Annotated in this window: 31 protein-coding genes, 3 tRNA genes and 1 pseudogene; 10 read left to right on the top strand and 25 right to left on the bottom strand. The window is 71.0% G+C overall.

All coding sequences use genetic code 11. The features are described from left to right. The 3 genes from cydC to D455_RS0110145 form a co-directional block, all read left to right on the top strand. Positions 1–1,406: thiol reductant ABC exporter subunit CydC (cydC, locus tag D455_RS0110155; RefSeq protein WP_017570615.1), on the top strand; the 1,406-nt coding region annotated here is incomplete at its 5' end. A 546-nt stretch (positions 1,407–1,952) separates the two neighbouring features. Continuing rightward, positions 1,953–2,732, top strand: a complete 780-nt coding sequence (locus tag D455_RS0110150; RefSeq protein WP_026122491.1) for an RNA ligase family protein — start codon at positions 1,953–1,955, stop codon at positions 2,730–2,732. A 126-nt stretch (positions 2,733–2,858) separates the two neighbouring features. Then, a complete protein-coding gene (locus D455_RS0110145; RefSeq protein ID WP_017570613.1) occupies positions 2,859–3,722 on the top strand; it encodes an EI24 domain-containing protein in 864 nt (287 codons plus the stop codon). Positions 3,723–3,781: 59 nt separating this feature from the next. On the opposite strand, the gene D455_RS0110140 is transcribed toward D455_RS0110145, so the two are convergent. Genes D455_RS0110140 through D455_RS0110125 form a run of 4 tightly spaced genes read right to left on the bottom strand, consistent with a single transcriptional unit; the run spans position 3,782 to position 8,185 of the window. After that, positions 3,782–4,906: a D-alanine--D-alanine ligase family protein gene (locus tag D455_RS0110140; protein WP_017570612.1), complete on the bottom strand. Its 1,125-nt coding sequence runs from the start codon at positions 4,904–4,906 to the stop codon at positions 3,782–3,784. Positions 4,907–4,965: 59 nt separating this feature from the next. Continuing rightward, positions 4,966–6,195, bottom strand: coding sequence for a trans-sulfuration enzyme family protein (locus tag D455_RS0110135; RefSeq protein ID WP_017570611.1), 1,230 nt, complete (start codon positions 6,193–6,195; stop codon positions 4,966–4,968). 14 nt (positions 6,196–6,209) lie between these two features. Beyond that, complete coding sequence (locus D455_RS0110130) at positions 6,210–7,265, bottom strand: NAD(P)H-dependent glycerol-3-phosphate dehydrogenase (protein WP_017570610.1); 1,056 nt, start codon at positions 7,263–7,265, stop codon at positions 6,210–6,212. An 8-nt stretch (positions 7,266–7,273) separates the two neighbouring features. Then, entirely contained in the window at positions 7,274–8,185 is a 912-nt protein-coding gene (locus D455_RS0110125; RefSeq protein ID WP_026122489.1) for a lysophospholipid acyltransferase family protein, read from the bottom strand. 139 nt (positions 8,186–8,324) lie between these two features. On the opposite strand from D455_RS0110125, the gene cofC reads away from it, so the two are divergent. Then, positions 8,325–9,017, top strand: coding sequence for a 2-phospho-L-lactate guanylyltransferase (gene cofC / locus D455_RS0110120; RefSeq protein ID WP_017570608.1), 693 nt, complete (start codon positions 8,325–8,327; stop codon positions 9,015–9,017). A 72-nt stretch (positions 9,018–9,089) separates the two neighbouring features. On the opposite strand, the gene D455_RS0110115 is transcribed toward cofC, so the two are convergent. From D455_RS0110115 to leuC, 3 genes are all read right to left on the bottom strand, one after another. Further along, positions 9,090–9,371, bottom strand: a complete 282-nt coding sequence (locus D455_RS0110115; RefSeq protein ID WP_013151244.1) for an HU family DNA-binding protein — start codon at positions 9,369–9,371, stop codon at positions 9,090–9,092. Positions 9,372–9,720: 349 nt separating this feature from the next. Beyond that, on the bottom strand, positions 9,721–10,317 hold the full coding sequence (leuD, locus tag D455_RS0110110; protein ID WP_017570607.1) for a 3-isopropylmalate dehydratase small subunit: 597 nt from the start codon (positions 10,315–10,317) through the stop codon (positions 9,721–9,723). Positions 10,318–10,349: 32 nt separating this feature from the next. Beyond that, complete coding sequence (gene leuC / locus D455_RS0110105) at positions 10,350–11,756, bottom strand: 3-isopropylmalate dehydratase large subunit (protein WP_017570606.1); 1,407 nt, start codon at positions 11,754–11,756, stop codon at positions 10,350–10,352. Between the two features lie 152 nt (positions 11,757–11,908). Between leuC and D455_RS0110100 the strand changes: the two genes are divergently transcribed. Next, complete coding sequence (locus D455_RS0110100) at positions 11,909–12,595, top strand: IclR family transcriptional regulator (RefSeq protein ID WP_017570605.1); 687 nt, start codon at positions 11,909–11,911, stop codon at positions 12,593–12,595. A gap of 191 nt (positions 12,596–12,786) precedes the next feature. On the opposite strand, the gene D455_RS0110095 is transcribed toward D455_RS0110100, so the two are convergent. Further along, positions 12,787–13,449 carry a TetR/AcrR family transcriptional regulator gene (locus D455_RS0110095; RefSeq protein ID WP_040684773.1) on the bottom strand — a complete coding sequence of 221 codons (663 nt, stop codon included), beginning with the start codon at positions 13,447–13,449 and terminating at the stop codon, positions 12,787–12,789. A gap of 83 nt (positions 13,450–13,532) precedes the next feature. Between D455_RS0110095 and D455_RS0110090 the strand changes: the two genes are divergently transcribed. Then, a complete protein-coding gene (locus tag D455_RS0110090; protein WP_241480225.1) occupies positions 13,533–14,360 on the top strand; it encodes an SDR family NAD(P)-dependent oxidoreductase in 828 nt (275 codons plus the stop codon). A 146-nt stretch (positions 14,361–14,506) separates the two neighbouring features. Here D455_RS0110090 and D455_RS0110085 read toward each other — a convergent pair whose 3' ends face one another. From D455_RS0110085 to D455_RS0110050, 7 genes and pseudogenes are all read right to left on the bottom strand, one after another. Further along, complete coding sequence (locus D455_RS0110085; RefSeq protein WP_017570602.1) at positions 14,507–15,424, bottom strand: helix-turn-helix transcriptional regulator; 918 nt, start codon at positions 15,422–15,424, stop codon at positions 14,507–14,509. Positions 15,425–16,204: 780 nt separating this feature from the next. Then, positions 16,205–16,280: transfer RNA gene (locus D455_RS0110075), tRNA-Glu, on the bottom strand. 108 nt (positions 16,281–16,388) lie between these two features. Further along, a tRNA-Glu gene (locus D455_RS0110070) sits at positions 16,389–16,461 on the bottom strand. A gap of 48 nt (positions 16,462–16,509) precedes the next feature. Next, positions 16,510–16,581, bottom strand: a tRNA-Gln gene (locus D455_RS0110065). A gap of 134 nt (positions 16,582–16,715) precedes the next feature. Continuing rightward, positions 16,716–18,085 (bottom strand): annotated as a pseudogene (gltX, locus tag D455_RS29970) (glutamate--tRNA ligase). A gap of 194 nt (positions 18,086–18,279) precedes the next feature. Further along, positions 18,280–19,317: a GDSL-type esterase/lipase family protein gene (locus D455_RS0110055; RefSeq protein WP_017570601.1), complete on the bottom strand. Its 1,038-nt coding sequence runs from the start codon at positions 19,315–19,317 to the stop codon at positions 18,280–18,282. 100 nt (positions 19,318–19,417) lie between these two features. Then, positions 19,418–20,218 (bottom strand): fumarylacetoacetate hydrolase family protein, encoded by an 801-nt coding sequence (locus D455_RS0110050; protein ID WP_017570600.1) that lies wholly within the window; start codon positions 20,216–20,218, stop codon positions 19,418–19,420. Between the two features lie 367 nt (positions 20,219–20,585). Between D455_RS0110050 and D455_RS0110045 the strand changes: the two genes are divergently transcribed. Continuing rightward, on the top strand, positions 20,586–21,422 hold the full coding sequence (locus D455_RS0110045) for a DUF3152 domain-containing protein (RefSeq protein ID WP_026122486.1): 837 nt from the start codon (positions 20,586–20,588) through the stop codon (positions 21,420–21,422). A gap of 144 nt (positions 21,423–21,566) precedes the next feature. Next, entirely contained in the window at positions 21,567–23,126 is a 1,560-nt protein-coding gene (locus D455_RS0110040; RefSeq protein ID WP_017570598.1) for a carbamoyltransferase C-terminal domain-containing protein, read from the top strand. A 39-nt stretch (positions 23,127–23,165) separates the two neighbouring features. Here D455_RS0110040 and cimA read toward each other — a convergent pair whose 3' ends face one another. The 10 genes from cimA to gatB all read right to left on the bottom strand — a co-directional run bounded on the left by cimA (position 23,166) and on the right by gatB (position 39,734). After that, positions 23,166–24,776: a citramalate synthase gene (gene cimA / locus D455_RS0110035; RefSeq protein ID WP_017570597.1), complete on the bottom strand. Its 1,611-nt coding sequence runs from the start codon at positions 24,774–24,776 to the stop codon at positions 23,166–23,168. A gap of 347 nt (positions 24,777–25,123) precedes the next feature. After that, on the bottom strand, positions 25,124–26,239 hold the full coding sequence (locus D455_RS0110030) for a branched-chain amino acid aminotransferase (RefSeq protein ID WP_017570596.1): 1,116 nt from the start codon (positions 26,237–26,239) through the stop codon (positions 25,124–25,126). Positions 26,240–26,491: 252 nt separating this feature from the next. Continuing rightward, entirely contained in the window at positions 26,492–27,556 is a 1,065-nt protein-coding gene (locus tag D455_RS0110025; protein ID WP_017570595.1) for a 3-isopropylmalate dehydrogenase, read from the bottom strand. Positions 27,557–28,305: 749 nt separating this feature from the next. After that, on the bottom strand, positions 28,306–29,895 hold the full coding sequence (serA, locus tag D455_RS0110015) for a phosphoglycerate dehydrogenase (protein WP_017570593.1): 1,590 nt from the start codon (positions 29,893–29,895) through the stop codon (positions 28,306–28,308). A gap of 329 nt (positions 29,896–30,224) precedes the next feature. After that, a complete protein-coding gene (gene ilvC, locus D455_RS0110010) occupies positions 30,225–31,220 on the bottom strand; it encodes a ketol-acid reductoisomerase (RefSeq protein ID WP_193789422.1) in 996 nt (331 codons plus the stop codon). A 93-nt stretch (positions 31,221–31,313) separates the two neighbouring features. Further along, on the bottom strand, positions 31,314–31,838 hold the full coding sequence (ilvN, locus tag D455_RS0110005; RefSeq protein WP_017570591.1) for an acetolactate synthase small subunit: 525 nt from the start codon (positions 31,836–31,838) through the stop codon (positions 31,314–31,316). Between the two features lie 21 nt (positions 31,839–31,859). Next, entirely contained in the window at positions 31,860–33,620 is a 1,761-nt protein-coding gene (locus D455_RS0110000; RefSeq protein WP_017570590.1) for an acetolactate synthase large subunit, read from the bottom strand. Between the two features lie 422 nt (positions 33,621–34,042). Then, on the bottom strand, positions 34,043–34,834 hold the full coding sequence (locus D455_RS29965; protein WP_241480224.1) for a hypothetical protein: 792 nt from the start codon (positions 34,832–34,834) through the stop codon (positions 34,043–34,045). A gap of 174 nt (positions 34,835–35,008) precedes the next feature. Then, the gene (locus D455_RS0109990; protein ID WP_017570588.1) at positions 35,009–37,714 is read right to left on the bottom strand and encodes a putative bifunctional diguanylate cyclase/phosphodiesterase; all 2,706 of its coding nucleotides are present in this window, start codon (positions 37,712–37,714) and stop codon (positions 35,009–35,011) included. A 523-nt stretch (positions 37,715–38,237) separates the two neighbouring features. Next, the gene (gene gatB / locus D455_RS0109985; protein ID WP_017570587.1) at positions 38,238–39,734 is read right to left on the bottom strand and encodes an Asp-tRNA(Asn)/Glu-tRNA(Gln) amidotransferase subunit GatB; all 1,497 of its coding nucleotides are present in this window, start codon (positions 39,732–39,734) and stop codon (positions 38,238–38,240) included. Positions 39,735–40,032: 298 nt separating this feature from the next. Here gatB and D455_RS0109980 point away from each other — a divergent pair, with 298 nt between their 5' ends. Together D455_RS0109980 and D455_RS0109975 are read left to right on the top strand one after the other, a co-directional pair. Continuing rightward, positions 40,033–41,205 carry a thioester domain-containing protein gene (locus D455_RS0109980; protein ID WP_026122484.1) on the top strand — a complete coding sequence of 391 codons (1,173 nt, stop codon included), beginning with the start codon at positions 40,033–40,035 and terminating at the stop codon, positions 41,203–41,205. Between the two features lie 394 nt (positions 41,206–41,599). After that, on the top strand, positions 41,600–42,504 hold a 905-nt coding region (locus D455_RS0109975), incomplete at its 3' end, for a thioester domain-containing protein (RefSeq protein ID WP_017570585.1).

Genomic DNA, 42,504 nt, shown 5'->3' with positions numbered 1-42,504 from the left:
CCGAGCCGTTCGGCCGGTTCCGGTCCGGTGACCTGGTGTCGCGGCTGGTCAACGACACCGAGGCCACCCTGGACCTGCTGGTGCGCGGACTGACGCCACCGCTGGTCTCGGTGGTCACGGGCGGCGCCACGGTCCTGTTCCTGACCGTGCTGTACGTGCCCGGCGGACTCCTGCTGGCGGCGGGTCTGCTGCTGGCCGGGCTGGCCGTGCCGCTGGCCGCCGCCGCGCTGGGCAGGGGCCCGGGAAGGCGTCAGGCGAGGGCGCGCGGGGAACTGTCGACGGCGCTGGTGGACACGCTGCACGGAGCGCCGGACCTGGTCGCCTACGGCGCCATGGACCGACAGGTGGAACGGGTGTACGCGGCCGACGAGGAACTGACCCGGTTGGCCCGTGGGGACTCCGCGATCCTGGGGCTGGGAGCCGGTGCGAGCGCCCTGATCACCGGACTGACCGTGTGGGGCGCCCTGTTCCTGGGTGTGGCCGCCGTGGCGGACGGGACGCTGGAAGCGGTACCGCTGGCGGTGATGGTGCTGACGACGCTGGCGGCGTTCGAGATCGTGGCGCCACTGCCCGCCGTGGCGGCCAGGCTGGGGGCTCTCCGCGCGAGTGGGGCCCGGCTGTTCGGGGTACTGGACGCTCCGGCCGCCGTCGCGGCCCCCGTCCGCGAGGGTCTGGATCCGAAGGGCGACGCGACGGTCCGGGTACGGAACCTGCGGGTGCGCTACGGCCCGGAGGAGCCGTGGGCGCTGGACGGGGTGGACCTGGAGATCCCCGCCGGGCGGACGGTGGCGGTGATCGGTCCGAGCGGTGCGGGCAAGAGCACGTTGGCGTCGGTGCTGCTGCGGTTCCGCGACCCGGACGCGGGCCGGGTGGAGATCGGCGGGGAGGACGTCACGTCGTACCCGGCCGACGAGGTGCGCGGAGTCGTGTCGGGTGTGCCCCAGGACCCGCACGTGTTCGCGTCGACGCTCCGGGAGAACCTGCGGCTGGCCCGGCCCGGCGCGGAGGACGACGAACTGTGGGAGGCGCTGCGGCGTGCGCGGCTGGCGGACGAGGTGGCGGCGATGCCCCGGGGGCTGGACACGCCCGTGGGCGCGCACGGCCGGGGGCTGAGCGGCGGGATGGTGCAGCGGCTGGCGCTGGCCCGCGCCGTGCTGGCGGCGCCCCGGGTGCTGGTCCTGGACGAGCCGACCGCCCACCTGGACCCGGACACGCGCGACGCCGTGGTGGATGACCTGCTGGCCGCCGCCGAGGGGTACTCCACCCTGCTGATCACCCACGACCTGACGGGGCTGGACCGGGTGGACCGGATCTACGTGGTGCGCGACGGCCGGGTGCTCCAGCAGGGCACGCACGAGGAGCTGTCCCGGCGGGAGGGCTGGTACCGCGACGTCAGCACGGTCTGAGACCCGGGCCGGGGCGGTCGTCCACAGGGCCGGGCCGGTGCGTGCGTTCGTCCACAGGGCCGGGCGGCGGCGTTCGTCGCGGGGAGCGCCGGGGCACACCTTGGTACGGGGGCGCGTACCGCGCCAGGGGACCGGCGGACGCCCCCATCACGAGCATGCCCCGCCCTGCACCCGTGCACCACCACGAGTTCCCACCTGTGGACAACCTCGCGCTCAGCAGGTCCAAACCACATCCGCATGTCAGCGGCGGCCCACCACGACGGCCCCGGGCCCGGACATCCTCCGGACCGCACCCGCGCGTCGGCGACAGGCGGCGGGTCGGGGAGGCGGTCGCCCCCGAAGGACGTGCCCGCGCGTCGGCGGCGGTCGGAAAACGGGGGGACACGGCGGGACGTACTGGGATACCGTCCCACGATGCCGCCCTGACGAACCGAACGAAACGGACGTCCGGGACGGGTCCACCGGAACGTACACCGCGTGTGTCAGAACCCGGTGACACCCTCGTGCCTGTCCCCGCCCCGGCGAACCGTGTCCCTGGAGCCGCTCATGAGCGATCTCGATCCCCGTACCCTCGATCTGGCCGCCCTCAATTCCGCCACCAAGTACCCCAGCATCCCCACCTACCACACGCTCGATCCCAGGAACGGCGGCCTCCAGGAAGAGACCGTCGCGTTCACCGGCGACGTCGTGTTGACCGAGAAGGTCGACGGGACGAACGCCCGAATCATCTCTTTCCCCTCCGGCGACTACGTCCTCGGCAGCCGCGAGGAGCTGTTGTACGCCAGGGGTGACCTGATCGGGAACCCGGCCCTGGGCATCGTCGACGCCCTGCGCGACCTGGCCGACCGGATCGCCCCGCCCGGGACGGGGATCGCCGTCCACTACCTGGAGGTGTACGGGGGCAAGGTCACCGCGGCCAGCCGCGAGTACACCGGCCATCGCGCCGTGGGGCACCGGATGTTCGACTCGGCGGTCGTCCCGGCCGAGGTGCTGTCCCGTCCGCGCCAGGAGATCTCCGCCTGGCGTGAGGGCGGCGGGCAGGACTTCCTCACCGAGGACGAGCTCTCCGCGCTCGCCGGGCGCGAGGGGATCGAGCTGACGCCCCGTCTGGCCACCGTCCCCGCCGACAAGCTGCCCGAGGGCGTCGCCGAGACCCAGGAGTTCGTCACCGCGCACCTGCCGGGCACCCGGGTGGCGCTGGACGGGGACGCGGGCGGGAACGCGGAGGGCATCGTGCTCCGCACCGCCGACCGCTCGGTGATCGCCAAGGCCCGCTTCCAGGACTACAGGCGCACGCTCAAGCGCCGGGCACAGCGCAAGGGGTGATCCACGGCGGCTCTCCAGGACCGGGGAGGCACCGACAGCCCCGGGGAGAGAGCCCGGCGACCACCGCGGCGGGAGGGCCTCGGCCCCGGATCTGACACCGGGGCCGAGGTCCTCTAGGGTTCCCCCGTGGCCAATCCTGTTCGTGAACTCCTCGGTGGCGTCGGTACTCTCCTGCGCGGTTTCACCCTGCTGCTGCGCAGACCGCGCCTGTTCCTGCTCGCCGCCCTGCCCGCGCTGCTCACGTCACTGCTGTTCCTGGCGTTGCTCGTGCTCCTGGTGATGAACCTGACCGACATGGTCGGCTGGGCGACCCCCTTCGCCGACGACTGGGACCCCGTGTGGCAGGGGCTGCTGCGCGGTGCCATGTCCGTGGCGATCCTGGCCGGGTCGATCCTGCTGATGGTGGTGACGTTCACGACGGCCACGCTGACCCTGGGCGGGCCGATCTACGACAAGGTCACCGAACTGGTGGAGAAGGAGCTGGGCAACGACCCCGGGGACCCCGACGAGTCGCTGATGGCGGGGATCTGGCGGTCGGTCCGCCAGTCGCTGGTGATCGTGGCGATGTCCCTGCCGGTGACGGTGCTCGTGTTCGCGATCGGTTTCGTCCCGTTGGCGGGCCAGGTGATCGGTCCGGTGATCGCCGCGCTGCTGGGCGGATGGCTGTTGGCGCTCGAACTGCTGACGAGCGCGTTCGACCGGCGCAACCTGCTGACCATCCGCGAGCGGCGCTGGTACATGAGGAAGCGGCGGATGCGGGTGCTGGGCTACGCGGTGCCGACGTACTTCCTGCTGGCGATCCCGTTCGTCGCGATCCTGGTGTTCCCCGCCGCCACCGCCGGCGCGGTGTTCCTCACCCGCGAACTGGTCCCCGCGCCTCCTCACCGGTCGGGCCACGGAAAGGTTCCGCACGCCCCCGAGGCTTCCGACGGCTCGTCCCCCGAGGACCCGGGGCACGAGGGGCCGGTGCACGGCGGACCAGCGGCCTGAGCCGTTTCCCGAACGCGCGGGCAGGCGGGCGACCGACCAGCCGCCCGCACACGGTCCGTCTAACGCAACCCCGGGGACCGGCGCAGCGCCGAGGAGATCATCCGCTCCACGAGGGCCGGGTAGTCCACTCCGGTGGCGGCCCACATCTGCGGGAAGGCCGACGCCGGGGTGAACCCGGGCATGGTGTTGAGCTCGTTGACGAGGACCTCGCCGTCCTCGGTGTAGAAGAAGTCCACCCGGGCCAGCCCCTCGCACCCCACCGCGTCGAACACCTCGGCGGCCATCGCGCGCAGCCGCGCGGTGGCCTCCTCCGGGAGCTCGGCCGGGATGGTCAGACCACTCGTGGACAGGTACTTGGCCTCGAAGTCGTAGAAGTCGAAGCCCTCCGCCACGCGCACCTCGGCCGGCAGGGACACGTCGGGCGTCCCGCCGTCCTCGGACTCCAGCACGCCGCACTCGATCTCGCGTCCCACGACCTGAGCCTCCACCAGCACCTTGGGGTCGTGCTCCCGGGCGGCCTCGACCGCGGCGACCACCGCGTCGGCGTCGGAGGAGTCGCTCACCTTGCTGATGCCCACGCTGCTGCCCGCGCGCGCGGGCTTGACGAACACGGTGGTGCTCAGATCGGCCACGTCGTCGAGCACCCTCTTGCGCTCGGTACGCCACTGGCGGTCGGTGATCGACACGAAGTCGCTGGTGGGGATGCCGTTGCCGCGCAGCATGGCCTTCATGAAGACCTTGTCCATGGCGGCGGAGCTGGAGAACACCCCGGCGCCCGCGTAGCGCACGCCCATCATCTCGAAGAGCCCCTGGATGGTGCCGTCCTCACCGAACGGTCCGTGCAGCAGCGGCAGCACCACGTCCACCTCGGCCAGGCGCTCGGGGCCCCGGACCGGGTCGACCACCATCAGCTGGCCCTCGGCGTCGAAGGGCAGCGCCAGGTCCGTGCCGTCCTCGGGCACGGACGGCAGCGCCCTGGTGCCCGCGTCGATGCGCAGGTGTTCGGGGTCGCCCGAGGTCAGCACCCAGTTGCCCGCGCGTGTGATGCCGACCGGCACGATCTCGTAGCGGTCGTGGTCGATGACGGACAGCACGCTGCCCGCGGTGACGCAGGAGATCTCGTGTTCGGAACTGCGCCCGCCGAAGACGACGGCCACCCGAATCTTGCGCTGCTCGGACGACATGCTGCCTGACCCTATCTCGCCTCTGTGTGGAACCGGAACGGGAGAAACCCCATGGTGTGTCAGCCTTCCCCGCCGAGGGCCGCCAGGGCGTCCTCGACGAGGTCACGGGGGTCCTCCAGACCGACGGAGAACCGTACCGCACCTGGTGAGATGCCCGCGGCGGCCAGTTCGTCCTCGCTCATGTTGCGGTGGGACGTGGAGGCGACGTGTCCCACCAGCGTGTGCGTGCCGCCCAGCGAGGCGGCGATGGTGGCCACCCGCAGCCGGTCGGCGAAGGCCATCCCGGCGTCCCACCCTCCGCGCGGGTGCACGGTGACGACCGCGCCGTACCGGCCCTGGTCGAAGAGCTTGTCCGCCAGCGACGCCTGCGGGTGCGACTCCAGCGAGGGGTGGTCGACCCGCTCCACGAGGTGGTGCCCCTCCAGGGCCGCGGCGAGGGCCGCGGCGCTCTCGCACTGGCGTCCTACCCGCAGAGGCAGCGTCTCCAGTCCGCGGTGCAGCAGGTAGGCCTCGTCCGGAGCCAGGCAGGGGCCCAGGTCCACGCGCGCCGAGCGGACGCGCTCGATCAGGTCGGGCGAGGCCACGGCCACTCCGCCGGTGGTGTCACTGTGGCCGCCGATGTACTTGGTGGCCGAGTGCACGACCACGTCGGCGCCGTGCTCCAGCGGACGGCACACGGCCGGGGAGGCGAAGGTGGAGTCCACCACCAGGGCGGCGCCGGCCTCGTGGGCGATCCGCGCCAGGCCCGGCAGGTCGGAGACGGTCATGGTGGGGTTGGACAGCGTCTCGGTGAACACCACCCGGGTGTCCGGTTCCACGGCGGCGCGCACCGCGTCCAGGTCGGTGATGTCGACGAAGTCGGTGCGCACGCCGAACCGGCGCAGCAGCCGGTCCAGCAGCGAGTGGGTGTTGCCGTAGATGGACCGGGCGGCCACGACGTGCGCGCCCGCCTCCGTCAGCGCCATGAGCACCGTGCTGAGCGCGCCCATGCCCGAGGCGAAGGCCTGTCCGCGCACCGGTTCCGGCAGGCCCGCGCCCTCCAGGGCGGCGACCGCGTCGGCGAACGCGTCCACGGTGGGGCTGTCGATGCGCGCGTAGGAGTAGCCCCGTCGGGTGCCCGCGAGCACGTCCGCGTACTCCTGGGAGGTGTCGAACGCGTAGGTGGTGGCCCGGTGGACGGGCATGCGCATCGGCCGCTCGGCGGGGACCGGGGCGTGCGGAAGGGAGACCGCCCGCGTGTACTCGCCCTCGCTCTCCGCGCCGGTGGCGGAACCTGGTGTGTGTGACATCGTGGTGCTCGCTCTCAGACCCCGTAACGCTCGGGCTTGGCGCTGCGGGCCATGAAGGCCGCGAGCGCCTCCGCCGGGCTCAGGTCGTGGTGCATCATCTTGACGACGGCCTCGGTGATCGGCATGTCGACCCCGTGGGCCCATCCGAGTTCCAGGACGGATTCGGAGGACTTGACCCCCTCCGCGGTCTGCCGGGTCTCCGCGACGACCTGTTCGAGGGTCTTGCCAGCGCCCAGTTTCTCACCGAAGGTCCGGTTTCGCGACAACGGGGAGGAGCATGTCGCCACGAGGTCACCCATCCCCGCCAGTCCGGACAGGGTGTGCTCGTCGGCGCCCAGGGCCACCGCCAGGCGCGTGGTCTCGGCCAGACCGCGGGTGATGAGGGACGCCTTGGTGTTGTCACCGAACCCCATGCCCTCGGCGACGCCGACGGCCAGCCCGATCACGTTCTTCATCGCGCCGCCGATCTCCACTCCCACCAGGTCGGTGCTGGTGTAGGGGCGGAAGTAGGGGGCCTTGAACAGTCCCTGGAGCCGCACGGCGGTCGGCTCGTGGGGGCAGGCGACCACGGCGGTGGCGGGCTGGCGCTCGGCGATCTCGCGGGCCAGGTTGGGGCCCGACACGACCGCGATGCGCTCCTTCGGGTACTCCAGGACCTCCGCGATGATCTGGCTGACCCGCATGCGGGTGCCCAGCTCCACGCCCTTCATCAGGCTGACGACGACCGCGTCCTCGCGCAGGTGGGGCCGCCAGTCCACGAGGTTGGCCCGCAGCGTCTGCGACGGCACCGCCAGCACCACCACGTCGGCCCCCGCCAGCGCCTTGGGGGCGTCGGTGGTGGCGCGCAGTCGCGGATTCAGCCGGGTCCCCGGAAAGTAGTCGGGGTTCTCGGAGGTCTCGTTGACCGCGTCGACCACCGAGGCCCGCCGCCCCCACAGGATCACCTCGACGGCGGGACCATCCGGATCCCGCTCCCTGGCGAGGTCGGCCGCGTCCGCGATGATGTTCGCGAACACGGTGCCCCACGATCCCGCGCCGAGGACGGCGATCCTGACGTTGTCGGTACCCATCGGCTGTGTCATGCCCCCGTACTGTTCTTCCCGTTCTCGCTGTTCGCACCGGTCTCGCCCCCGGCCGGCGCCGTGCCCTCCGCCACGGTCCCTCCCGTCGCGTTCTCCTCGGCCTCACCGGTTCCTGCGGTCTCGGAAGCCCCGGCGGCCCCGTCCTTCCCGCTGGCGTCCCCGATGCGCCGTTCCCCGCCTCGGGCGGCCTCGGCCCGCGCCTTCCTGGGGTCGTAGGGAACCGCGGGCGGTTCCTCCCCGCGGATCCGCGCCTGGAGGGCGGTGATGTCGGCCATGATCACCTCGGTGGCCTCCCGGAGGACCGTCCCGGTCAGCGGCTGGTCCCGGAACCGGGACAGGTCCACGGGCGGACCGGCCCGGAACTCCAGGCGCTTGCGGGGGAACAGGCTGACCTTCTTGGTGCCGTAGGGCAGGATGTGCTGCTCTCCCCAGTGCGCCACCGGGACGACCGGCACGCCCGTGGTGAGCGCCAGGCGGGCCACACCGGTCTTGGCGGTCATGGGCCACAGGTTCGGGTCACGGGTGCAGGTGCCCTCGGGGTAGAAGATCACCGACGCCTCGTCGCGGGTGAGTGCCAGCTCGGCCTCGTGCAGTGCCTTGACCGCGTCGGTGCTGCCGCGCCTGACGGGGATCTGTCCGGTGCTCCTGGCCACCGCGCCCACCACGGGGATGCGCATGATCGCGTCCTTCATGGTGAAGGTCGGCCAGCGCCGGGCACCGATGTAGAGGAAGTGCGCGACCGTCAGGGGGTCGGCCATCGACAGGTGGTTGGCGGCGATGATCACCCCGCCCCGGGCGGGGACGTGCTCGGTGCCCTTCCAGTCCGGCTTGGTGACGAACCACAGGACGAACCGGACGATCCGGGAGACGACCGCCTTCACCCACCGGGATTCTCGTTGCTTGGCCACGGGACTCCTCACTCCATCGCTGCGGGCACGTCCGGGCCGCACAGCACAACCGGTTCAGTCTAGGGCGTGGCCCGCGGACGAACGCCCTGCTGGCTACCCTCGTCACTGTCATGGCCGTACCGAACGTTCCGGGGGAACCGTGACCGGCTCTGGAGAAAGCGACGGGGCCCCGCGCCCCGGGGCGCGCTGGTCCCTGATCGTCCCAGTCAAGCACCTCGACCGGGCCAAGTCGCGACTGGCCCTGGCCGCGGGCACCCGCCGCGAGGACCTGGCGTTGGCCATCGCGTGCGACACGGTGGCCTCGGCGCGGCTCTGCCCCGCGGTGGCGACGGTGTTCGTGGTGACCGAGGACCCGCGCGCCGGGGCCGCGCTGACCGACCTGGGCGCGGTGGTGGTGGGCGGTGAGCCCGGCACGGGTCTGAACCCGGCGCTGGCGCACGGGGCGGCGTTCGCACGGCGGTGCCTGCCCGGACTCGGGGTGTGCGCCCTGTCGGCGGACCTGCCCGCGCTGCGCCCCGAGGAGCTGGAACGGGTCCTGGCCGCGGCGGCCGGGCACGGCCGGTCCTTCCTCCCCGACGCGCCCGGCGTGGGAACGACGCTGTTCGCGGCGGGCCCCGGGCACCCGTTCACCCCGGCGTTCGAGGGGGCCTCACGCGCCCGGCACCTGTCCGTCGGCGCCAGGGAGCTGGTGGTCACGGACGTGGCGTCGGTGCGGCGCGACGTGGACACCCCCGAGGACCTGCGCGCCGCGGTGGCGCTGGGCGTGGGTTCCAGGACCCGGGAGATGTGGGAGCTCGTGGGCCGGGACCCGTACCCGCAGAACACGCCCTGACGCCCGAAACGCGTTCCGCCCGGGTCCCCTGGGGAACCCGGGCGGACGGACCCGTCGCCGTGCGGTGGCGGGCTACTTCTTGTCGCCGTTGACCAGCGCCTTGAAGTCAGCGCCAGCGCGGAACTTCGGAACGAAGCTCGCGGGGACGTTGATGGTGGCGCCGGTGGCGGGGTTGCGAGCGGTACGGGCCGCGCGCTCGGACTTCTCGAAAACACCGAAGCCCGTGATGGCGACCTTGTCGCCCGACGCCACGGTGGCCTGAATGGTGTCAAGCACAGCGTTGACCGCTTCGGTCGCGGTCTTCTTGTCTCCGAGCCGATCGGAGATCGCGTCGATCAGGTCACGCTTGTTCATAAGGTTCCTCCGGTTCCCCCTTGCTCGCACGAAATTAGGGGACGCGGAGGCCCTTACACAAATACAAACGCCTGTGGGCAGGGCGTGTCGGGCCTTCCTCGACCTGCACGGCAGCTTCGACGGGGCTCTGGTCCAGACCGCGGACACCCGGTCCTCCAGTCCCTTTTGCCCCCTTCTGCGAGCCCCAAATGCCTACGTATAACCGGATTCCGGGCATGAGACACGCCGACCTTAAGGACAGAAGACCCGTAAGCAACCAGTCACAGTAAGTAAAGGTAAAATATTTCTGGGTCGGGGGTGGCCTGCGTCACACAGGCACGAAATCCCCGACCCAGAAGCCGATCCGTGTCTACAGGGTCACGGGCAGCCAGGGCTTGCGGGAGCCCTCGAACGCCCCGATCTCGTCCGTGTGGCGCAGGGTCAGCGCGATGTCGTCCAGCCCCTCCAGGAGCCGCCAGCGGGTGTAGTCGTCCAGCTCGAAGGGCTCGTGCACACCCGCCGCCGGGGAGCGCACCTCGCGCTCGACCAGGTCCACGGTCACCTCGGTGGTGGGGTCGGCCTCGACCGCCTCCCACAGGCGGTCGATGACCTCCTGCGGCAGCAGGACCGTCAGCAGGCCGCCCTTGAGGGAGTTGCCGCGGAAGATGTCGGCGAAGCGCGAGGACAGCACGGCCCTGAAGCCGTAGTCCTTGAGCGCCCACACGGCGTGCTCGCGCGAGGAGCCCGTGCCGAAGTCAGGCCCGGCCACCAGCACGGAAGCGCCCTGGAACTCGGCGCGGTTGAGGACGAAGTCCGGGTCGGACTTGCGCCACTCGGCGAACAGGCCGTCCTCGAAGCCGGTCCTGCTGACCCGCTTGAGGTAGACGGCCGGGATGATCTGGTCGGTGTCCACGTTGCTGGCGCGCAGCGGCACGGCCCGACCGGTGTGGACGTCGAACTTCTCCATGGGAGTCTCTCCTGTCGGAATCGGTCGGCGCGCTAGCGGGCGGCCAGGTCGGCGGGCGAGGACAGGGTGCCGCGCACCGCGGTGGCGGCGGCGACCTGCGGCGACACCAGGTGGGTGCGCCCACCGCGCCCCTGGCGCCCCTCGAAGTTGCGGTTGGAGGTGGAGGCGCTGCGCTCACCGGGCTTGAGCTGGTCGGGGTTCATACCCAGGCACATCGAACAGCCCGCCTCGCGCCACTCGGCCCCGGCCTCCTCGAAGACCCTGCCCAGGCCCTCCTCGTTGGCCTGCTCCTTGACCCGCATGGAGCCGGGGACGACGAGCATGCGCACGCCCTCGGCGACCCGGCGGCCCCGGATGATCTCGGCGGCGGCGCGCAGGTCCTCGATCCGGCCGTTGGTGCACGAGCCCAGGAAGACGGTGTCCACCCGCACCTCGCGCATCGGCGTCCCGGCCGTGAGGTCCATGTAGGCCAGGGCCTTCTCGGCGGCGGCGCGGGCCGAGGGGTCCTCGAACGAGGCGGGGTCGGGCACGGAGGCGTCCAGCGGCACGCCCTGGCCCGGGTTGGTACCCCAGGTGACGAACGGGCTGAGCTCGTCGGCGTCCAGCACGACCTCGGCGTCGAAGACCGCGCCCTCGTCGGTGCGCAGGCTCTTCCAGTGCTCCACCGCGGCGTCGAAGTCCTCGCCCCGGGGAGCGTGCTCCCGGCCCCTGACGTAGTCGAACGTGGTCTGGTCCGGGGCGATCATCCCGGCGCGGGCGCCCGCCTCGATGGACATGTTGCACACGGTCATCCGGGCTTCCATGGACAGGGCCTCGATGGCCTCGCCCCGGTACTCGATGACGTAGCCCTGGCCGCCGCCGGTGCCGATCTTGGCGATGACCGCGAGGATGATGTCCTTGGCGGACACCCCCGGCTTGAGCTTGCCGTTCACGGTGACGGCCATGGTCTTGAACGGCGTCATGGGCAGCGTCTGGGTGGCCAGGACGTGCTCGACCTGGCTCGTGCCGATACCGAAGGCCAGCGCGCCGAACGCACCGTGGGTGCTGGTGTGGCTGTCACCGCAGACGACGGTCATGCCGGGCTGGGTCAGGCCCAGCTGGGGACCGACCACGTGTACGACGCCCTGGTCGATGTCGCCCATCGGGTGCAGCCGGACCCCGAAGTCGGAGCAGTTCTTGCGCAGCGTCTCGACCTGTTTGCGGGAGACGGGGTCGGCGATGGGGGCGAGCAGGTCCTGGGTGGGGACGTTGTGGTCCTCGGTGGCGATGGTCAGGTCCGGGCGGCGCACGGACCGACCGGCCAGGCGCAGGCCCTCGAAGGCCTGGGGGCTGGTCACCTCGTGGACGAGGTGGAGGTCGATGTAGAGCAGGTCCGGCTCGCCGTCGGCACGTCGGACGACGTGCTCCTCCCAGACCTTCTCGGCCATCGTGCGTGCCATGGGCGATCGCCTCTCTCGTTTCGTCTCGGGCGCGTCTCGTGTGGTGCCCTGCGCGGACTGCGGCTCGACTTGCATTCCATATTTCGAGACGGCAATATCAAGCCATGGACAACTCTAGCTCATCCAGCGGTGTCGGTGTCCTGGACAAGACCATGTCCGTCCTCGACGCCCTGGAATCGGGACCGGCGTCCCTGGCCCAGTTGGTACAGATCACCGGCCTGGCCCGTCCCACGGCGCACCGTCTGGCGGTCGCCCTCGAACGCCACCGGATGGTCACCCGCGACAGCCAGGGACGCTTCGTGCTGGGTCCACGCCTGGGCGAACTCTCCATAGCGACCGGCGAGGACCGGCTGCTGGCCGTGGCCGCCCCCGTCCTGGTGCAGCTGCGCGACCTGACCGGGGAGAGCGCCCAGCTCTACCGTCGTCAGGGGGACCTGCGGGTGTGCGTGTCCGCCTCCGAGCGCAGCAGCGGGCTGCGCGACACGGTGCCGGTCGGCAGTGAGCTGCCCATGAACGCCGGTTCGGCCGCCCAGGTGCTCCTGGCCTGGGAGGACTCCGACCGGATCCGCCGCTCCCTGGTGGGGGCCCGGTTCACCGCGGCCAGCCTGGCCCAGGTGCGCCGCCGCCGGTGGGCCCAGAGCGTCGCCGAGCGCGAACAGGGGGTGGCGTCGGTGTCAGCGCCGGTGTCCGGCCCGGGCGGGCGCGTGATCGCCGCCGTGTCGGTGTCCGGGCCGATAGAGCGTCTGACCCGCTCACCCGGTCGTATCCACTCCCAGGCGGTGCTGTCCGCGGCGGAGAAGATCAGTGAGTCCCTGCACACCTACGAGGGCGCTCACTAGCGGCCCGACGGGAAGCGTTTCTGGTGTGGCACACGGGCCCCGGCCTGTGCTGGTCTCGTACTCGTGGCGAGGTAGGAGCGCCGAGACCCGCCACGGGTACGGGATCACGGCGCGCAGGGCGGGTCGGTGCGCCTCTCCGGGCGCTCGCCAGCGGCCCGCAGGAAGGGGCCGCCGCGTCGGCCCCGCCCGCCTCAGACGCGCGGCCCCGACGCCAGCAGGCGCAGACCGCCCGTCAGCTCGCGCAGACACCGGACCACGAGCTCCGCCGGGGAGTCGTTCCCGTCGGCCTCCGTGTCCGCGAGCGCCCACGTCTCCAGGGCGACCCGGATCGCGTCGGTCGCGGCGGCGGCGAGCAGCCGCGTCTCCAACGGGTCGGCGCCCGGCCCCGCCAGACGGGTGATCACCGGCAGCAACTCCTGTTCCGACTCCTGGTTCACCCTGTACCAGACGGCCCTCAGGGCCGGGTCCTCCTGGGCCGCGCGCAGCAGCCCCCGGGTCCAGCGCAGCCCTTCCTCCTCCCCCACGCCGCCGGCCCCCGACAGGGAGTCGACCGCCGCGGACTCCAGAGCCCGCGCGAGCCCCATGTCGGTCCCGGCCCGGGCCAGCAGCGCGCGCCAGCGGTCCCCACCGGATGACAGCAGCGACCCGACCGCGTCCTGCTTGCTGCGGAAGTACCGGTAGAACGTGCGCAGCGCGACCCCCGCGCGAGCCGCGATCTCCTCCGTGGTCGTGCCCTCGGCCCCCTTCTCGGTGAACAGTTCGGCCGCCGCGCGAGCGATGTCCATCTGGGTCGCCGCCTTGCGGCGCTCAGTCAGCGAGGTCGCGGCCTCACGAGCCGTCCTGGGTTGCTCCATGGGGAAAGCGTAGTGCTGGCGGAATCAGTGTGCATGTGATGCCCAGATGGCACAGCGTGCCAAACCGACATACCATGGACACCATGCGGCTCGACCGCGCCACCACTCACCCCGGGGAGAAGAACATGAACCGCTACGAAGGACGCCGCGCGCTGGTCACCGGCGGCGGATCGGGCATCGGTCAGGCCACCGTGCTGCGCGTCCTGGCCGAGGGAGGGAAGGTGGTGGCCGCGGACGTGAGCGAGAGCGGCCTGAAGGACACCCACGCCAAGGCGGAGGCCCACGCCGAGCGGCTGACCACGGTGGTCATGGACGTCGCCGACGAGGCCTCCGTCCGCGCGGGCGTCGCCTTCGCCCTCTCCGCCCTCGGTGGTCTGGACGTCCTGGTCAACGCGGCCGGCATCCTGCGCTCGTCGCACACCCACGCCACGTCCCTCGCCGACTTCACCCGGGTGGTCACGGTCAACCTGACCGGCACCTTCCTGGTCATCCGCGAGGCGGTACCCGCGCTGCTGGAGGGCGACTCCCCGGCCGTCGTCAACTTCAGCTCCACGTCGGCGATGTTCGCCCACCCGTACATGGCGGCCTACGCGGCGAGCAAGGGCGGCATCCAGTCCATGACCCACGCCCTGGCCGCCGAGTACAGCAAGCAGGGCATCCGGTTCACCGCCGTGCAGCCCGGATCCGTCTCCTCCGGTATGACCGACGGTTCGGGGGAGAGCGGCCGGAGCCATGGCCCCGGCCTGCCGGAGGACACCGACTGGAGCCTGTTCGCGAAGCTGTCCCCGGCCCTCGGGGAGGGATTCGCCGGGCCCGAGACCGTGGCCGGCGTCGTGGCGATGCTGGCGTCGGAGGACGGGAGGTTCGTCACCGGCACCGAGATCCGCGTCGACGGCGGCACGCACTTCTGACCGGCGGCCCGGCCCACGTCACATGCGGTGACGCGCGCCACGAAACGGAGGAGGACGACCGCGGGACCGACCGGCAGGACGGCCACCGTCACCGGAAGCGCGTGTGGGCCCGGCCGCGGGGCCCGGGCTCCGACCGGGCCCGTGACTCAGGCGCCGACCAGGTCCATCGGTGACCTCGCGGCGATCGTCGCGGTCTTGGTGGACGCGCCCTCCGACGCGACGGTGAACTCGCTCTCGGGCGACAGGGCGATCATCCCCAGCCAGTCGCGCACGGTCATCCCGGGCACCAGCTCGGTCGCGTTCGCACGGTCGCCCTCCCCGTCGACCATGACCAGGGCGTGGATCCGGTTGGTCACCGTGGCCAGCACGACCGGGTGGTCGAAGGTCTCCAGCCTGCGGAAGACGTCCACCGCCTCGTTGCGCGGCGAGCAGACCAGCACCGTGTAACGGCCCCCGGCGTCACGCACCCGGGGGTTCTTGACGAGGTAGTGGATGAACTCGCGTGTGGTGCGGGCGTGCGCGGCCAGCAGCCTGGCCACGCGGCGCACGTCGGGGCTGCCGGAATGGCGCACCAGGGCGAGCTCGACCTTGCGCGAGGTCTGGAGCAGCCAGTCGATCTCGGTCATCTCCGTCCGGGTCGGCCGCAGCTGCCCGTCGTCCAGACCGATCCCCCGCAGCCACGCGTTGACCTCCGTCCACAGCCACACCTGGGAGCGGCCCACGACCGCCTCCGGCGCGGGGAAGGGGACACCGTCGTGCCGCTGCCCGCGGACCCACTGGTCGACGTTCTGCCTGGACCGGCCGGTGATCTCGGCGATGTCGGAGATCCCGACGAGTTCCCTGTCCAGCCGGACGATCCGTACCCCGGGCACCGTCGCCCGGACGCGCTCCACCAGCGACCTGGCCGCCGTGACGGCGTCCGGACCGGGAGCGGCGACGGACAGGCGCAGGGCACCGTGCCAGGAGGAGACGAGCGCGTCGAAGCCCTCGCTGAGGGCGTGGACGGTGTCGTGGTCGTCCAGGTCGAACCCGTCCACGACGAAGACGAACTCGTACTCGGCCATCGGCCTCGCCTTCCTCCGGAACGCCTTCCGGTGTGTGTCGGGGTGTCGGCCGTGGTCAACGGCTCCCGGGGCCCGGGCCGCGCCGGGGACCGCACCACCGTTGGCAAACGTCAACACCCAGGATACCGGGCGTGGCCCGGCCCCACCATGTCCGGGGCCGCGGAGATGATGAAGGCGCCCAGCGGCACGACGGCCTCCCAGCCCGCCGTGTCCGGGGCCGGGTCCGCGGAGATGACCGGCTCTCCCGCTCCGGCACGGCCTCCAGCGACGTGCCGCCCCCTCCCCCCGGACGGCCCCGTCCTCGAGACGGCCTAACCCCGGGGTCCGCCGGCACCGCGCCGGGGATCGTCCGGGGGCATCGGGCAGCGTCGCGCCTCCTGCCTGATGCGGCGCGCGGCCCGACCGGAGTTACGCGGCGTTCCCGGTACCTGGATGCGGGTGCAGCCGCAGTCGCAGTACAGACGTCCCCAGTGCCCCTCCTGCCTCAGCACCCAACCCTGTTCACACAGGTCTCGGAGAACCTCACGGACATCCTTGTCCTGGTGGTTCCCTGGGCCGAGTTCGCGGCCTGTCACGGTGCACCGCCCTCCGGCACCGGTCCGGTCCGGGCGGCTGGTGGGGAGTGGTCGCTGTTCATACGCTCCGACAGGGGGTTGGGCGGTCGGGAGACTGCGCCGTCCCAGTATCCCAGGCACCTCCCGTGGGCGCGGGCCCGCCCGTGCGACTCGACGGCGGCCCGGAGAAACACGAAAGGCCCCACCCTCGCGGATGGAGCCTCAGTGGTACCCCCGAGCGGATTCGAACCGCCGTTACCGCCTTGAGAGGGCGGCGTCCTAGGCCACTAGACGACGGGGGCCTGATGCCGGGCGGAACGTGGAACACGTGGACCGCCCGAACCGGACGCCGGTGACGCGCACCGGCCAGAAAGAAGGCCCCCACATGGTGGGAGCCGCTCCCTGTCGTGTACCCCCGAGCGGATTCGAACCGCCGTTACCGCCTTGAGAGGGCGGCGTCCTAGGCCACTAGACGACGGGGGCCTTGTCGGGTCTGTGACCCGTGAGGTCCGCGGATGACCGCTGACCGCGCTGGGATACCAGGACTCGAACCTAGACTAACTGAACCAGAATCAGTCGTGCTGCCGATTACACCATATCCCAATGCTTTCGGAGGACCCTGTCCGCTTCCGCGTCCCTGTCCCCCTCGGCGACGTCCACAACTCTAGCGGACATTCGGAGTACTCGCGAACCGAAATCGGGGTGACCGCCCTGTGGCCCCGGCCACCCCGCCCCGTTCAGGCCCCGGCGGAGTCCTCCCGGGCGCTCAGCTTCTCCAGGGCCGCGGCCAGCCGCGCCTGGACGTGCTCACGGCCGAGNCGACGGTACGGCCGGTGACCGCCACCCGCACGGGAGCCTGCGCCTTGCCCAGCTTCAGGCCCAGCGACGCGCCGACCTCCTCGGTGGCGGTCTTGAGCGCCTCGGCGGTCCACGACAGCTCCGGGTCCGCGAAGCGGGCCAGAGCGGCCTGGAGCATCTCCCGGCCCACGCCCGGCTTCATCGCCTTGGACCAGCTCTTCTCGTCCTCCACGGGCTCCCTGAGGAACAGGAAGTCCACGTTCGGCACGATCTCGCTGAGTACGGCCACACGGCTCTGCGCCAGCGGGGCGACGGCGGCGAAGACCTCGGGGTCGTAGTCGGCCGGGTCCCACGGGGCCGCGTCGCCGGTCAGCCACGGCTGGCAGCGCTCGACGAACTCGTCGACGCTGAGCTCGCGGATGTACTCGCCGTTGAAGGCGCGCAGCTTCTTCTCGTCGAAGAAGGCGCTGGAGCTGTTGACGTCCTCGACGCGGAACAGCGGCTGCATCTGCGACCACGGCATGATCTCGCGGTCGTCGCCCGGGGCCCATCCCAGCAGCATGAGGTAGTTGACCATCGCCTCCGCCAGGTAGCCCTCCTCCTGGTAGGACTCCAGGGCGACCTTGTCGCGGCGCTTGGACAGCTTCTTGCGCTGCTCGTTGACGATGACCGGCAGGTGCGCCCACACCGGCGGGGTCAGGCCCAGCGCCTCCCACAGGAGCTGCTGCTTGGGGGTGTTGGACAGGTGCTCCTCGCCGCGGATGACGTGCGTGATGCGCATCTCGACGTCGTCGACGACGTTGGCCAGCACGAACAGGGGCGAGCCGTCGGCGCGGGCGATCACGAAGTCCTCGATCGAGGCGTGGTCGAACTCCACGCGGCCGCGGATGCGGTCGTCCACGACGGTGGGGCCGCCGTCGGGCACGCGGAAGCGCAGCGCCCGCCCCGGGCCGGGGGCCAGGTTGCGGTCCCGGCAGAACCCGTCGTAGCCCAGGTTCGGGTTGTCGCGCCGTTCCTGGACCTGCTCGCGGGTGCAGTCGCAGTAGTAGGCGCGTCCGTTCTTGTACAGCTCCTGCGCGGTCTCGCGGTGCTTGTCCGCGTACTCCGACTGGAAGTAGGGGCCCTCGAAGTGCGGGTCGTCCTCACCGATGCCGAGCCAGGCCAGCGCGCGGATGATGCCCTCGGTCCACTCGGGACGGTTGCGTGCGGCGTCGGTGTCCTCGACGCGCAGCACCATGCGGCCCTCGGGCCGCTGCTGTGCCAGCGCCCAGTTGAACAGCGCGGAGCGCGCGCCGCCGACGTGGAACATGCCCGTGGGGGACGGGGCGAAGCGGGTACGAATCGAAGTCTCAGTCACGCGCCCAGGGTATCCGCGGTGGACGTGGGCTCGGGGAGATCCGCTGGTCGCCGCACCGCTTCCGCCTCACACTCCGTCCCGTCCTCCACCGCGTTCCCGGGGGGGGCGGCGCGGCGCCCGCCCCCGGGAGGGTGTCACCGCCCGCCTCAGCCTCCGCCGGCGGCCGCGGGCAGGGGACGCGGGTAGGCCTCGCCGATCCCGTACTCCTCCGCCAGGACGTCGGCGAAGGCGGCGGCGATCTTGATCTCCCCGCCCGCGTTGGGGTGGGTTCCGTCGTAGGTGTCGGCGGAGGCGTTCCAGGACTCCCTGCCCGCCACGTCCAGGCTGGTCACCGGCGACCGCTCCGTGGACATGTCGGCGGCGACCTCGCGGACGAGGATGTTGTAGGCGTACGCCCGCAGGGCGAACGCCTCGTCGGACTCGGCCAGCGCGATGGGCGGCGTCTCCGCGAGCACGACGCGCAGGTACGGGTTGCTCGCGCGGGCCGCGTCCACGTAACCGCGCAGCCGGTACTCCATCTCGTCCATGGTGACCGGCCACAGCAGGTCGTTGACACCGAGCATGACGCACAGCACGTCCGGCTGGTGGACGCGGACCTCCTCCCGGATGGAGGAGGCGGCGTCGCCGAGGGTGCGGCCCCACAGGGCGTTGTGGTCCTGGTCGAAGTCGGGGTCCAGGTACTCGGCGGTGTCCGGATCGCCGTCCGTGCCGGGCCAGGCGGCGCCGACGTCCGACGATCCCTCCGGTCCGGGGCTCTCGGCGGCGGAGGGGTCCGGGGCGCCCGTTCGCGGGGGCTCCGTCCCTCCGCCCTGCTCCTGGTAGTCCTCGGCGGGATCGTCGTCCGGGCTCGGGGGCGCCACGTCCTCGGTGGTGGGAACCGGCAGGATCATGTCCGGAGTCGCGGGCTCGGAGTAGGGGCCGACGAAGTCCAGCCCCTCCACGACGGAGGAGAGATGGTTCCACAGGTGGTAGCGCCAGGTCCGGTCGCCGTTGGCCCCCTGGGTCATCGAGTCGCCCGCCAGCATGATGCGGCGCGGTTCGCTCACGGGTCCCCCCGCTCGTGTGTCGGTGTCACCCGCGTCGCCGGAGCGCGTGACCTGCCAGTAGACGGCTCCCGCGGCCACGAGCACGAGGACGAGCGCGGCGGCGAGGAGAACGGTGCGGCGGCGTTGGGGGATGTTCAACGGGCTGCCTTCCGGTACGTGTGCGGACCGGTGGCGCGGACGCCGCCGGCCCCCTTGGACGTCCGCGCACGGGCGTGTCCCCGCACGCGGGTCGTGACGCTCAGTCCCGGGCCACGACCCTGTTGCTGATGGTGCCCAGCCGCTCCACGGTCACCGAGACCTCCTGGCCGGTCTCGACGGGACCCACACCGGCGGGGGTGCCGGTGAGGACCACGTCACCGGGGAGCAGGGTCATGAAGGAGGTGACGTGGGCGATGATGTCGGGGATGTCGTGGATGAACTGCGAGGTGTGCCCGTCCTGCCGGGTCTGACCGTCCACGGTGGTGGTGAGGGCCAGGTTCTGGGCCTCCTCGATGGTCATGCCGGTGGTGATCCACGGGCCGATGGGGCAGAAGGAGTCGAAGCCCTTGGCCCGCGTCCACTGTTTGTCCCTCTTCTGGAGGTCGCGGGCGGTGACGTCGTTGGCCACGGTGTAGCCGAGGATGACGTCCTTGGCGCGCTCGCGCGGCACCTCCCGGCAGGGACGGGAGATGACGATGGCCAGTTCACCCTCGTAGTCGACCTGCTCGGAGATCGCGGGGTGGAAGACCGGGTCGTACGGCCCGGCCACGGCGGTGGAGGGCTTGAGGAAGACCACGGGTTCGTCGGTGGACTCCCCCGTGACGTCCTTCATCTCCTCGACGTGGTCGGCGTAGTTCTTGCCGATGCAGACCACCTTGGTGGGCAGCACCGGCGACAGCAGCCGGACGTCGGAGAGCTTCGCGCGCTCACCGGTCAGCTTGATGTCGCCGAGGAGGGGGTGGCCGCTCAGCCGGGCGACGAACTCCTCCCCGTTGTCGGAGTCGGTCTCGACCAGGCCGAACCCGACCTCGTCACCGGACGCGAACCGCGCGATGCGCACCTGATGCCTCCCAGCACCCCTGTTGACTCACTTGCCGTTGAAGGGTATCCGCGCGGAGGGACCCGATGGCATTCGACCACGTCGGCCCGTCGTTTCCCTCCCGGACGGACGCGGACCCGGCGGGCCCGCGGGGCGCTCCGGAACCGGCCCGTAGGCGTACGGGTACGGGCGAAGGCCCAGGGAGGGCACGGATCGCCACGATCCCCGTCACACCTGGTTTTCCCGGAAACCTCCTTGGCCTTTCCTTGGTACGGGCTCTGGCATGCTGGGTCCGTCATCCGTCGTCGAGAGGGTGTTCCTCGTGCCCACGTCCGCTTCGCCCACGGGCCGTTCCCGTGCCCGGCACCGCAGGCGCCGCCGGTACCCGATGGGACTGGCCCTGGGTCTGTGCCTGCTCTCCGGGGCAGCCGCCGTGCTCATGGTCAGCGTGCCCGGGGCCCGCGACATCCTCGGTGACCCCGAGGAGACCTCCGTCTCCGGGCCGGTCGGCGACGGCGTGTCCGAGGGGGCCGGTGAGCAGGCCACCTCCTCCGGGGGCCGGGACTCGGCGGACGGGGCCGCGAACCGGGAGTCGGACTCCTCCGAGGAACGGAACGCGCCCTCCGAGGAGGAGACCCCGGTGCTGCTCCGCTCCGCGGAGGAGGAGGTGCGGAGCGCCGACGGGGAGTTCAGCGTCGTGGAGGGTGAGAGCGAGGTCATGGGCGACGGCCCGGTGACGACCTTCGCCGTGGAGGTCGAGGACGGGTTGCCCGGCGAGGCGGAGAACTTCACCGCCGCCGTGGAGGAGATCCTGGGTGACCCGCGCAGCTGGGGCAACGACGGCGAGCGCTCCATGCAGCGGGTGGACGGCGAGCACGCGGACGTCCGCGTGCTGCTGGCCGCCCCGGACACCGTGGACCGGCTGTGCGCCCCGCTGAACACCAACGGGTACGTGTCCTGCGCGAACGGCAACCGGGCCATCATCAACCAGAACCGCTGGGTCTCGGGCGTCCCGCACTTCGAGGGGGACCTGAGGACCTACCGAATCTACCTGATCAACCACGAGGTGGGCCACACCCTGGGCCACGGCCACGTGAACTGCCCCGGGGAGGGTGAGACCGCCCCGGTGATGCAGCAGCAGACCCTGAGCCTCCAGGGGTGCGAGGCCAACGGCTGGGTCCACCCCGAGAACGAGCCCGAGGACCCCGAGGGCTCCGGGGACTGACTCCGGGACCGGGGGCAGCCGAGGGTGGCCCCATCCTTCTCTCCCGCCGTGTACGTACATTCAGCGACTTCGGGTAGCCGTACACACACGGAAGGCGACACGGGGCCGTCGTGCGGACGGTCAGCACCGAGGGAGGGACCGCGCATGCTGGTGATGGGCGTCAAACCCGGCCACGACGGTTCGGTGGCCGTGATCGAGGACGGGAGACTCGTCCTGTCCCTGGAGGCGGAGAAGGACTCCTTTCCCCGGCACGCCGAGGTCACGCCGATGGTCCTCCTCGACGTGGCCGAGCGTCTGGGACGTGTGCCCGACGTCATCGCCCTGGGCGGCTGGAACGCGGCCGGAGGGGCCGCGCACCGCCCGGTCGGCGCCGGATACCACGGTGTGGCCCCGCCCTCCCTCGACACGACACGGTTCTTCGGGGAGCGGGTGACCTCCTTCTCCTCCTCCCACGTGCGCTCCCACATCATGTCGGCGGTCGGCATGGCCCCGCGCGAGTACCACGCCCAGCAGGCCGTACTGGTCTGGGAGGGCGTGGTCGGCGCCTTCTACCTGGTGGACGCGGACTTCACCGTGGTCCGCGAGGTCCCCGTGCTCTCCGAGCCGGGCGCGCGCTACGCCTTCCTGTTCGCCGTCGCCGACCCGACCTTCCCCGACTCCGGGGCGGTACCCGACCTGGACTTCAGCGGCAAGCTCATGGCCCTGGCCGCCTACGGCGACCCCGAGGACGTCGACGCGCGGACCGCCGAGGCGGTGGAGCGCGTCCTGGACGTCGAGACCATCTACCCCGCGCCCAAGGGCCTGTTCCGCGACGCGCCCTTCCACAACGCGGGCGTGACCGCACCGCGGACCGTGAACGCGGCGGCACTGCTCAACCGGCGCCTCTTCGAGGTGTTCGCCGAGGCGGCCGAGCGCCACCTGCCCCCGGGACTCCCGCTGCGCGTCGCGGGAGGGTGCGGTCTCAACTGCGACTGGAACGGGCTGTGGCGCCGGTCGCCGTTCTTCTCCTCGGTCTTCGTGCCCCCGTGCGCCAACGACTCCGGTTCGGCGGTGGGGACCGCGATCGACGCCCAGCACGCGATGACGGGCGACCCCTTCATCGACTGGAGTGTGGACAGCGGCCTGGAATTCGTCCGGGACGCCGAGCCCGACCCGGGCCGTCGGGAACGCGTTCCCCTGGACCACCGGGAGCTCGCCCGCGTGGTCGGCGAAGGCCACGTCGTGGCGTGGGTACAGGGCCGCTGGGAGATCGGACCCCGTGCGCTGGGCCACCGGTCGCTCCTGGCCGAACCCTTCCGGGCCGCCACCCGCGACCGGCTCAACGCGATCAAGAAGCGTGAGGACTACCGGCCCATCGCCCCCTGCTGCCGGATCGAGGACGTGGGCAAGGTGTTCGAGGAGGACTTCCCCGATCCCCACATGCTCTACTTCCGCACCCTGCGCTCCCCCGACCTGGCGGCGGTCACGCACGTGGACGGGTCCGCGCGCGCCCAGACCGTGGAACCCGCGCACCACCCGCCGCTGCACGCGCTGCTGTCGGCCTTCGCCGACCGGCACGGTGTCGGGGTGCTGTGCAACACGTCGCTGAACTTCAAGGCGCGCGGGTTCGTCAACCGGATGTCCGACCTGATGGACCTGGCCGAGGCGCAGGGACTGGACGACATGGTGGTGGACGACGTCTGGTTCCGGCGGCGGGGAGCCTGAGCGGCCGGGCGACGGCTCGGGGCTCCCCGGCGGCCCCGGTCAGCCCTGCGGGTAGCCCTGCCGGAGCAGACCGTAGGTGACGGCCTGCTCGAGCGCGACCCAGGAGGCGTCGATGACGTTCGGCCCCACGCCGACCGTGGTCCACTCCCCCGACCCGTCGCCGAAGGTGATGAGGATGCGGGTGATGGCGTTGGTGCCGGAGGTGCCCTCCAGGATGCGGACCTTGTAGTCGGTCAGCTCCAGACCGGCCAGTGCGGTGTACACGCTCTCCATGGAGGTGCGCAGCGCCCGGTCCAGGGCGTTCACCGGGCCGTTGCCCTCCGCGGTGGCGATCACGCGCTCGCCCTTGACCCGCAGTTTGACGGTGGCCTCGGAGAGGCTCTCGTAGTCGCTGGAGAGCGGGCTGGCGCCGACGCGGGGACGGCGTTCGGTGATGACCCGCCAGGACTCGGTGTCGAAGTAGCGGACCGGCTGGCCCAGTTCCTCGCGCAGCAGCAGCTCCAGGGAGGCGTCGGCGGCCTCGAAGCTGTAGCCGGACAGCTCCAGGCCCTTGACCCGCTCCACGACCCGGCCCGACAGGGCGCGGTCGCCGGACAGGTCCAGGCCCAGCTCCCTGGCCTTGAGCTCGATGGAGGCGCGCCCGGCCATGTCCGAGACGAGCATGCGCATGGAGTTGCCGACCAGCGCGGGGTCGGTGTGCTGGTACAGGTCGGGGTCGACCTTGATGGCGGAGGCGTGCAGACCGGCCTTGTGGGCGAAGGCCGACACGCCCACGTAGGGCTGGTGGGTGTCCGGTGCGAGGTTGACGATCTCGGCGATGGCGGTGGCCACGCGGGTCATCTCGGCCAGGCAGCCCTCGGGGAGGACCTCACGGCCGCGCTTGAGGGTGAGCGCGCCGACCACGGAGAAGAGGTTGGCGTTGCCGACCCGTTCGCCGTACCCGTTGGCGGTGCACTGCACGTGGGTGGCGCCCGCGTCGACGGCGGCGAGGGTGTTGGCGACGGCGCAGCCGGTGTCGTCCTGGGCGTGGATGCCCAGGCGGGCGCCGGTGGCCTCGCGGACCTCGGTGACGACGCGGGTGATGTCGGTGGGAAGCATGCCGCCGTTGGTGTCGCACAGGACGACGACGTCGGCTCCGGCTCCGGCGGCGGCGCGGACCACGTCGAGCGCGTGGTCGGGGTCGTGGTGGTATCCGTCGAAGAAGTGCTCACAGTCCACGAACACGCGCTGGCCGTGTTCGCGCAGGTGGGACACCGTGTCGGCGATCATGGCGAGGTTCTCGTCGAGGGTCGTGCGCAGGGCGCGTTCGACGTGCCGGTCGTCACTCTTGGCGACAAGGGTGACGACCGGTGCGCCGCTGTCGCGCAGGGCGGCCACCTGTGGGTCGTCGGCGGCCTTCACACCGGCACGGCGGGTCGCGCCGAACGCGGTGAGTCGCGCGTGCTTCAGCGTCAGCTCTCGTGAAGCCCGCTGGAAGAACTCGGTGTCCTTGGGGTTCGCCCCCGGCCACCCTCCCTCGATGAACGCCACACCGAAGTCGTCGAGCAGCTGCGCGATGGCCAGCTTGTCGGAGACCCGCAGGTTGATCCCCTCGCGCTGGGCCCCGTCGCGCAGCGTGGTGTCGAAGACGTGGAAACTGTCGTCCCTCATGGGTGGAACTCCCGAAGGTGGATGCCGTGGTGTGATCGGTCCCCGCCAACAAAAAAGACCCCTCGTGGACACGAGAGGTCAGCGCGCTGGCGGCGTCCGATGGTCAGCCAGCGCGCCTCACGATAATGAGAACCTGAGACGGCATGAGGCCAGTGTGCCACAGGGCGGCCGGGTTTTCGGTGCTCACCGGCTTTTTGTCTCGCCATGTGAGAGGGGCGTTCCTCACACCGGACATATCCGGCGCCCCGCCGGAGCCCCGCGAAAAGCCCTGACGGTGAGGCCCCACAGCATGGGAGCGGGCCGCCCGGAACCCGTCCGGACGGCCCGCTCGGATCACGGGACAGGCCCTAGAACCTGGTGATCCAGCCGTACTTGTCGGAGCGCAGACCCGTCTGGAGGCCCACCAGCTCCTCGCGCAGGCGCATGGTGACCGGACCGGGGGTCCCGTCGCCGATGGTGAACTCGCCGTCGTCGCTCTTGACGTGCCCGACCGGGGTGATCACGGCCGCGGTACCGCAGGCGAACACCTCCGTGATCTCCCCGGATTCAGCGGCCTCGCGCCACTCGTCGGTGGAGATCGGCGCCTCCTCGGCCGGGATGCCGAGGTCGGGGGCCAGGGTCAGCAGCGACTCGCGGGTGATGCCGGGCAACAGGGTCCCGGTCAGTCCCGGCGTGCGCAGCCGCGCGTTCTCACCCGAGCCGAACACGAACCACAGGTTCATGCCGCCCATCTCCTCGACCCAGCGGTGCTCGCGGGCGTCGAGCCAGACCACCTGGTCGCAGCCCTGCCGAACGGCCTGGGCCTGGGCGAGGAAGCTCGCCGCGTAGTTGCCCGCGAACTTGGCCGCGCCCGTGCCGCCCGGCGCGGCGCGCGTGTAGTCCTTGGAGAGCCACACCGTCACCGGTTTGACGCCACCCGAGAAGTACGAGCCGACCGGCGAGGCGATCAGCAGGTAGACGTAGCTGCGGGACGGGTTGTTGACCCCGAGGCCGACGTCCGTGGCGATCATGAACGGACGCAGGTACAGGCTGAAGCCCTCCTTGTCCGGAACCCAGTCGCCGTCGTGCTCCAGGAGGAGTTCGATGGACCGGAGGAAGAGCTCCTCGGGGAGTTCGGGCATCGCCATGCGCGCCGCGCTGCGGTTGAAGCGGGCGGCGTTGGCCTCCGGACGGAAGGAGGCGAGCGAGCCGTCGGGGTGTCGGTAGGCCTTGAGGCCCTCGAAGATCTCCTGGGCGTAGTGGAGGGCGGCGGTGGCCGGGTCCAGGCTCAGCGGACCGTACGGCTCCAGCTTCGCGTCGTGCCACCCCTTCCCCTCGGTGTAGCGGATGCTCACCATGTGGTCGGTGAACACCTGGCCGAACCCGGGATTCTCCAGCAGCGCCTCTCGTTCCTGCGGGGTCTTCCGCCTGTCGGAGAGCTGGATGTCGAACGCCAACCCGCTTGTGGTGGTGTCGTTGTTCATGTTGTCGATGGTCCTCTCGGGTGCATCAGGTCGGCAGCGCCGCCGACCTGGTATCCAGTCTGTCGGAAGAGCGCACCCGGTGCCAGGGGCGTGGGGCGGTGCACGCGCGGGCGGTTCCGCGGCCGGTCGGCACGGAACACACGCGGGCACGACGACGGGCGCGCTCGGTGGCCCGGGCGCGCCTGTCGGCGGTGGTTCGTGACTGGGCCGTCAGCCGCGCCTCGGGAAGGGGCAGGGCTTTCGGCGTACGCGTCAGCCCTGCTCGGCTACTCGCGCGGCGAGGTCGTCGCCGATCTGGGAGGTGGAGCGGACCGCGTCGCTCTGGACGCGGGTCTTGAGGTCCGTGGCGACCGCGGCCTCGATGCGGCGGGCCGCCTCGGGAACTCCGAGGTGGTCCAGCATGGTGGCGGCCGAGAGCACCGTGGCGGTGGGGTCGGCCTTGCCCTGGCCCGCGATGTCGGGCGCGGAACCGTGGACGGGCTCGAACATGCTGGGGAAGGTGCGGTCCGGGTTGACGTTCCCGCTGGCGGCCAGCCCGATGCCGCCGGTGATGGCGGCGCCGATGTCGGTGATGATGTCGCCGAAGAGGTTGTCGGTGACCACCACGTCGAAGCGGGCGGGCTGGTTGACGAAGAACATCGACGCGGCGTCGACGTGGCAGTAGTCCACGTCGACCTGCGGGTACTCGGCGCCGACCTCGCGGACCACGCGTTGCCACAGCTCACCGGCGAAGGTCAGGACGTTGTCCTTGTGGACCAGGGTGAGCTTCCTGCGCGGACGGGAGGCGGCCCTGTCGAAGGCGTAGCGGACGACGCGTTCGACGCCGAAGCGGGTGTTGACGCTGTCCTGGGTGGCGATCTCGTGCGGGGTGCCCTTGCGCAGCACTCCCCCGGCTCCCGCGTACGGGCCCTCGGTGCCCTCGCGGACCACCAGCATGTCGATGTCCTCGGGGCCCACGCCCGCCAGCGGGCTGCTCACCCCGGGGTAGAGGCGGACGGGGCGCAGGTTGACGTAGTGGTCGAAGTCGAAGCGCAGACGCAGCAGCAGGCCGCGCTCCAGGACCCCGCTGGGGACCGACGGGTCGCCGACGGCGCCCAGGTAGATGGCCTCGTGTCCGGACAGCTCGGACTTCACCGAGTCGGGCAGGGTCTCACCGGTGCGGTGCCAGAGCCTGGCGCCCAACTCGTACTCGGTGGTCTCGATGGCGAGATCGTGCTGGGAGGCCGCGACCTCCAGCACCTTGAGGCCCTCGGTGACGACCTCGGGACCGATCCCGTCACCGGGGATGACCGCCAGTTTCACGGTGCGCGCTGCCATACGGCCTGCCTCTGCTTCGGACACGATCCCACCGATGCTTTCTCGAATGGTGAGACCAGGATGAACACTGAATGAGACAACCCTACCGCTCCGGAGGAGCGTTGGCATCCCGGTCTCCCCAGGCCCCGGCCGCTTTCCGGGGCCTTCCCCTCCGGGGTCCGCTCAGGCCCGGCGGTTGAGGGCGTCCTGGAGGGCGCGGTTGATCTCGTCCTGGGAGTCGGGCGCGGACGGGTACTCGGCCATGTCGTACATGAGGTCCTCCGGTTGCGTTGCGTGACCGGCCCGGGCGACGGATCGGCCAGGGATGCTCTGCGGTGGTGCGCACGCGCGGGGTCCGGAGCGGTTCGCGCCGAACGGCGGTGGAGCGCGGAACGTGGGCGACGGTGTCCACGGAGGAAGGAGTACACCCAGGCGGGATCGGCTGCCGTGGGACGCCGGCGCGGACCCCGGTGGGGGCGGACGCGGCTGACTCCTAGGACGTCAGAATATCGGATGTCCAACTATATGGCCAGGGCTTCTCACCATGTGAGACGGTACGGCGTGTCCGCTGGCCAGCGGGGTCGGTTCCGAGCCGTCCCCCGTCAGCCCGCACGGGCCACGCGGGCCCCGCGACGGCGGTGGAGGACGCCGAGGACCCCGGCAACGCGTCGGGGCCGCACCACGCCGTCGGCGCCCGCGAGCGCCGGGTGTGTGGTGCGGCCCCGTACCGCCGACCGCCCGGGGAGGACCCCGGGCGCCCCACGGGATCCTCAGTCCTCCAGGTCGACCTGGCGGCTGACGTCGGCGTCGATCTCACCGGAGATCGAGGCGAGGACGTCGTCGGACACGGCGGAGTCCACGGTGAGCGCGATCAGCGCCTTGCCGCCCTCCTTGTCCCGGATGACCTGCATGCCCGCGATGTTGACGTCCGCCTCGCCGAGCAGGGCGCCGACCTTGCCGACGATGCCGGGGCGGTCCTCGTAGGACAGGAACACCATGTGCTCGGCCAGGCCGATCTCCATGGTGTAGTTGTTGATCTCCACCAGCTTCTCGACCTGGCGGGGGCCGGTCAGGGTGCCCGAGACCGACACGCGGGTACCGTCGGCGAGCACGCCGCGGACCGAGATGAGGTTGCGCCAGTCGCTGTGGTCGTCACTGGTGACGAGGTTGACCTCCACGCCGCGCTCCTTGGCCAGCAGCGGGGCGTTGACGAAGGTCACGGTGTCCTCGACCACGTCGGCGAACACGCCCTTGAGAGCGGCCAGTTCGAGCACCTTGACGTCGTGGGAGGCGATCTCGCCGCGGACCTCGACGTCGATGCGGCTGGCGATCGTGCCCGCGAGGGAGGTGAACACGCGGCCGAGCTTCTCGGTCAGGGGCAGGCCCGGCTTGACGTCCTCGGCCACACCGGTGCCCTGCACGTTCACGGCGTCGGGGACGAACTCGCCGGACAGGGCCAGCTTGACCGAGCGGGCGACCTGGGTGCCCGCCTTCTCCTGGGCCTCGGTGGTGCTGGCGCCCAGGTGGGGGGCCACGACCACGCTCTCGAACTCGAAGAGGGGACTGTCGGTGCACGGCTCCTTGGCGAACACGTCGATGCCCGCGCCCGCCACGCGGCCGTCCTTGAGGGCCCGGTAGAGCGCGTCCTCGTCGAGGATGCCGCCGCGCGCGGCGTTGATGATGCGCACGTTGGGCTTGACCCTGTTCAGGGCCTCGTCACCGATCAGGCCCAGCGTGTCCTTGTTCTTGGGCAGGTGGATGGTGATGAAGTCCGAACGCTCCAGCAGTTCGTCCAGCGTGGTCATCTCCACACCGATCTGGGCCGCCCGGGCGGGCTGGACGAAGGGGTCGTAGGCGATGACCTTGGTGCCGAAGGCCGACAGGCGCTGCGCGACCAGGGCGCCGATACGGCCGAGGCCGACCACACCGACGGTCTTCTCGTAGAGCTCGACGCCGGTGTACTTGGACCGCTTCCACTCGCCGTTGACCAGCGCGTTGTGCGCCGGAGCGGTGTTGCGGGCGCTGGCCAGCAGCAGGTTCACGGCCTGCTCGGCGGCGCTGATGATGTTGGAGGTCGGCGCGTTGACCACCAGGACGCCCGCCTTGGTCGCGGCCTCCACGTCCACGTTGTCCAGACCGACACCGGCCCGGGCGACCACCTGGAGACGGGAGGCGGCGGCCAGCGCCTCGGCGTCCACCTGGGTCGCGCTGCGCACGATGAGGGCGTCGACGTCGGCGAGGGCGGGCAGCAGCTGGGACCGGTCGGCGCCGTCGACGTGGCGTACCTCGAAGTCCTCCTCGAGGAGCGCGATTCCGGCGGGCGAGAGCTTTTCCGCTACGAGTACGGCGGGTTTGGGCACAACGGTTCCTTTTCGGGTGGAGCGATCCGACCGCGCTCGTGGTGTGGGCGCTGCCCGGATCGGGGAGACGGCCGATCGAAAGTCTAGTGGCAGGGTAGGAAAGCCTGATGGGGACAGGTGGTCACAGCCACCTGTCCCCGTGGTTCACCAGGCTCTCTCCAGGCCTCTCGCGTTTACCTCAGCCCCAGGGAGCGTTCGGGTGCCCACGGGGTTCTGGAGGATTCGTAGGTGGGACTGCGAGGAACGAGCCGTCCCACCGGAGAATCCGAAGGTTCCCGTTCTCCGGGCACCCGAACACGGGTCGAAGCGAAGCGGAGGCCCCGAAAGAACTAGGCCTTGAGCCAGCTCATCAGCGGGCGCAGCTCGGCGCCCACCTTCTCGATCTGCTCGTTCTGCTCGGCCTCACGACGCTTGGTGAAGGTCGGCTGACCGGCGTCGAACTCGTCCATGAGCTCCTTGGCGTAGGAGCCGTCCTGGATCTCGCCGAGGACCTTGCGCATCTCCTGGCGGGTCTGCTCGGTGATCAGGCGCGGGCCGCGGGTGTAGCCGCCGTACTCGGCGTTGTCCGAGACCGACCAGTTCATCTTGGAGATGCCGCCCTCGTACATGAGGTCGACGATGAGCTTGAGCTCGTGCAGGCACTCGAAGTAGGCGATCTCCGGCTGGTAGCCCGCCTCGACCAGGGTGGCGAAACCGGCCTTGACCAGCTCCTCGGTGCCGCCGCAGAGCACGACCTGCTCGCCGAACAGGTCGGTCTCGGTCTCCTCGGTGAAGGTGGTCCTGATGACACCCGCCTTGGTGCCGCCGATGCCCTTGGCCCAGGACAGCGCCAGCTCCCAGGCCTGACCACTGGCGTCCTTCTCGACCGCGACCAGGCAGGGCACGCCGCGCCCGGCCTCGTACTGGCGGCGGACCAGGTGGCCCGGGCCCTTGGGGGCGACCATGGCGACGTCCACGCCCTCGGGCGGGGTGATGAGGCCGTAGCGGATGCTGAAGCCGTGGCCGAAGAAGAGGGCGTTGCCCGACTCCAGGTTCGGCGCGATCTCGGCCGCGTAGAGGTCCCGGTGGATGTGGTCGGGGACCAGGATCATGATGACGTCGGCCTCGCGGGTGGCCTCGGCGGGGGTGAGGACGCGCAGTCCCTCCTCCTCGGCCTTCGCGCGGCTCCTCGACCCCTCGGCGAGGCCGATCCGGACGTCCACACCCGAGTCGCGCAGCGAGAGCGCGTGCGCGTGCCCCTGGCTGCCGTAACCGATCACGGCGACCTTCTTGCTCTGGATGAGCGAGAGGTCCGCGGCGTCGTCGTAGTACATCTGTGCTGCCACTTGGGGTTACTCCTTATTTCTCAACATTCGGTGGGGACGCGGCGGGGCCCGGCCGTGCCCGGACCCGCGGGCGGAGCGAGTCGGAGAACGCTCCTAGGCACTGCGCTCGACGGCGCGCAGGGAGCGGTCGGCGATCGACCGGGGGCCGCGGCCCAAGGCGACCAGCCCTGACTTGACGAGTTCCCGGATACCGAACGGCTCCAGGTTCCTCACCAGGGCATCGAGCTTCTCGGGGTCGCCGGTGGCCTCGATGACGACGACGTCCGGGCTGACGTCCACGACGTGCGCGCGGAACAGCTCGGCCGTCTGTAGCACGTGGGTGCGGCTGGACGCGTCGGCCTTGACCTTGACGAGCAGCAGCTCGCGCCGGACCGACGCGGTGGTGTCCATCTCCACGATCTTGACGACGTTGACCAGCTTGTTGAGCTGTTTGGTCACCTGCTCCAAGGGGTGGAGGTCGCAGTTGACCACGATTGTCATCCGGGACAGTCCTGGGTGCTCGGTGTTGCTGACACTGAGCGAGTCGATGTTGAAGCCACGACGGGAGAAGAGGGCGGAGGCGCGGGCGAGGATACCCGGGGTGTCCTCCACCAGAACGGAAAGCGTGTGACTGCTCATGGTGGTTTCGCCTTCTTCTCTTTAGTCCTCGTGTTCCCAGTTCGGCGCCATGTCGCGCGCGTACTGGATGTTGTCGTTGCTGACGCCGGGGCCGACCATCGGCCAGACCATGGCGTCGTGGTTGACCGTGAAGTCCACGACGACGGGAGCGTCGTCGATGGCCATGGCCTTCTCGATGGTGGCGTCGATGTCCTCGGCTCGCTCGCAGCGCAGACCGACACAACCGTACGCCTCCGCGAGGCGGACGAAGTCGGGGATGCGGACCTTCTCGTCGCGCGGCGCGGTCTGGAGGTCGGTGTTGGAGTAACGGCCCTCGTAGAACAGGGTCTGCCACTGGCGGACCATGCCCAGGTTGCCGTTGTTGACCACCGCGACCTTGATCGGGATGCCCTCGATGGCGCAGGTGGCCAGCTCCTGGTTGGTCATCTGGAAGCAGCCGTCCCCGTCGACCGACCACACGGTCCGGTCGGGGTCGCCGACCTTGGCGCCGAGCGCGGCGGGAACGGAGAAGCCCATGGTGCCGAGGCCGCCGGAGTTGACGAAGGAGCCGGGGCGCTCGTGGTCGATGAACTGGGCGGCCCACATCTGGTGCTGGCCGACCCCGGCGACGTAGGTGGCCTCCGGCCCCACGACCCTGCCCAGGCGCTCGATGACGGCCTGCGGGGACAGGCTGCCGTCCTCGGTGCCCTCGTACCCCTTGGGGTAGGTGGTGCGCAGGCGGTTGAGCTGCTGCCACCAGGCCTCGTAGTCGCCCTGGCGGCCCTTCTCCTGGTCGGCGCGCACGGCCACGACCAGGTCGGCGAGGACCTCCCGGCAGTCGCCGACGATGGGCACGTCGGCGTGGCGGTTCTTGGAGATCTCGGCGGGGTCGATGTCGGCGTGGACGATCCTGGCGTCGGGGGCGAAGCTGTCCAGACGGCCGGTGACGCGGTCGTCGAAGCGCGCGCCCAGGGCCACGATGAGGTCGGACTTCTGGAGGGCGCCGACGGCGGCCACGTCGCCGTGCATGCCGGGCATGCCCACGAACAGGGGGTGGCTGTCGGGGAAGACGCCGCGGGCCATCAGGGTGGTGACGACGGGGGCGCCGGTGAGCTCGGCCAGGACGCGCAGCTCGGCGGCGGCACCGGCGCGCAGGACGCCTCCGCCGACGTAGAACACGGGGCGTCGGGCCTCGGCGATCATGCGCGCGGCCTCGCGGACCTGCTTGCCGTGGGGCTTGGTGACCGGGCGGTAGCCGGGCAGTTCGAGGCGCTCGGGCCAGACGAAGTCGCTCACGTTCTGGAGCGCGTCCTTGGAGATGTCGACCAGGACGGGGCCGGGGCGTCCGCTGGAGGCGATGTGGAAGGCCTCGGCGATGGTCCTGGGGATCTCGCGGACGTCCTTGACCAGGAAGTTGTGCTTGGTGATCGGCATGGTGATGCCGCAGATGTCGGCTTCCTGGAAGGCGTCGGTGCCGATCGCCGGTGAGGCGACCTGACCGGTGATGGCGACCATCGGCACCGAGTCCATGTGGGCGTCGGCGAGCGGGGTGACGAGGTTGGTGGCACCGGGTCCGCTGGTGGCCATGCACACCCCGGGACGGCCGGTGGCGTAGGCGTAGCCCTCGGCGGCGTGACCGGCTCCCTGCTCGTGGCGCATGAGGATGTGACGCACCTTGGCCGAGTCGTAGAGCGGGTCGTAGGCCGGGAGGATGGCACCGCCGGGGATCCCGAAGACAGTGTCAACGCCAACCTGCTCCAGCGACCTGATCAGCGATTGGGCGCCGGTCATCTGCTCGGTCATCTCACGATCCTTCAGCGAGGGTCAGAGCGGCACGGGGGCTCTGGCCTGATGGTTCTGATCTCTGGGCTTGATGTGGCAATAAAAAAACCCCCACCGCCGACGGCGGTTGAGGGGTGGCGCGCAGCAGAAGAAACTCAGCGGGCTGCGCGCCGACCAAGTACGAGAATCAGGGAGTTGCTCTGCACGTTCATAACAGTGGCCGACGGAGAGCCCGCCCGTCAACCAGAACGACATATTGTCTCGCCATATGAGACGCACATGTCAGCATACGGCCGCGCCCGCGAACGCGAAAACCCCTGCCACATGGGCGAATCCGGACAGGTCGCGCACCTGACATGTGACGCACACCGCAGTCCGGACGAACACGGGTCCACGGAGTGGAACGCCGGGCGGGAGCGTGCGCGACCGTCCGGCGTCCACGCTCAGGCGAAGAGGTCCTCGGCGCTGTCGACCTTCGCCGCCCGGCGGACCCACCGGTCCAGCTCGCCGAGGTCCGAGGAGCCGGTGATCCGCTCGCGCGCCTCGTCCGACACCGCGATCCCCCGGGAGTCCAGCACACCCAGGATCGCCTCGATCCGACCCTCGATCCGGCCCTCGGTCCGGCCCTCCCGGAAGGGACGGCCGATCAGTTCGGTCCGGAACTCGTAGTCACGCACGGTCATGATCTCCTCCAGGGAGCTTAGGGCGGTCGCGGACAGAGCCGCGAGCACATAGTCAGAGTACAGCGACGACGCGGAGGTATCGAGGCTCTTCAGAGCCACGGTCAGGGCCTCCAGGGCGTCCTTGTCGTCTGTCGGGTTCGAGGCCAGGGCGAGGATGGTCAGTACCGGGTGCGCCGCCGCCACACTCCGGTCGGTGACGGGGGCGAGGGTGTCCAGGGCGAGGACCAGAGGGCGGATCTCACCGCAGCCCAGGTCGATGGGCGGGGAGTAACGCCGAGCGAGCGCCGTGGTCGGTGTGAGGACCAACAGCGCGATCGGGCACTTGAGCCGATGGCGGATGTTGGCCACGTAGCAGGGCCAACTGTAGGGCTTGTGCGGATCCCACTTGTTCTGGGGTTCGGTGATGATCGCGAGGACCGGCACTGGCTCGTCCTGCCTCTCATGAGGCAGGGGAGGACGCTCGCAGACCACCAACGAGTCCGAGTTCAGATACGTGGGCGCGGTGCGCGTGGCCTCCGCCGCGTCGCAGCGCACCCGTGTGTGTTCGGGCAACGGCTTCCCCGTGACCTCCTGGAGAAGCTCCGTCGCGAACGTCGGGTCATGCCGAATGAGATCGAGGGGGAACTCGTGTTCTTGTGAGGGCATGCCGGAAAATTAGCGGGCGTGTCACCATCTCCGCAGGCCAAAGGCACAACGTCCGCATATGTCGCTCTCAGGCGCACGCGCCTAAAGGCTGACCCCGGCCTCGCCGCCGACCAGCGACTCGACTCCGCTCGCGGGCATCGGGCGGGCCACCAGGAAGCCCTGGCCGTGGTCACAGCCCATCGCGCGCAGCTGCTCCAGCTGCTCGGGGCGCTCGATCCCCTCGGCCACCACCTGCACGCCGAGGTCGCGCCCCAGCTGGATGATCGTGTGCGTGAGCAGCGTGACCGTGTCGTCGCGGCCCAGGTCCGCCACGAACGACGGGTCGATCTTGATCGCGTCCACGCTCAGCTTGCGCAGGTGCGCGAGGGACGCGTAGCCCATCCCGTAGTCGTCGATGGCCAGCCGCACGCCCAGGTCGCGCAGCTCCCCCAGGCGCTGCACGGCCTCGCCGCCGTCGTCGAGCAGGACCTCCTCGTCGACCTCCAGGGTGAGCACCCCGGCCGGGAGCCCCGTCTCGGCGAGGACGCCCGCCACCGTCTCCACGAAGCGCGGCGACAGCACCTGCTTGACCGACAGGTTCACCGACAGGCCGATGTCCCAGTCCGAGATCCGCCACACCGCGACCTTCCCGCAGGCCTCGCGCAGGATCCGTTCGCCAAGCGGCACGATCAGGCCCGACTCCTCGGCCGCGCCGATGAACTCCTCCGGGCCGACCGTCTCGCCGTCGCGGTCCCAGCGCACCAGTGCCTCCACCGAGGTCACCTGAGAGCTGCCCAGGTCCACGACCGGCTGGTACTCCAGGAAGAACTCCTCCTTGGCCAGCGCCTCGCGCAGGCGGATCTGGAGCTCCAGGCGGGAGACCACCGTGTCGTGCATGTGCGCGGCGTACACCTCCACGTGGCCCGCCCCGCGCTCCTTGGCGCGGGTCATCGCCACGTCGGCGTTGCGCAGCAGCTCGCCGCTGTCGGTGACGGGCTCGGCGAAGGCCACCCCGATGCTGGCGGTCAGCATGATGTCCCGGTCCGCGACCGGGAAGGGCTCCGAGGCGATGACCCGGCCCAGACGCTCGGCCAGGTCCACCACCCGTTGGGCCCTGGGCACGTTCTCGATCAGGACCGCGAACTCGTCCCCGCCCCAGCGCGCCAGGGTCGCGTCGGAGTCGACCTCGCCGCGCAGCCTGCGGGCCGCCTGGCCGAGCAGGTGGTCGCCGCGTACGTGCCCGGCGGAGTCGTTGACCGCCGTGAACCCGTCCAGGTCCAGGAAGATCACCGCGACGTCCCCGGTGTGCTCCTCGCTCATCGCCCGGTGCGCCAACACGTCGCTGGCCCGCTCCTCCAGGTAGGCGCGGTTGGGCAGCCCGGTCACGCCGTCGTGGAACGTCAGGTGCTCCACCTCGTCCTGGAGCGCCACCTGCGCGCTGATGTCGCGGGTGGTCACCAGCAGCCGGTCGGGTTCGCCCGGCTGCTCGTACAGGGAGATCGTGGACTCGGTGTGCCGCCAGGTGCCGTCGGCGGCCCGTACCCGCAGCCGCATGTGCACGCCCTGCGCGCCGCGCTCGGCGAACAGGTCGGTGACGGCCCTGGTGCGCCCCAGGTCCTCGGGGTGGATGAGCGCGGTGACCGGGGCGGCGAGCACGTCGTCGAGCCGGTAGCCGAACGCCTCGGCGGTGCCCGGACTGACGTAGTACACACCGCCGTCGCGGTCCAGCACGAGGATGACGTCGCCGCTGTTGCGCGCCAGTTCGTGGAAGTGGACCTCGCGGTTGCGGACCATGCGGGAGAGGGTGGCGTTCTCCTCCAGCATGCCCACCACGCGCACCAGCAGCACCACCACGGCGGTGCCCGCGGCCAGCGGCAGTACCGGTGCCACCCCGGGCAGGCGGACCCCGGCCACGGTCAGCACCACGGTGGCGACGAACACCGCGCCGACCGCCGCGAGCTCGGGCGCGAAGCGGTACAGGCCCCGGCCGGTGATCCGGCGCGGGTGCGTACCCGGCCGGTGTTCCACCAGCCACGGCAGCGCGCCCAGCAGGGCGAAGCCCAGGAACCGCACCGGGTGCTCGATCCCCCCGAGGAAGGGGGGGCCGGTCAGGCGGGTGAGCGCACCGAGGATGTCCGCGCCGGCGATGACGATGAGGGCCCCGATGGCCACCAGCACCGCACGCCGCGTGCTGTGCGGCGACATGAACACCAGCGGTACGAGCAGGCACAGCACGACGATGTCGGCGACCGGGTAGACCAGGGCGAAGCCGAGGAACCCGGCCCCCTCCCCCAGCTCCTGGTAGAGCGGGGAGAACAGCAGCAGCCACACCACGGAGAAGACCGCGGCGGCGCACACGTAGCTGTCGGTCACGTGCCGCAGCGCGGTCCGCAGACCTCCCGGCCACGGCGCGAAACGGGTGAAGCCGACCACGAAGAGTGGCAGGGCTGTCAGAGCAAAGAGGTCACCGAGAGTGAGCGACAGGAGCGACGCTGAGCTGAAGAGACGGATGAGACCGTGAGTGACGCCACCCGCGCACCAGGCCAGCGCGGCGAAGCCGAGGTACCGCAGGGCGGCGGGCCCGTCCGCACCGTCGGCGTGGGCGTCCCGGTCGGCACCGGTGGTCTCCCAGCGGCGCGCGGCGTAGAGCAGGGACAGTCCGGCCGCCCCGGCCGCCACGGACGTGGGCCACTCGTCGAGCGCGGCGGTCACGCTGTCCGGCGCCGCGGGAACGAACGCCCCCACGACGTAGAGCAGGAACAACGCCCCCAGGAGCATGACCCACAGGCGGCGTGCCCGGGTTACCATCACCGACCTCCCAGTGGGCGCGTCGCGGCCGACACGGCTCCGTGCCGTGGTCGCGCTCTCTCCTCGGACATGGCGCACCCACCTCGCGTCGTTCGAATCCGGACGCGGCACAGCGCCCTGCACCGCGTCTGTCGCCCAGGGTCTCGCGGGACTGGGACGAGCCGGCGGCGGGACGGCCCGAGGGACCGTACACGCCCCCGTGCGTGGCAACCCTACGCAACCAAGGTCACACAGCGATTGAGGACCGGATGAGAGATGACGACGGATCCGTCACCCATCGTGATCGCCGAGCGTTGCCCCCGCCCCGCTCTCCCGGTGCGCCGCGGCCCCTCGCCCCGGCCTTCCACCCTCCCGGGCGACGCGGCGTGGGCCCCGGGGGCCGTCTCTCGCCTACCCGGGCGCCACCGGCCCATGCGAGGATGCCAGCGGGCACCGACAGAACCGGCGGAACCAACGAGGCCGACAGCACGGACACGGCCGCCGTCCGTGGACGTCGGGTCCACGGACGACGTCGGTGAGGGGATCAGCTCGCGCCGAGCTTCTCCAGGATGAGCTCGCGGGCGCGTCCCGCGTCCGCCTGGCCCCGGGTCGCCTTCATGACGGCGCCCACCAGGGCACCGGCCGCGGCGACCTTGCCGCCGCGCACCTTGTCGGCGGCGTCGGGGTTGCTCGCGATGGCCTCGTCCACGGCCGTGCCCAGCGCTCCGTCGTCACTGACCACCTTGAGGCCGCGGGCCTCGACCACGGCGTCGGGCTCGCCCTCACCGGCCAGCACGCCCTCCACCACCTGGCGGGCGAGCTTGTTGGTGAGCGTGCCCTCGGCGACCAGGGCGATGATCCGCGCGACCTGGGCCGGGGTGATGGGCAGGGCGGCCAGCTCCACCTCCTGCTCGGTGGCGCGGCGGGACAGCTCGTTCAGCCACAGTTTGCGGGCCTCGTCCGACGGGGCGCCCTCGGCCACGGTCGCCTCGACCAGCTCGATGGCGTCGGCGTTGACCAGGTCGCGCAGCTCGGTGTCGGTGAGGTTCCACTCGGAGCGGACCCGGGCGCGCTTGGCGGCGGGCAGCTCCGGCAGGGTGGCGCGCAGCTCCTCCACCCACGCGTCGGAGGGAGCGACGGGAACCAGGTCGGGGTCCGGGAAGTAGCGGTAGTCCTGCGCCTCCTCCTTGGAGCGGCCGGAGACGCTGCGGCCGGTGTTCTCCTGGAAGTGGCGGGTCTCCTGCACGACCTTCTGCCCGGCGTCGAGCACGCCCGCCTGGCGCTCGATCTCCGAGCGCACGGCCCGCTCGACCGAACGCAGGGAGTTGACGTTCTTGGTCTCGCTGCGGGTGCCCCACTCCGTGGTGCCGCGCTCCTGGATGGAGACGTTGACGTCGCAGCGCATGGATCCCTCCTCCATGCGCACGTCGGAGATGCCCAGGGAGCGGACCAGGTCGCGCAGCTCGGCGGCGTAGGCGCGGGCGACCAGGGGCGCCAGGTCACCGGTGCCGGTGACGGGCTTGGTCACGATCTCCAGCAGCGGGATGCCCGCGCGGTTGTAGTCGACGATGGAGTGGTCGGCGCCGTGGATGCGGCCGGTGGCCCCGCCCACGTGGGAGGTCTTGCCGGTGTCCTCCTCCATGTGGACGCGCTCGATGTCCACGCGGAACACGCGCGGGCCGTCGGGGGTGTCCACGGTGACGTCGAGGTGGCCGTCGACGCAGATCGGCTCGTCGTACTGGGAGATCTGGTAGTTCTTCGGCATGTCCGGATAGAAGTAGTTCTTCCGGGCGAACCGCCCCCAGGGGGCGATGGAGCAGTTGAGCGCCAGGCCCAGACGGATGGCGCCCTCGACCGCCTTCTCGTTGACGACCGGCAGCGAACCGGGCAGCGCCAGGCAGACCGGGCAGACCTGGGTGTTGGGCTCGGCCCCGAACTCGGTGGGGCAGGAGCAGAACATCTTGGAGGCGGTGCCCAGTTCGATGTGGGTCTCCAGGCCGAGCACGGGCTCGTACTTGGCCAGTGCCCGCTCATAGGCCACCGGCGCAGGACCGCTGTTCGTGGCAGGGCTAGGAGTTACCGCGTGGGCCATCGCCGCAAACCCGCTTCCGTAGAGGACATACCTTCGCGACCAGCCTACCGAGCACACGGGAGTGGGGAACCCGACAACGGAACACGGCTGGGTCACCGGACATCACAGCCAGTACACGATTGGGCCGCTGTCAGGGGAATGTCCGCTGTCCCGGGGTGCCGGACCGTTAGTCTGGGTGGCCCAGGAAGACGATATTCGCCGGTTGGTCCGCACAGCGGCCGCCGCCTTCTCACGGGAGCGCACGAGCATGTCCGGCATCCTGCGTCGGTGCGCCGCGCTGCTTGCCTCCGCAGCCCTGGTCGGCCCCCTGCTGGGTGCCCCCTCAGCCAGCGCCGACGACTTCTCACGTGTGGACCGCGACCCGATCGAGGGTGCGGCACTCGTCCTCGCCGACGGTCAGGAGACCGGCACGGCGCTGTTCAGCCTGCGTGTGTCCAACCAGACCTCGGTACGGGCCTACACGGCGACCGCGGACGGGGAGGTCCGCCCCCACACGGCCTACGTGGAGTCAGCGTGGTCCAACAGTACGGAGTGGACCGAAACCCTCGGGGAAACGGATCCGGTCGACCGGGCGAACTGGATCGTCGCCAACTCCTACCCCGCGGTCGAACTCCTTCCCCTGACGGAGGGGACGGACCTGCTCGGCGTGGTCGAGGGCCAGGCGATCGCGGCCACCCAGGCCGCCCTGTGGCACGTGCTGGACGGGGTGGAACTGGACCGCGCCGCCAACGATCCCGTGGTCCTCGCCCTGTACGACCACCTGGTGGAGGGCAGCGAGACGGCGGCCGACGACACCACCTCCCGTTCCCTGGGGGTGTCCCCGGCCCATGTGGAGGAGGTCGCCCCGACCGAGCCCCTGGGCCCGTTGACCGTGCACAGCTCCGGAACGGGCCCGGTGTCGGTGTCGGTGCGGGGCGCTCCCTCGTCCTGGCTGGTCAACGAGGCCGGTGAGCAGGTGACGCGGGTGGGCGACGGCGACCAGGTCTTCCTGGAGGTGGACCCCTCGGTCCCGGCGGGGGTGGCGACCCTGCGGCTGCGCGGCCAGGACCTGCCGTTGCCGGAGGGGCGCCTGTTCACCGGACGGAACGGGGCGCGCACCCAGTCCCTGGTGACCGCCGAGGCGGGTTCGGCGACGAGGTCGGCCACCGCGACGCTCACCTGGCTCGCGGAGGAGTCGCCGGAGCCGGAGGCCGAGCGGACCCCCGGGTCAGTGCCCGTGGAGGAGCCGGAACCCACCCTCGGCGAGGCCGCTCCGGAGGAGTCACCGGAGGCGGAGACCTCTCCCGAAGAGGTGGACCGAAACTCCGAGGACGGTCTCGCCCTCACCGGAACCTGGTTGTCCGGACTTCTGGTCATCGCCGGTGCCCTGGTGGTGTCAGGCCTGATCATCCTGGTTCTGGGCCGCAAACGGCGCGACTGAGGACGCGCGACTCCGCATTTCGTTGCATAACTCTTGGACATAATCTGGTCCAACCTGGAACGAATATTCCCATGCCCGTATCAGGGGACATTTTTCGCGAACCAGCTTGGAACTCGCCGACGGTGTCGCTAGTATCGGGCAGGCGCTGGCACCCCACGGCGAACGCGGCCAGCTCCCGTGTCAGAGCGAGCCCCACAGGAAGATCGCGCCCGTTCCAGACGGCGCCACGCTCCAACCCCACACGTGGTGACCCCCTCGGGTGAACGCGACAGGCGGCACCGATTTCCCAGTGACCGCCGCGCCGTGGCCAGCGCAGTCCGTCCCATCGGCTCCCCATTGCCCCTTGGGCGGATACCTACCATCCGGTTACCCCTAGAACACACCGGGACACAATGTGAGCAACTCCTCCCTCCCCCGAACCGCCGCCCGCACGGGCCTCGCGGCCACCGCCGCCGCGTTCCTCGCCTTCGGCCTGGCCGCCCCCGCGGCCGCCGACGACACCGTGGAGACCTACGAGGGTTCCGCCCGGGCCCAGTACGTCGGCAACGCCGAGTCCGGCACCGACGTCACCGTGAACGGCCAGACCATCGGCACCACCCTCTTCAACCTGAAGCTCGAAGACGGCACGGTCCTGACGACCTACTGCATCGACTTCGAGACGAGCATCCGCTCCGGTGCCTGGTACCTGGAGGACGACTGGGCCAACTACCCGGGCAAGGGCGAGTTCGCCGCGCCCGCCAAGGTCCACTGGATCCTCCAGAACTCCTACCCGAGCGTGAGCACCCAGGAGCTGGGTGCCGCCGCCGGTGTCGACGGGCTGAGCGAGCAGGACGCCCTGGCCGCCACCCAGGCCGCGATCTGGTACTTCAGCAACGAGGTCCACCTCGAGGAGGACAACTCCGACGACGTCAAGGCCGTCTACACCCACCTCGTCGAGAACGCCGAGGAGCTCCCGCAGACCGCCGAGCCCGCCCCGGCTCTGAGCATCACCCCGGGCCAGGCCTCCGGCAGCGCCGGTGAGACCGTCGGTGAGTTCCTCATCGAGACCAACGGCAGCGACGTTCCGGTCGACCTGTCCGCCCCCGAGGGTGTCGAGCTGGTCGACATCGAGAGCGGCGAGCCCGTCACCACGGTCAACAGCGGCGACACCGTCGGCTTCTCCGTCCCGGCCGACGCCGCCCCGGGCGAGGCCAGTTTCTCCCTGACCACCAGCGCGACCGTCGAGACCGGCCGCCTGTTCCAGGGTGAGGACGAGAACCGGGAGACCCAGACCCTGATCACGGCGCAGGGCGGCGAGAC

It is taken from the genome of Nocardiopsis halotolerans DSM 44410 (assembly GCF_000341065.1).
Classification (GTDB): Bacteria; Actinomycetota; Actinomycetes; order Streptosporangiales; family Streptosporangiaceae; genus Nocardiopsis; species Nocardiopsis halotolerans.
This window is presented reverse-complemented; position numbering and strand designations above follow the sequence as displayed.

Bases quoted from the DNA above. Each gene is read 5' to 3' on its own strand.
- D455_RS0110150 (WP_026122491.1), top strand. From the start codon at position 1,953: ATGAGCGATCTCGATCCCCGTACCCTCGATCTGGCCGCCCTCAATTCC.
- D455_RS0110140 (WP_017570612.1), bottom strand. From the start codon at position 4,906: ATGTCGTCCGAGCAGCGCAAGATTCGGGTGGCCGTCGTCTTCGGCGGG.
- D455_RS0110000 (WP_017570590.1), bottom strand. From the start codon at position 33,620: ATGACCGAGCAGATGACCGGCGCCCAATCGCTGATCAGGTCGCTGGAG.
- D455_RS0109990 (WP_017570588.1), bottom strand. From the start codon at position 37,714: ATGGTAACCCGGGCACGCCGCCTGTGGGTCATGCTCCTGGGGGCGTTG.
- D455_RS0110030 (WP_017570596.1), bottom strand. From the start codon at position 26,239: ATGAACAACGACACCACCACAAGCGGGTTGGCGTTCGACATCCAGCTC.
- D455_RS0110130 (WP_017570610.1), bottom strand. From the start codon at position 7,265: ATGGGTACCGACAACGTCAGGATCGCCGTCCTCGGCGCGGGATCGTGG.
- D455_RS0110135 (WP_017570611.1), bottom strand. From the start codon at position 6,195: ATGTCACACACACCAGGTTCCGCCACCGGCGCGGAGAGCGAGGGCGAG.
- D455_RS0109980 (WP_026122484.1), top strand. From the start codon at position 40,033: ATGTCCGGCATCCTGCGTCGGTGCGCCGCGCTGCTTGCCTCCGCAGCC.
- D455_RS0110040 (WP_017570598.1), top strand. From the start codon at position 21,567: ATGCTGGTGATGGGCGTCAAACCCGGCCACGACGGTTCGGTGGCCGTG.
- D455_RS0110090 (WP_241480225.1), top strand. From the start codon at position 13,533: ATGCGGCTCGACCGCGCCACCACTCACCCCGGGGAGAAGAACATGAAC.
- D455_RS0110100 (WP_017570605.1), top strand. From the start codon at position 11,909: ATGTCCGTCCTCGACGCCCTGGAATCGGGACCGGCGTCCCTGGCCCAG.
- cimA (WP_017570597.1), bottom strand. From the start codon at position 24,776: ATGAGGGACGACAGTTTCCACGTCTTCGACACCACGCTGCGCGACGGG.
- D455_RS0110095 (WP_040684773.1), bottom strand. From the start codon at position 13,449: ATGGAGCAACCCAGGACGGCTCGTGAGGCCGCGACCTCGCTGACTGAG.
- D455_RS0110085 (WP_017570602.1), bottom strand. From the start codon at position 15,424: ATGGCCGAGTACGAGTTCGTCTTCGTCGTGGACGGGTTCGACCTGGAC.
- D455_RS0110025 (WP_017570595.1), bottom strand. From the start codon at position 27,556: ATGGCAGCGCGCACCGTGAAACTGGCGGTCATCCCCGGTGACGGGATC.
- leuD (WP_017570607.1), bottom strand. From the start codon at position 10,317: ATGGAGAAGTTCGACGTCCACACCGGTCGGGCCGTGCCGCTGCGCGCC.
- D455_RS0110045 (WP_026122486.1), top strand. From the start codon at position 20,586: ATGGGACTGGCCCTGGGTCTGTGCCTGCTCTCCGGGGCAGCCGCCGTG.
- ilvN (WP_017570591.1), bottom strand. From the start codon at position 31,838: ATGAGCAGTCACACGCTTTCCGTTCTGGTGGAGGACACCCCGGGTATC.
- leuC (WP_017570606.1), bottom strand. From the start codon at position 11,756: ATGGCACGCACGATGGCCGAGAAGGTCTGGGAGGAGCACGTCGTCCGA.
- D455_RS0110115 (WP_013151244.1), bottom strand. From the start codon at position 9,371: ATGAACAAGCGTGACCTGATCGACGCGATCTCCGATCGGCTCGGAGAC.